The 57,671-nt window shown below is 48.8% G+C and carries 46 protein-coding genes, 2 tRNA genes and 3 pseudogenes (1 of these 51 running past the window's edge); 23 read left to right on the forward strand and 28 right to left on the reverse strand.

The window, feature by feature from the left end:
* Nucleotides 1-387: 387 nt before the first annotated feature.
* Nucleotides 388-544, forward strand: a pseudogene (locus tag Q9J32_RS10185) (ESPR domain-containing protein); the annotation flags it as partial.
* A gap of 119 nt (nt 545-663) precedes the next feature.
* Entirely contained in the window at nt 664-6,000 is a 5,337-nt protein-coding gene (locus tag Q9J32_RS03270) for a Hia/Hsf adhesin N-terminal domain-containing protein (protein WP_304669301.1), read from the forward strand.
* A 269-nt stretch (nt 6,001-6,269) separates the two neighbouring features.
* Here the strand turns inward: Q9J32_RS03270 and recA are convergent, their stop codons facing one another.
* Both recA and Q9J32_RS03280 read right to left on the reverse strand, forming a co-directional pair.
* Complete coding sequence (recA, locus tag Q9J32_RS03275; protein WP_002223618.1) at nt 6,270-7,316, reverse strand: recombinase RecA; 1,047 nt, start codon at nt 7,314-7,316, stop codon at nt 6,270-6,272.
* Between the two features lie 165 nt (nt 7,317-7,481).
* Entirely contained in the window at nt 7,482-9,392 is a 1,911-nt protein-coding gene (locus Q9J32_RS03280; RefSeq protein WP_301885281.1) for an alpha-amylase family protein, read from the reverse strand.
* Between the two features lie 261 nt (nt 9,393-9,653).
* Between Q9J32_RS03280 and aroD the strand changes: the two genes are divergently transcribed.
* A complete protein-coding gene (gene aroD / locus Q9J32_RS03285) occupies nt 9,654-10,418 on the forward strand; it encodes a type I 3-dehydroquinate dehydratase (RefSeq protein WP_301885280.1) in 765 nt (254 codons plus the stop codon).
* Nucleotides 10,419-10,437: 19 nt separating this feature from the next.
* Nucleotides 10,438-12,453 carry a DNA helicase Rep gene (rep, locus tag Q9J32_RS03290; protein WP_301885279.1) on the forward strand — a complete coding sequence of 672 codons (2,016 nt, stop codon included), beginning with the start codon at nt 10,438-10,440 and terminating at the stop codon, nt 12,451-12,453.
* A gap of 68 nt (nt 12,454-12,521) precedes the next feature.
* Here the strand turns inward: rep and dinB are convergent, their stop codons facing one another.
* Complete coding sequence (dinB, locus tag Q9J32_RS03295; RefSeq protein WP_301885300.1) at nt 12,522-13,580, reverse strand: DNA polymerase IV; 1,059 nt, start codon at nt 13,578-13,580, stop codon at nt 12,522-12,524.
* A 253-nt stretch (nt 13,581-13,833) separates the two neighbouring features.
* Between dinB and Q9J32_RS03300 the strand changes: the two genes are divergently transcribed.
* The 5 genes and pseudogenes from Q9J32_RS03300 to Q9J32_RS10100 all read left to right on the forward strand — a co-directional run bounded on the left by Q9J32_RS03300 (nt 13,834) and on the right by Q9J32_RS10100 (nt 16,228).
* Nucleotides 13,834-14,010 (forward strand): hypothetical protein, encoded by a 177-nt coding sequence (locus Q9J32_RS03300; RefSeq protein ID WP_167435370.1) that lies wholly within the window; start codon nt 13,834-13,836, stop codon nt 14,008-14,010.
* Between the two features lie 342 nt (nt 14,011-14,352).
* Entirely contained in the window at nt 14,353-14,523 is a 171-nt protein-coding gene (locus Q9J32_RS03305; protein WP_301885278.1) for a hypothetical protein, read from the forward strand.
* Nucleotides 14,524-14,644: 121 nt separating this feature from the next.
* Entirely contained in the window at nt 14,645-15,424 is a 780-nt protein-coding gene (locus Q9J32_RS03310; protein WP_301885277.1) for a ferredoxin--NADP reductase, read from the forward strand.
* Between the two features lie 216 nt (nt 15,425-15,640).
* The gene (locus Q9J32_RS03315) at nt 15,641-15,844 is read left to right on the forward strand and encodes a hypothetical protein (RefSeq protein WP_199901073.1); all 204 of its coding nucleotides are present in this window, start codon (nt 15,641-15,643) and stop codon (nt 15,842-15,844) included.
* Between the two features lie 164 nt (nt 15,845-16,008).
* Nucleotides 16,009-16,228: pseudogene (locus Q9J32_RS10100) on the forward strand (hypothetical protein).
* Between the two features lie 57 nt (nt 16,229-16,285).
* Here the strand turns inward: Q9J32_RS10100 and Q9J32_RS03325 are convergent.
* Both Q9J32_RS03325 and Q9J32_RS03330 read right to left on the reverse strand, forming a co-directional pair.
* Complete coding sequence (locus Q9J32_RS03325) at nt 16,286-16,444, reverse strand: hypothetical protein (protein WP_199901078.1); 159 nt, start codon at nt 16,442-16,444, stop codon at nt 16,286-16,288.
* A gap of 107 nt (nt 16,445-16,551) precedes the next feature.
* Nucleotides 16,552-17,937, reverse strand: a complete 1,386-nt coding sequence (locus tag Q9J32_RS03330; protein ID WP_301885276.1) for a 3'-5' exonuclease — start codon at nt 17,935-17,937, stop codon at nt 16,552-16,554.
* Nucleotides 17,938-18,054: 117 nt separating this feature from the next.
* On the opposite strand from Q9J32_RS03330, the gene Q9J32_RS03335 reads away from it, so the two are divergent.
* Nucleotides 18,055-18,131 (forward strand) — tRNA-Arg (locus Q9J32_RS03335).
* Nucleotides 18,132-18,148: 17 nt separating this feature from the next.
* Nucleotides 18,149-18,223: transfer RNA gene (locus Q9J32_RS03340), tRNA-Glu, on the forward strand.
* A 174-nt stretch (nt 18,224-18,397) separates the two neighbouring features.
* Here the strand turns inward: Q9J32_RS03340 and Q9J32_RS03345 are convergent.
* On the reverse strand, nt 18,398-18,739 hold the full coding sequence (locus tag Q9J32_RS03345) for a hypothetical protein (protein WP_304667542.1): 342 nt from the start codon (nt 18,737-18,739) through the stop codon (nt 18,398-18,400).
* Nucleotides 18,740-19,127: 388 nt separating this feature from the next.
* On the opposite strand from Q9J32_RS03345, the gene Q9J32_RS03350 reads away from it, so the two are divergent.
* Nucleotides 19,128-20,303 (forward strand): NAD(P)H-dependent flavin oxidoreductase, encoded by a 1,176-nt coding sequence (locus Q9J32_RS03350; protein ID WP_301885274.1) that lies wholly within the window; start codon nt 19,128-19,130, stop codon nt 20,301-20,303.
* Nucleotides 20,304-20,646: 343 nt separating this feature from the next.
* On the opposite strand, the gene Q9J32_RS03355 is transcribed toward Q9J32_RS03350, so the two are convergent.
* Entirely contained in the window at nt 20,647-21,195 is a 549-nt protein-coding gene (locus Q9J32_RS03355) for a FixH family protein (RefSeq protein ID WP_301885273.1), read from the reverse strand.
* A 2-nt stretch (nt 21,196-21,197) separates the two neighbouring features.
* Nucleotides 21,198-22,694, reverse strand: a complete 1,497-nt coding sequence (gene ccoG / locus Q9J32_RS03360) for a cytochrome c oxidase accessory protein CcoG (protein ID WP_304675360.1) — start codon at nt 22,692-22,694, stop codon at nt 21,198-21,200.
* 555 nt (nt 22,695-23,249) lie between these two features.
* Between ccoG and tkt the strand changes: the two genes are divergently transcribed.
* Together tkt and fumC are read left to right on the forward strand one after the other, a co-directional pair.
* Nucleotides 23,250-25,229 carry a transketolase gene (gene tkt / locus Q9J32_RS03365; RefSeq protein WP_301885271.1) on the forward strand — a complete coding sequence of 660 codons (1,980 nt, stop codon included), beginning with the start codon at nt 23,250-23,252 and terminating at the stop codon, nt 25,227-25,229.
* Between the two features lie 148 nt (nt 25,230-25,377).
* Nucleotides 25,378-26,766 carry a class II fumarate hydratase gene (fumC, locus tag Q9J32_RS03370; protein ID WP_301885270.1) on the forward strand — a complete coding sequence of 463 codons (1,389 nt, stop codon included), beginning with the start codon at nt 25,378-25,380 and terminating at the stop codon, nt 26,764-26,766.
* A 64-nt stretch (nt 26,767-26,830) separates the two neighbouring features.
* Here the strand turns inward: fumC and Q9J32_RS03375 are convergent, their stop codons facing one another.
* Nucleotides 26,831-27,754, reverse strand: coding sequence for a DMT family transporter (locus tag Q9J32_RS03375; protein ID WP_301885269.1), 924 nt, complete (start codon nt 27,752-27,754; stop codon nt 26,831-26,833).
* Nucleotides 27,755-28,477: 723 nt separating this feature from the next.
* Complete coding sequence (locus Q9J32_RS03380; protein ID WP_301885268.1) at nt 28,478-28,648, reverse strand: hypothetical protein; 171 nt, start codon at nt 28,646-28,648, stop codon at nt 28,478-28,480.
* 51 nt (nt 28,649-28,699) lie between these two features.
* Here Q9J32_RS03380 and Q9J32_RS03385 point away from each other — a divergent pair.
* A pseudogene (locus tag Q9J32_RS03385) lies at nt 28,700-28,882 on the forward strand (ABC transporter C-terminal domain-containing protein); the annotation flags it as partial.
* A 190-nt stretch (nt 28,883-29,072) separates the two neighbouring features.
* The gene (locus tag Q9J32_RS03390) at nt 29,073-30,992 is read left to right on the forward strand and encodes an AAA family ATPase (protein ID WP_301885267.1); all 1,920 of its coding nucleotides are present in this window, start codon (nt 29,073-29,075) and stop codon (nt 30,990-30,992) included.
* 904 nt (nt 30,993-31,896) lie between these two features.
* Here the strand turns inward: Q9J32_RS03390 and Q9J32_RS03395 are convergent.
* From Q9J32_RS03395 to Q9J32_RS03455, 13 genes are all read right to left on the reverse strand, one after another.
* The gene (locus Q9J32_RS03395; protein WP_301885266.1) at nt 31,897-32,556 is read right to left on the reverse strand and encodes a phosphoesterase; all 660 of its coding nucleotides are present in this window, start codon (nt 32,554-32,556) and stop codon (nt 31,897-31,899) included.
* Nucleotides 32,557-32,668: 112 nt separating this feature from the next.
* Nucleotides 32,669-33,451 carry a hypothetical protein gene (locus Q9J32_RS03400; protein ID WP_301885265.1) on the reverse strand — a complete coding sequence of 261 codons (783 nt, stop codon included), beginning with the start codon at nt 33,449-33,451 and terminating at the stop codon, nt 32,669-32,671.
* 563 nt (nt 33,452-34,014) lie between these two features.
* Complete coding sequence (locus Q9J32_RS03405) at nt 34,015-34,425, reverse strand: hypothetical protein (protein WP_301885264.1); 411 nt, start codon at nt 34,423-34,425, stop codon at nt 34,015-34,017.
* 1 nt (nt 34,426) lies between these two features.
* Nucleotides 34,427-34,993, reverse strand: a complete 567-nt coding sequence (locus tag Q9J32_RS03410) for a hypothetical protein (protein WP_301885263.1) — start codon at nt 34,991-34,993, stop codon at nt 34,427-34,429.
* Entirely contained in the window at nt 34,962-35,921 is a 960-nt protein-coding gene (locus tag Q9J32_RS03415) for a hypothetical protein (protein ID WP_301885262.1), read from the reverse strand. The genes Q9J32_RS03410 and Q9J32_RS03415 overlap by 32 nt, the downstream gene beginning before the upstream one ends.
* Entirely contained in the window at nt 35,878-36,468 is a 591-nt protein-coding gene (locus Q9J32_RS03420) for a hypothetical protein (RefSeq protein WP_301885261.1), read from the reverse strand. Before Q9J32_RS03420 ends, Q9J32_RS03415 begins: the two co-directional genes overlap by 44 nt.
* A gap of 2 nt (nt 36,469-36,470) precedes the next feature.
* Nucleotides 36,471-37,334, reverse strand: coding sequence for a tyrosine-type recombinase/integrase (locus tag Q9J32_RS03425; protein ID WP_301885260.1), 864 nt, complete (start codon nt 37,332-37,334; stop codon nt 36,471-36,473).
* Nucleotides 37,306-37,992 (reverse strand): integrase, encoded by a 687-nt coding sequence (locus tag Q9J32_RS03430; RefSeq protein ID WP_301885259.1) that lies wholly within the window; start codon nt 37,990-37,992, stop codon nt 37,306-37,308. Before Q9J32_RS03430 ends, Q9J32_RS03425 begins: the two co-directional genes overlap by 29 nt.
* Nucleotides 37,979-39,259 (reverse strand): site-specific integrase, encoded by a 1,281-nt coding sequence (locus Q9J32_RS03435; RefSeq protein ID WP_301885258.1) that lies wholly within the window; start codon nt 39,257-39,259, stop codon nt 37,979-37,981. Before Q9J32_RS03435 ends, Q9J32_RS03430 begins: the two co-directional genes overlap by 14 nt.
* A 148-nt stretch (nt 39,260-39,407) precedes the next feature.
* A complete protein-coding gene (locus tag Q9J32_RS03440) occupies nt 39,408-39,932 on the reverse strand; it encodes a single-stranded DNA-binding protein (protein ID WP_115437522.1) in 525 nt (174 codons plus the stop codon).
* A gap of 3 nt (nt 39,933-39,935) precedes the next feature.
* Complete coding sequence (locus Q9J32_RS03445) at nt 39,936-41,318, reverse strand: MFS transporter (protein WP_301885298.1); 1,383 nt, start codon at nt 41,316-41,318, stop codon at nt 39,936-39,938.
* A 107-nt stretch (nt 41,319-41,425) separates the two neighbouring features.
* Nucleotides 41,426-42,046: a lytic transglycosylase domain-containing protein gene (locus tag Q9J32_RS03450; protein WP_301885296.1), complete on the reverse strand. Its 621-nt coding sequence runs from the start codon at nt 42,044-42,046 to the stop codon at nt 41,426-41,428.
* Nucleotides 42,047-42,251: 205 nt separating this feature from the next.
* Nucleotides 42,252-42,620 carry a transcriptional regulator gene (locus tag Q9J32_RS03455; RefSeq protein WP_301885257.1) on the reverse strand — a complete coding sequence of 123 codons (369 nt, stop codon included), beginning with the start codon at nt 42,618-42,620 and terminating at the stop codon, nt 42,252-42,254.
* Between the two features lie 190 nt (nt 42,621-42,810).
* Here Q9J32_RS03455 and Q9J32_RS03460 point away from each other — a divergent pair, with 190 nt between their 5' ends.
* From Q9J32_RS03460 to Q9J32_RS03475, 4 genes are all read left to right on the forward strand, one after another.
* Nucleotides 42,811-43,818 (forward strand): factor H binding protein domain-containing protein, encoded by a 1,008-nt coding sequence (locus tag Q9J32_RS03460; protein ID WP_304673078.1) that lies wholly within the window; start codon nt 42,811-42,813, stop codon nt 43,816-43,818.
* 113 nt (nt 43,819-43,931) lie between these two features.
* Nucleotides 43,932-45,599, forward strand: a complete 1,668-nt coding sequence (locus Q9J32_RS03465; RefSeq protein ID WP_301885255.1) for a surface lipoprotein assembly modifier — start codon at nt 43,932-43,934, stop codon at nt 45,597-45,599.
* 158 nt (nt 45,600-45,757) lie between these two features.
* Nucleotides 45,758-47,266 (forward strand): exopolyphosphatase, encoded by a 1,509-nt coding sequence (gene ppx / locus Q9J32_RS03470; protein ID WP_301885295.1) that lies wholly within the window; start codon nt 45,758-45,760, stop codon nt 47,264-47,266.
* Nucleotides 47,267-47,439: 173 nt separating this feature from the next.
* A complete protein-coding gene (locus Q9J32_RS03475) occupies nt 47,440-47,904 on the forward strand; it encodes a hypothetical protein (protein ID WP_003774468.1) in 465 nt (154 codons plus the stop codon).
* Between the two features lie 421 nt (nt 47,905-48,325).
* On the opposite strand, the gene Q9J32_RS03480 is transcribed toward Q9J32_RS03475, so the two are convergent.
* Together Q9J32_RS03480 and trpS are read right to left on the reverse strand one after the other, a co-directional pair.
* Nucleotides 48,326-48,871 (reverse strand): hypothetical protein, encoded by a 546-nt coding sequence (locus Q9J32_RS03480; RefSeq protein WP_301885254.1) that lies wholly within the window; start codon nt 48,869-48,871, stop codon nt 48,326-48,328.
* Nucleotides 48,872-48,938: 67 nt separating this feature from the next.
* Complete coding sequence (gene trpS, locus Q9J32_RS03485) at nt 48,939-49,949, reverse strand: tryptophan--tRNA ligase (protein WP_301885253.1); 1,011 nt, start codon at nt 49,947-49,949, stop codon at nt 48,939-48,941.
* Between the two features lie 259 nt (nt 49,950-50,208).
* Here trpS and clpB point away from each other — a divergent pair, with 259 nt between their 5' ends.
* Nucleotides 50,209-52,782 carry an ATP-dependent chaperone ClpB gene (gene clpB, locus Q9J32_RS03490; RefSeq protein WP_301885252.1) on the forward strand — a complete coding sequence of 858 codons (2,574 nt, stop codon included), beginning with the start codon at nt 50,209-50,211 and terminating at the stop codon, nt 52,780-52,782.
* 71 nt (nt 52,783-52,853) lie between these two features.
* Here the strand turns inward: clpB and Q9J32_RS03495 are convergent, their stop codons facing one another.
* Together Q9J32_RS03495 and Q9J32_RS03500 are read right to left on the reverse strand one after the other, a co-directional pair.
* Nucleotides 52,854-54,068 carry a pyridoxal phosphate-dependent aminotransferase gene (locus tag Q9J32_RS03495; RefSeq protein WP_301885250.1) on the reverse strand — a complete coding sequence of 405 codons (1,215 nt, stop codon included), beginning with the start codon at nt 54,066-54,068 and terminating at the stop codon, nt 52,854-52,856.
* A gap of 89 nt (nt 54,069-54,157) precedes the next feature.
* The gene (locus Q9J32_RS03500; RefSeq protein ID WP_002223595.1) at nt 54,158-54,367 is read right to left on the reverse strand and encodes a tautomerase family protein; all 210 of its coding nucleotides are present in this window, start codon (nt 54,365-54,367) and stop codon (nt 54,158-54,160) included.
* A 191-nt stretch (nt 54,368-54,558) separates the two neighbouring features.
* Here Q9J32_RS03500 and Q9J32_RS03505 point away from each other — a divergent pair, with 191 nt between their 5' ends.
* Complete coding sequence (locus Q9J32_RS03505) at nt 54,559-55,365, forward strand: DUF4198 domain-containing protein (RefSeq protein WP_301885248.1); 807 nt, start codon at nt 54,559-54,561, stop codon at nt 55,363-55,365.
* 57 nt (nt 55,366-55,422) lie between these two features.
* Here the strand turns inward: Q9J32_RS03505 and Q9J32_RS03510 are convergent, their stop codons facing one another.
* Nucleotides 55,423-56,688 (reverse strand): Glu/Leu/Phe/Val family dehydrogenase, encoded by a 1,266-nt coding sequence (locus Q9J32_RS03510; protein ID WP_301885247.1) that lies wholly within the window; start codon nt 56,686-56,688, stop codon nt 55,423-55,425.
* A gap of 406 nt (nt 56,689-57,094) precedes the next feature.
* Here Q9J32_RS03510 and Q9J32_RS03515 point away from each other — a divergent pair, with 406 nt between their 5' ends.
* Nucleotides 57,095-57,671: the 5' portion of a phosphoglycolate phosphatase gene (locus tag Q9J32_RS03515; RefSeq protein ID WP_301885246.1), read on the forward strand. Its footprint extends 134 nt past the window's final position; only the first 577 of its 711 coding nucleotides appear in the window; the start codon lies at nt 57,095-57,097; its stop codon lies beyond the right edge, outside the window.

A 57,671-nucleotide genomic window follows, 5' to 3' on the forward strand; every position in this document is an offset into this window, starting at 1 on the left:
AAAACCCCCCCCCCCGCGAAAAAAATGATATATTCCAAGCAGAAGCCTCTCAAAACCCCCGTCATACGCGCCGCACCACCAAACCCCCACAGCCGTCATTCCCTCAAAAGCGGGAATCCAGAAACACAACGCAACAGGAATCCATCGGAAAAAAACAGAAACCCCACACACCGTCATTCCCGCAAAAGCGGGAATCCAGAAACACAACGCAACAGGAATTTATCGGAAAAACCCCAACCCGAACGGACTAGATTCCCGCGCAGGCGGGAATGACGGGATTTTAAGTTGGGGGAATTTATCAGAAAACCCCCAAAAACCGGGCGGATGCCGCACCATCCGCCCCCAAACCCCTTTTAACCATTCAAACAAACAGAAAGAAAAAACAAAATGAACAAAATATACCGCATCATTTGGAATTCGGCCCTCAATGCCTGGGTAGTCGTATCCGAACTCACCCGCAACCACACCAAACGCGCCTCCGCGACGGCGGCGGTTGCCGTATTGGCGACCCTCTTGTCCGCAACGGCACAGGCGAGCACCAACGGTTCGGGGGGGGGTACCGTACCGGATACCGAATTTAACCCTGATAACCCAAGTTTTACAGATGATTATCAAACAGAGGATGAAAGTGGTAACTCTAATTACAAGTTTGGTCTTGTTGTTGTGGATAAGAATGGAACGACAAAAACTGACTTTGGTAACACTGATGACGAACAGGGACAACGCACCATCTCAGTAGAAGCATCTGAATCCTCAACGGCTCGCCCCAAGCTGAAAAGCAGCTACCTCTACCTCCGCGAAAACGGCGGGATTGAAATCGACCAAGAAGGACGTTCCGCCAAATTCAAAGTAAAAGCAGGCAACGGCTTGAAGATTGACACCACCACCGACAAACTCGTTGCCGATACCGTTACCCTTACCGTTACCAACGGCAAAGTAACCGCCCCTACAACAGAAGAAGACAAGAAAAAACTCGTCAACGCCGACGGTTTAACGACCGCGTTAAACGAATTAGGCTGGCAGCTTAAAACCACCAATGGTACTGCCGCAGCCGGCACTAACGCGACCTCGACCGTCAAAAGCGGCGACGAAGTAGAATTTAAAGGCGAAGACGGCGTTACCGTAACTTCAACAACTGATACATCTACCGGCAAACACACCGTTACCATCAAAGCCGCCCAAACCCAAGGCGCAAACACAGGCGGCTCTTGGAAAATCACCGCCGGTAAAGAAGGCACGGGCGAAACCGATCCGGCAAACAACACAACCGAAGAGACTGTAAACACAAACGAAAAAGTAACCTTCAAAGCCGGCGACAACCTGAAAATCAAACAAAACGGCAAAGACTTTACCTACTCGCTGAAAAAAGAGCTGAAAGACCTGACCAGCGTAGAGTTTAAAGACGCAAACGGCGGAACAGGCAGCGCAAGCACCAAAATTAACAAAAACGGCTTAACCATCACGCCGGCAGGCACAGGTGCGCCTAACGCAAACACAATCAGCGTAACCACATCAGGTATTAGTGCAGGTAACAAAGAAATTACCAATGTTAAGAGTGGTTTGACTAAATACAATGGCAATAATAATGACGCTAAGAAAGACTTGGTTGATTTAAGCAGCCTGACAAACACCGCAACCGTCGGTGCAACAAATAATGGTTTAGCCAACAAAGCCGCAACCGTAGGCGATTTAGCGGGCTTGGGCTGGGTGCTTTCATCTGATAAAACCACAGATGATAATGCTAACAAACAATTCCACGCTGCCGTTAAAAACGCAACGGAAGTTGAATTTGTCGGCAAAAACGGCGCAACTGTGTCCGCAAAAACCACAAACGGCAAACACACCATTACCATTGATGTGGCAGAAACCAAAGTTGGCGACGGTCTTGAAAAAGGTACGGACGGCACGATTAAGCTGAAAACAAAAGCAGGCAATGACAATTTATTGACTGTAGATGCTGACGGCGCGTCTGTTACCAAAGGCAGCTTTGAAGTTGTTAAGACTGATGCTTCTGAGGCTAATCGCGGTAAAGTAACCGTGAGTGGTGTAACAGACCTTGCAAACGCGAGTGATGCTGACAAGAAAAAAGTTGCCACAGTGGTTGATGTTGCTAAAGCAATCAACGATGCCGCAACTTTCGTGAAAGTGGAAAGTGATGACACTGAAATTGATGATACTCAAGCGGCTGACAATAAAGAGCAAGATCTCAAAGCAGGCGACACTTTAACCTTAAAAGCGGGTAAAAACTTAAAAGTTAAACGTAATGGTAAAAATGTAACCTTCGCTTTAGCAAAAGACCTTGATGTGAAAACTGCGACAGTGAGTGATAAGCTGTCTATTGGTTCTACTAATAAGGTCGATATTACCAGTGATGCAAATGGCTTGAACTTCGCGAAACCGGGTACGAATGGTCAAAACGGCAATGTCCACTTAAACGGTATTGCTTCGACTTTGGATGACCCTCGTGTAGGTGGAAAAACTGCACACTTGGACAAAGCAATCAATGATGCAGAACGCAATCGTGCCGCAAGCGTGGGCGATGTATTAAATGCAGGTTGGAATATTCGCGGCGCAAAAACGATTGGTGGTGATGTTGATAATGTTGATTTTGTTTCACCTTATGACACCGTTGAATTTGTCGGGGGTGCGAATGCCAATGTGATCCTTGCTACCGATACGGCTCACAAAAAGACAACCGTCCGTGTGGATGTAACGGGCTTGCCGGTCCAATATGTTACGGAAGACGACAAAACCGTTGTGAAAGTAGGCAACAAGTATTACGAAGCCAAAGATGACAGTTCGGCGGATATGGCTAAACAAGTCGAAAATGGCAAGCTGGCGAAAACCAAAGTGAAATTGGTATCGGCAAGCGGTAAAGATCCGGTGAAAATCAGCAATGTTGCGGACGGCACGGAAGATACCGATGCGGTCAGCTTTAAGCAGTTGAAAGCCTTGCAAGACCAAAAGGTTACTTTAACTGCGAGCAATGCTTATGCCAATGGCGGTGCAGATACCAACGACGGCAAGGCAACTCAAACTTTAAGTAATGGTTTGAATTTTAAATTTAAATCCGCAGACCGCGAGTTGTTGAAAATTAGTGCGGACGGCGACACGGTTACCTTTACGCCGAAAGAGGGTTCTGTTCAGGTTGGCGCAGACGGTAAGGCTACGATTCTGAATGGTACAAATTCTACTAACGGTTTGGTTGAGGCTGGAAAACTGGTTGAGAGCCTGAACAAACTGGGTTGGAAAGTCGGCACCGGCACTGACGGCACGGGAGCGACCGATGGCACATCCAACGATACTTTAGTGAAGTCGGGCGATAAAGTAACTTTGAAAGCCGGCGACAATCTGAAGGTCAAACAAGACGGTACAAACTTCACTTACGCGCTTAAAGATGAATTGACGGGCGTGAAGAGCGTGGAGTTTAAAGACGCAAACGGCGGTACGAACAGTGCAAGCACGAAGATTACCAAAGACGGCTTGACCTTTACGCCGGCAACCGGCGCGAATGGCGGTAATGCGACTGATGCCGATAAAGTTAAAATCGGTTCAGACGGCATCAGCGCGGGTAATAAAGCGGTTAAAAACGTTGTGAGCGGACTGAAGAAATTTGATCCTGCGAATCCGATTTTCGGTAAAGATTTAGATAACATCACTAAAAATGCCGATGATGCCTATACAGGCTTGACCAATTTGGATGAAAAAGGCGCGAATAATAATCCGACTGTTGCCGACAATACCGCCGCGACCGTGGGCGATTTGCGCGGCTTGGGCTGGGTCATTTCTGCGGACAAAACCACAGGCGGCTCAAAGGAATACAGCGCGCAAGTGCGTAACGCCAATGAAGTGAAATTCAAGAGCGGCAACGGTATCAATGTGTCCGGTAAAACATTGAATAACGGTACGCGTGAAATTACCTTTGAATTGGCTAAAGGCGAAGTGGTTAAATCGAATGAATTTACCGCACCCGATGGCACAAACTTGGTTAAAGTTGGCGAGAAGTATTACAGCAAAGAGGATATTGACCCGGCAACCGGTAAGCCTATGACAGATAAAACTGAAAAATATAAAGTTGAAAACGGCAAAGTCGTTTCTGCTGACGGCAGCGATACCGCTGTTACCCTAACCAACAAAGGTTCCGGCTATGTAACAGGTAACCAAGTGGCAGATGCGATTGCGAAATCTGGCTTTGAGCTTGGTTTGGCTGACGCGGCGGAAGCTGAAAAAGCCTTTGCGGAAAGCGCAAAAGACAAGCAATTGTCTAAAGATAAGGCGGAAACTGTAAATGCCAACGATAAAGTCCGTTTTGCCGACGGTAAAAATACCAAAGTGAGCGCGGCAACGGTGGAAAGCACCGATGCAAACGGCGAAAAAGTAACCACAACCTTTGTGAAAACCGATGTGGAATTGCCTTTAACGCAAATCTACAACACCGATGCAAGCGGTAAGAAAATCACTAAAGTTGTCACAAATGGTCAAACTAAATGGTATGAACTGAAAGATGACGGTACGGCTGATACGAGCAAAGAAGTTACCCTCGGTAACGTGGATTCAGACGGCAAGAAAGTTGTGAAAGACAACGATAAATGGTATCACGCCAAAGCTGACGGTACTGCGGATACATCAACACAAGCGGTTGATGATTCAAAAGTTTCTACCGATGAAAAACACGTTGTCCGCCTTGATCCGAACAATCAGTCGAACGGCAAAGGCGTGGTCATTGACAATGTGGCTAATGGCGATATTTCGCCAACCAGCAAACAGGCGGTAAACGGCAGCCAGATTTTCGCATTGACCGGCAACAAAACACCGAATATCACGAGTATCACGGTAGATAAGGATGGTAAAACGGTAAACGTCGGCACAGCCGGAAACGCGAACGATACCAACAAAACGTATCACAACGTCGTGGTGGGCGAAGACGGTAAAACCCCGTTATTGACCACTTATAATGTGGAAGGCAGAAAAGAAGTGATCACCAATTCGGTAGTCGAAGCCATCTACAATATGAATGAGCAAGGGATTAAGTTCTTCCACTCCAACGACGGCAAAGCGACTAGCAGAATCGAACGAAGCAATGAAATCGATTCCAGCGCAAGCGGCAAATACGCGACGGCAATCGGCGCGAAAGCCGATGCGGCAGGCGAAAATGCCATTGCTTTCGGCTACGGCTCAAAAGCATTGCGCGATAACACAGTGGCGATTGGTACGGGCAACGTTGTGAATGCGGAAAAATCCGGCGCATTCGGCGATCCGAACTACATCGAAGATGGTGCAAGCGGCAGCTACGCTTTCGGTAACGATAACCGTATTACTTCTAAAAACACTTTTGTGTTGGGTAATAGTGTTAATGCGAAACGTGGTGCAGATGGCAATGTGCTGACTGAAGAAAAAGAAATTATTGGAAAGGACGGCAATAAGACAACGGAAAAAGTACCGCAAGCCTTAGGTAAAACCGTAGAAAATTCCGTTTATCTCGGTAATGCTTCGACCGCGACAGAAAATCCGGGCAGCAACCTGAAATCCGACGGCACGGCGGGTAATACCACAACCGCCGGTGCAACGGGTACGGTAAACGGCTTTGCCGGCGCGACGGCGCACGGTGCGGTTTCTGTCGGCGCGAGCGGCGAAGAAAGACGTATCCAAAACGTTGCGGCAGGCGAAATTTCCGCCACTTCCACCGATGCGATTAACGGCAGCCAGCTGTATGCGGCAACCAAAGGCATCGCCGATCAGGCCGTCGGTATGGTCAGGGCGTTGAAACGCGAATTGGAAGGCGTTGCCGCCGGTGCGAATGCCGCAGCCGCCTTGCCGCAATCGTACCTGCCCGGAAAATCGATGATTTCCGCCGCAACGGGCGCATACGGTTCGACAGGCGCACTCGCCGTCGGCTACTCCAGCATCAGCGACAACGGCAAATGGGTGGTCAAAGGCCAGCTCAACATCAATACCCGAAGCAAAGCCGGCGGCGGTGTCGGCGTGGGCTATATCTGGTAACAACCACGAAGCGTTGAAAAATGCCGTCTGAAAGGCTTTCAGACGGCATTTTTATTGCCCCGTCCGATGGTTCGCAACGGGAAAACCGTATCGCATAACGGGCGGATGTGTATTTTAGAGGGTGCGGGACAAGTGTGCAGGGTAAGGCGTAGCAACTGTATTTTTTACCCCGTCGGGCAAAAATACCAAAACTCAAGTCAAGCCGTTCGGAGGCGGCTCAAAAAAACGGTACTTCGCAGCAGAAGTACCGTTTATCGGGATTTCAGGTTTTATTCTTCGGGACGTTCGCCGTCGGTTTCGTCCTGCGTCCCTTCGGTGATGTGCATTTCTACGCCGTTGAGGGCGCGGATTTTTGCGTCGATTTCGTCGGCAATTTCGGGGTTTTCTTTCAGCCAGACGCGGACGTTGTCTTTGCCCTGACCGATTTTCGCGCCGTTGTAGCTGTACCACGCGCCGGATTTGTTGATGATGTCGTTTTTCACGCCGATGTCGATCAATTCGCCTTCCCAACTGATGCCTTCTCCGTAGAGGATGTCAAACTCTGCCTGACGGAACGGGGGGGCGACTTTGTTTTTGATGACTTTGACGCGGGTTTCGTTGCCCAATACTTCTTCGCCTTTTTTGATGGATCCGGTGCGGCGGATGTCGAGGCGGACGGAAGAATAGAATTTCAGCGCGTTGCCGCCGGTGGTGGTTTCGGGGCTGCCGAACATCACGCCGATCTTCATGCGGATTTGGTTGATGAATACGACCAGGGTATTGGTTTTTTTGATGTGTCCGGTCAGTTTGCGCAAAGCCTGGCTCATCAGCCGCGCCTGCAGTCCGACGTGGCTGTCCCCCATATCGCCTTCGATTTCGGCTTTGGGGACGAGTGCGGCTACGGAATCGACGACTACCATATCTATGCCGCCCGAACGGACGAGTGTGTCGCAGATTTCCAATGCCTGTTCGCCGGTATCGGGCTGGGACAGGTAAAGCTCTTCGACTTTTACGCCGAGTTTGCGGGCGTAAACGGGATCGAAGGCGTGTTCGGCATCGACAAAGGCGCACACGCCGCCGTTTTTCTGGCATTGGGCGACGGCTTCGAGGCAGAGTGTGGTTTTGCCGGAGGATTCGGGGCCGAAGATTTCGACGATGCGCCCGCGCGGCAGGCCGCCGACTCCGAGGGCGAGGTCTAATCCGAGCGATCCGGTGGAAATGACTTCGAGGTTTTCTTCCTGCTGGCTGCCGTCCATTTTCATGATGGCGCCTTTGCCGAAACTTTTTTCGATTTGCGCCAAGGCGGCGGCAAGGGCTTTGCTTTTGTCGTCTGACATTGGGGTTACTCCGGAACAAATGCGGTATGTAATGTGCGGCACAGTCGGGCTGCGGCGCGGAATGTGATGGGCGGCTATTATCGCATGTTTCCCTTTTGGGGACTACCGTCCGCTTCGGCACAAATGCCGTCTGAAACGGTTCAGACGGCATTCGGGAAGCGTGCGTCAGGCGATTTCGAGCCACATGACCTGATAGGGCTGAAGCGTCAAATCCTGATTCAGGCTGACAGTTTTGCCGCCGATGAGGTCGTGCGCCTTGAAGGGCATGGCTTGCAGGGTATGCGCGGTAACGGTTTGCGGATATTCGCTGAAGTTGCCGAATGCCAAAAGCGCGTTGTTGCGGATGTAGCCGATGATGTGCTTGTTGTTGGTGTTGAAGGTAACCAGCCTGCCGCCGTCAAAACGGGGATTGTTTTGGCGGATGTCTATCATATGGCGCAAGCCCTGATAGATTTGCCCGGCTGTGGTCGACAGATCGTTGCGTTGCGCGTACAGGGCTTCGTTATAACGCGGACGGTGCGCCCAACGGCTGTCGTCGCTTTTGTTGCTGTCTTGCGCCCAGCCGTCGTCGTTGGGCGTGCCGACTTCGTCGCCGAGGTAAATCAGGGGCAGCCCGCCGGTACTCAATGCGATGCTGTACAGAAGTTTGATGCGGCTGACGGCGTGGGGGTCATTTTGAGCCAAGCCTGCCAATGCGGCGGACGTACCGCTGACGCGGCAGTCGCCCGTGTTGGGGTTGTATTGGAAGGGTACGCCGCGCGCGAAGCTGCCGTCGAAACGGTTGACGAAGAAGCGGTTGAGGAATTGGCGGTGGTCGTAGCCGCTTATGCCCAGATATGCCGCATCTTCGTCGGCAAACGTCCAGCCGATGTCGTCGTGGCTGCGGACGTAGTTGACCCAGGCGGTATGCTCGGGCAGGTTGTGGCGGTAGGTCAGTGCCTGATGGAGCAGGTTGACTTCGCGCGTGGCAAGGGTGTTCCACAACAATGCCATTTGCAGGGGGTTGTAACCGATTTGGCATTCGTCCTGCCCGATGTATTGGACGACTTGGTCGGGGTGGACGATGGCTTCGGATTTAAAGAACACGGCGGGCGCGGCGATACGCATAACGGCATTGAACGCGCGGATGAGGGCGTGCGCCTGCGGCAGGTTTTCGCAGCTTGTCCCCATCTGTTTCCAAATAAAGGCAACGGCATCCATACGCAGGATGTCAACGCCCAAGTTGGCAAGGAACAGCATTTCGCCCGCCATTGCGCGGAATACCCACGGATTGCTGTAATTCAAGTCCCATTGGAAGGAATTGAACGTCGTCCACACCCAGCGTCCGTCTTCCAGTTGCGAGAAGCCGCCCGGGTGCTGGTCGGGGAAGATTTCACGCAAGGTGCGGTCGTATTGGTCGGGCATCCGGCGGTCGGGGAAAATATAGTAGAAATTGTCGAACAGCGGGTCGCCGTCGGCGCAGCGTTGCGCCCATTCGTGTTCGTTGGAGGTGTGGTTGAAGATGAAATCGACGACGGCGGAAATGCCGGCTTCGTGCAGCGCGGCAATGACTTCGCGCAAGTCGCCTATCGTGCCCAGTGCCGGATTGACATCGCGGTAGCTGCTGACGGCATAGCCGCCGTCGCTTTTGCCTTCGGGACATTTAAACAGCGGCATCAGGTGCAGATAAGTCAAACCAAGCTCTTGAAAATAAGGGATTTTGGCTTTCAAGCCCTTCAAATCGCCTGCGAACAGATCGACATAGCACACGCCGCCGACCTGTTTGTTGGACAAAATCCAATCGGGGTTGTTTTCGCGTTCGATGTCAATGTTTTTCAGGGACACGCTGCGTTGGGAATAGCTCTGCCACGCCTGCGCCAGCAGCATTTCCAGCATAGGCAGCAGGGCTTCGTTGTTGCCGTACACGCTGTCGAGTTCGTTCATCAGTTTGGGGAAATGGGTATCCATACGGCGCGAAAACTGCCGCCAGTCTTCCGATTTTTCGATACCGGCACGCTGTTCGGGCGTGTAGATGTCCAAGATGCGCGTTTTGAGGTGCTGTAAAATCAAACCGACTTGCTGCGTGGGGGTCAACATAATGCCTGCTCCGATTCTGAAATTTCCGACCGGCGGTCCGCCGCCGTATCCTGCACGCGCCGTGTAGGGCGTGTCGTGCAATCATACTGCAAGAACTGCGAACTGACTAGAAAAGACAGGGTTTGTGCCAAGTCTGCATTCCGATATGCGGATGCTGCTTGATTCATATCAAGCCGGCCGCACAGAAATGCCGTCTGAAACATTGCCTGCGCCTTTGCTATAATTGCGTCTTTACCGTTCCCTTCAGCCGCAACAACCGCCATGCACACCAGCCTTACCGTCAAAAATACCGTTATCGGAAGCGGACGCACCAAAATCGCCGTGCCGCTTGTCGCCCGCGATGCCGCCGAACTTTCCGCCGTACTTGACCAAATCACAAAGCTGCCCTTCGATATTGCGGAGTTCCGCGCCGATTTTTTGGAATGCGCGGGCAGCATCGGCGAAGTATTGCGCCACACGCAGACCGTCCGCGACGCGCTGCCCGGCAAACCGCTGCTGTTTACGTTCAGACGGCATGGCGAAGGCGGCGCGTTCCCGTGTTCGGACGGTTATTATTTTGAACTGCTCGACGCGCTGATCGAAAGCCGCCTGCCCGACATTATCGATATCGAGCTGTTTGCCGGCGAAACCGCCGTCCGGCGCGCCGTGGCAAATGCTCAAAAAAACGGCATCGCCGCCCTGCTCTGCAATCATGAGTTCCACCGCACGCCGCCGCAAGAAGAAATCGTATGCCGTCTGAAACAGATGGAGGACTGCGGCGCGGACATCTGCAAAATTGCGGTAATGCCGCAAAGCGCGGAAGATGTTCTGACTTTGCTTTCCGCCACGCTCAAAGCGAAACAGCTTGTCGCCAAACCGATTGTTACGATGTCGATGGGGCAGACGGGTGCGGTCAGCCGGCTTGCCGGACAGGTGTTCGGCTCAAGCATCGCGTTCGGTTCGGGAACGCAAAACTCCGCGCCGGGGCAAATCGGCGTATCCGCCCTCCGTGCGGCACTCGACTGCCTCGAAAGCGGCGCAGACTGATTTCAGACGGCATCAAAACATGATGAAACTCAATCCCCAACAGCTCGAAGCCGTCCGCTACCTCGGCGGCCCCCTGCTCGTCCTTGCCGGCGCAGGCAGCGGAAAAACAGGTGTGATTACGCAAAAAATCAAGCATTTGATTGTATCATCACGTTACCAACCCCATGAAATTGCAGCTATTACTTTTACTAATAAAGCCGCAAAAGAAATGAGGGAACGTATCAGTTTAATGCTATCAAAAGGTCAAGCTAAACGAATAATAATCTGCACTTTCCATGCTTTGGGCATAAAGATTTTGCGCGAAGAGGCGAACCATATCGGTTACAAAAAAAACTTCTCCATTCTCGATGCCGGAGACTGCGCGGAAATCATCGATGAACTTTTGGGCGGCACGGGAAAAGAAGCCTTATTCAAAGCGCAGCACCAGATTTCCCTGTGGAAAAACGATTTAAAAACGCCTGAAGATGTCGTTCAGACGGCCTCTAATGTGTGGGAACAACAGATCGCGCGCGTGTATGCAAGTTATCAGGAAACGCTCAAAAGCTATCAGGCTGTGGACTTCGACGACTTAATCCGTCTGCCCTCCGTACTGTTGCAGCAAAACAGCGAAGTGCGCAACAAATGGCAGCGGCGGCTGCGTTATCTGTTAGTTGACGAATGCCAAGATACGAATACCTGCCAATTTGCGCTGATGAAACTCTTGACCGGTGCGGAAGGGATGTTTACCGCCGTCGGCGACGACGACCAGTCCATCTACGCATGGCGCGGCGCAAACATGGAAAACCTGCGCAAAATGCAGGAAAACTATCCGCAGATGAAGGTCATCAAATTGGAGCAAAACTACCGCTCCACCGAGCGGATTCTTAAAATCGCCAACAAAGTCATCGAAAACAACCCCAAACTATTTACCAAAAAACTTTGGTCGCAATTGGGCGAAGGTGAGCCCGTCAAAGTCGTTGCCTGCCAAAACGAGCAACACGAAGCCGACTGGGTCGTCAGCCAAATCGTCAAACAAAAACTCATCGGCGGCGACAAAACCCAATATGCCGATTTCGCCGTGTTATACCGCGGAAAGCATCAGGCGAGGATTTTCGAAGAAGCATTGCGCAGCGCGCGCATCCCCTACCGGCTCTCCGGTGGACAAAGCTTTTTCGACAAAGCCGAAATCAAAGACGTGTTGTCTTATGTGCGGCTGCTTGCCAACCCCAACGACGATCCCGCCTTTCTGCGTGCCATTACCACGCCCAAACGCGGCATCGGCGACGTAACGCTGGGCAAACTCAACGCCTACGCGTACGAACACGAATGCAGCCTGTATGAAGCCGCACAAAACGAAGAGGCCCTTGCCACACTGAACAATACCAACCGCCAACACCTGCAAGCCTTTATGGATATGTTCGGCAACTACCGCGCCAAAGCCGAAACCGCCGAGGCAGGCGAACTCATCAACAGCCTGCTCGAAGAAATCGGCTACGAAAACCATTTGATGCAAAACGAGGAAGGCAAAGCCGGCGAAATCAAATGGCGCAACGTCGGCGAGTTGGTATCGTGGTTTGCACGAAAAGAAGAAGGGGACGGCAAAAACATCATCGAACTCGCCCAAACCGTCACCTTGATGAGACTTTTGGAGAGAAAAGACGAGGAGGAAGCCGATGCCGTCTCGCTATCCACGCTACACGCCGCCAAAGGTTTGGAGTATCCGTATGTTTTCCTTGTCGGTTGTGAAGAAGGTGTTTTGCCGCACAACGACAGCATCGAAGAAGGCAACGTCGAAGAAGAACGCCGCCTGATGTACGTCGGCATCACCCGCGCCAAACGCCAACTCACACTGACTCACTGCCTCAAACGCAAAAAACAAGGCACATGGCAGTTCCCCGAACCCAGCCGATTCATAGACGAAATGCCGCAGGAAGATTTGAAAATCCTGGGGCGCAAAGGCGGCGAGCCGATTGTCAGCAAGGAAGAAGGCAGACGCAACCTCGCCGATATAATCGGAAGGCTCGACAGCATGAAAAAAGGCGGCCCGGCGGATTAAACCGATGCCGCGATGCCGTCTGAAAACCGTTCAGACGGCATATTTTTGAACGGCGCGCGGCAAGCGGTTTACGCCCACAAGCCCTGCTGCTGGTTTTTCGGCACAAGATGTCCCACGCCGATACCGATGAGGCGGAACGCGTCTTCCGTCTGCGGCGGGACGCGCTTCGTCAACATTTGCGCCGCCTGAAGCAGGGAGGCGCAGTCGGGCAATACGGAGGAATAAGTCAGCGTGCGCGTGATGATGCGGAAATCGTAGGTCTTCAGCTTGAGCGTTACGCTTTGGGCTTCGACGTTTTTGCGCGTGATTTGCCGCCACAAGTCTTCGGCAAGATGGGGTAGGTGTCCGGCAGCCTGCTCCAGCGGCAGGTCTTCGGGCAGGGTGATTTCTGTGGAGATTTGGAGGCGTTCGCGTTCGGCTTTGACGGGGCGTTCGTCCGTACCGCGCGCCAAATCATAGAGGCGGTAGCCGTAGCGTCCGAAATGGTTTAAGAGCTCGCCGCGCTCGAAACGGCGCAAGTCGCCCGCCGTCTGCATACCCAGCGACTGCATTTTTTTCAACGTGACTTTGCCCACTCCGGGGATTTTGCCCAAAGGCAGGGTTTCCAAAAATGCCATGACTTTGTGCGGCGGCAACACAAACTGCCCGTTCGGCTTGCGCCAGTCCGACGCGATTTTCGCCAGAAATTTGTTCGGCGCGATGCCTGCGGATGCGGTCAAACCCGTTTCCGCAAAAATGGCGGCACGGATTTCTTTGGCAACTTCGCTGGCGTAAGGGATGTTTTTGAAATTACGGGTAACGTCAAGATAGGCTTCGTCTAGCGACAGAGGTTCGATTAAATCGGTATAACGCCTGAATACGGCGTGAATCTGCGCGGAAACCTGACGGTACAAGTCGAAATGCGGCGGCACATACACCGCTTGCGGACACAGCCTTTTCGCCGTTGCCACCGACATCGCGGAATGCAGCCCGAACTGCCGCGCCTCATACGATGCGGCGCAAATCACCGAACGCGCACCCTCCCACGCCACGACCACGGGCAGCCCTTTCAAATGCGGCTGCTCGCGCAGTTCCACCGATGCGTAGAACGCGTCCATGTCGATATGGATGATTTTGCGTGAAGGCATATGTCTATACATAATATAATGCATCCATTCGATAAAGCAAAGCCCCGAAGTGGCAGCTTCGGGGGCTTATCGGATAGAAAGGAGGCTTGAAGAAATGGCGAAAGTTATTTTATTCCTGTTTCTTTTGTTAGTTTGCGCACCAGCCTACTAATGAAAAACTGAAATAACAAGGGGTGGCAGAACACCGCGCCCCTTTCGCCAACCTTTCTACAAGCCATTTTACTACAATAGTTTTAAAAATCAAGGATTACCTATGGTTGATGAAAAACTGGCCGAATACCGCAAACGGGCGGCAGCCAAGCGGACGATAAAAAATGTCTCTTTTAACAACGAAGCCGAGAAAGATTTACTTGAGTTTGCAAATAAAGTTGATTTTTCCCAATGGGTTAAAGAACAAATCCGAAAAGAGTTTAAAAATCGGCTCAAGTAACATAAATGCCGTCTGAACAGGGATTCAGACGGCATTTTTCTTTGATTTTATCGGAGGTAAGGCTTGACTTTTTCGTAACAACGAAATATAATACAACCATTCAGAAAGCACTTAGCCCCGAGAGGCGGCAACCAATCGGGGCAAGTTAAGTCTGAATGGAAAGGAGCAGCAAAATGAATTGGAAACTGTTTATATTGCTGATAATTTTTCTGATTGCAAACTGTTCGGGGATGTAATTAGAAAATAGCTTTTAAACAAAGGGGTGGCAGAACACCGCGCCCCTTCCGATTCAAACCTGCTGCCATTTTAACGCATTCCGATAAAAAATCAAGGAGCATACCTATGGAAGAAGACAAAATAGCCGAATCAAAAAAGAGATACGAAAAGGAAAAGCGGGCGCATCGCGGCGTTTCATTTAACCGCAATACCGAACAAGAGTTATTGGATTTTGTAGATAAAGTTAACTTCTCCCAATGGGTTAAAGAGAAAATCCGCGAAGAGATGCAAAAATAGGGTGTTGGAAACAGGCAAACGGATAACGGCATATTGCCTGATTGCCATTCAAATACAGGAAATGCGGAAAAAAACACCCGAATTGGCTATAATCCCCACAAACACACTCAAGGACAACAACATGGCAGCCTCGCCCGAAGCAAAATTCACTGAAGAAAAGATTTTGTGGGTCAAACACCACACACCGAAACTCATCACTTTCGCCATCAGCCGTCCCGAATCCTACCGCTTTAAAGCGGGACAGTTCTCCCGACTCGGTTTCTACGAAGGTGAAGGCTTTATTTGGCGCGCCTATTCCGTCGTTTCCGCAGAATATACCGACACGCTCGAATATTTTGCCGTACTCATCCAAGACGGTCCCATGTCGGCCCGTTTCGCCAAAATGCGGCAGGGCGACACCATCCTGCTCGATAAAAATGCCACCGGCTTCCTCCTGCCCGAACGCTTCCCTGACGGCAAGGATTTGGTGATGCTTTGCACCGGCTCGGGCATCGCCCCCTTCCTTTCCATTCTCGAACAACCCGAAATTTGGCAACGTTTCGATACTGTCAGCCTGATACACTCCGTTTCCTTCTCGGAAGAACTGATTTTCAACAGCCGCCTCGCTGCCCTTTCCGAACACCCTCTGGTCGGCGAATACCTGCACAAATTCCGTTTCGTCCCCGTAACCACCCGCGCCACCAATCCCAACGGATTGGGCGGAAAACGCATTCCCGAACTCTTAAAAAACGGCAGCCTCGAACAGGCGCTGCATACCAAGTTCACGCCCGAATCCACACGGTTTATGATTTGCGGCAACCCGGAAATGGTCAAAGACACCTTCCAAACGCTGCTCGATATGGGTTACGCCATGCACCGCAACCGCGTCCCCGGTCAAATCATGATGGAAAACGGTTTTTGAAAAATTACCCTACCCCCCCGCACAAAACAAGTCCTCACCCAAATATGGGACTACGCCGTCCGGCGCGGCATCATTACCGACGAACGCCGCAACCACGCCGCCCCTTGCCGAACAAAAGCCAAACCCCGCAAAAACAAAAAACCGCCTAAAAAAATTTCAGACGGCATTCTGCCATCCGACAAGCGGCGGCAACCGCCAAAAACGAAAGGAAATACAATGAACACAATCGAACAAGAAATGAAACGCGCCGGGTTAAGAGAAATAGATGCCGAAATCGCCAAAATCATTGCCGACGCGCACAAAATCAACGCCGAATCGGTAAAAATAGCCCAAGAATCCCGATGGTATCCCATGATGGCGGCAACCGGGCTGGTTACCGCCATCGCCTCCGTGTTGGCACTGATATTCAAATTTGCCTGACCACAAGCCCCGCGAGGGGCTTTATCCCTCAACAAAATGAACAGAGCCGCACTATTCAACCGCTGCCCCGAATGGATTATCGGGCAAGACGGGGCAAGCCGTTTCATTACCCATTGCCGCCATCCCCGTCTGATTGCCACAATCCACAGGCAGGCAGACGGCGAATGCCCGGGCGGGCATTACCGCCATTCCGAAAACGGCATCACCCTTTACGATTTTATTTTTTTCGACGGCAAACCGGCAGACAAAGCCCGATTTGCCGCCGTCCTTACCGAAACCTGCCACTATGAAGCCGAACCCGATACCGAAACGCGGCGGGCCGATATGCCTCTGGAAAAATGGCGGCAGTTCCTCGATTGGATAGAAAAAACAAATGCCGTCTGAAGCCTTCAGAGTGCGAAGCCTGCCCGTAGGGTGCAGCATTTTTTACCGACCCCAAACCTAAAAACCGCAACCAAGACCCACGCCGCCTGCCCCGACCCAGCCGCCACACCAAAACGAACCCGCCCTGCCCGTCCGATGCCTCGGGACGGACGGGCAAACCGACACGGCACGAAAATCGCGTCGGCAAAGATGCCGTCTGAAGCCTTCAGACGGCATTTTCGGGTACATTATCTGCAAACGGCAGCACACCTGCACAAACCGATTAGGCAATCAATACGAACGGCTATTTACATACTTACCGGCTTTCACCAACCGGTATCGATTTAACCGATTTCCTTAATATTTTTCCTGTCCGTTTTAAACTTCGCCTTAAACGCATCCGGTAAATCTTTATCGAAATACCAAAGCCCGTCATCCATTTCCAATGCGCCGCCCATTCCATGCAGAACAACTTTTTCCCCCGTTAAAGGATCGGTTTCGGTAATTTTCACCTCATGCATTTTTCCCCAATCCAAAACAGGCAACTTGTGTGCAAACGCCAAAACCTGTTCGTCGGAACGGCCGCACGCCTTATCGCATCGGCCTGAAACATATACGGGACAAGGCTCATCCTCTGCATAACCGTCCGGCAGGATACCGGCTGCGGCAGGACACAATCCGTATGTTTCCGCCCACGACGACAAAGCCCGTCTCGCCGCCTTTTTATTGGCAAATAATCCGGTAGGTGGATTATCCGTCACACCGTTTTTCAAAGCCGCTGTTTTCGCATTCAACATGCCGTCTGAACCTTTTTCAAACCTGACCGTCGTAAATGTTTTCAGCAGATTTTTGGCAGATACGTAACAATCCGCCCCATAATGCCCGACCAATTCCGCTTTAACCTTATGTGCATGCAGCCTGCCCAATGCGGGAAAAAACCGAACCTCCTCCGTATTGCACCAATCAAACGGGGCTTTCCCGGAATCCAATAAAGCCGAAACCTCGCTATATACCCGTTCAAACGTACCGATGTAATTTACTTTCCCTCCGCCGTCTAAACAAGCCAGCACCCCCATACCGTCAGGCAAACCGTACAACTGTTCCCTCAACCGTTCGGGCAGCGCGGCAGGCAGCGGTTTCGGATTCATCAAACGGAAACACTGCCTGATCCATGCCTCAACCCCATGTTCCGACAGGCTGTATTCCAAATAATCACACAATGCCGACACATCCGCCATCGCACGATGCCTGTCTTCCACAACAATCCCCAACCTTTCGATGATAGTGTCCAGGCTGTGCTTGTAAAATTGAGGATACAGACACCGGGACAGCTGCACACTGCACAAAGCAGGCGATGAGAATCCGATACCCGCACGATGAAACTCATGCTTTAGAAACGTATAGTCGAAACGGCTGTTATGTGCAATCAACACGCACCCCTTCAATACCGAAAACACCTCATCGGCAATTTCAGCAAACACGGGAGCGTCGGTAACCATGCCGTCTGAAATACCCGTCAGCTCCGCCACAAACTGCGGAATAGGTTTTTGAGGATTAACCAGCCACTCATGCCTCACCACCCTTCCCTGCTCAAACTTGACCAAAGCCACTTCAGTTACCCTGTCTTCATACAGATTGCCGCCCGTCGATTCCAAATCAACCACGGCAACAGGCATTCCAAACCGTAAAAATACCTTTTCCAGCAAGGGCCAGCGAGAAGCAACAATCATTTTATTCTCTTTAAATTCAAACAACAAACCGATATTTTACACTTTTAAGGCATTTCATCCAACAAAACAATTGACAGAATCCGATGATTACCCTAAAATTCAAATCTTTCTTGCAGCGCACCCGTAGCTCAGTTGGATAGAGTATCTGGCTACGAACCAGAGGGTCGGGCGTTCGAATCGCTCCGGGTGCGCCAGTAAGAAAATACAATATGCGCCCATCGTCTAGCGGTTAGGACATCGCCCTTTCACGGCGGTAACCGGGGTTCGATTCCCCGTGGGCGTGCCAAATTCCAAATCCCCGAGATTATCTCTCGGGGATTTTTTATTGCCTCGGCAACTCGTTACCATAGTTAAAATTTAACAAGCACTATTTTCACTTTTTATCCTTTCCTACAACTTCGAATTTACGTATTCACATAAATTTATATTTTCTACAATTTCAATACTATCCAATTATTGCTTATTCATTTTTCTTATAGTAACTGGGATATAGAGGGTATTCAAATAAACCATCATCAATCATTTTCTCAATCTTCGCCGGCAAATCAACTTTATATACTTTGTTATAAATAGCTGTGCTTAAACATTCAAATCCGCCTCCCGAAGAAGCATCACCTAAAAAATTTTGAATTGCTTCTATATCGGGATAATGATCAGGATTATGTAGATAACGCATATATTCCTCTAAAACTCGTCTAATGTATAGAAAGTCTTTCAGGTTCATTGTTATTTTTTCCTTATCAGAAATAGCATCTAATCCATATTCAACGATATCTTTTATACTTGTATATTCTATCATCATCTTTACCTACCCCCTTCATCAGAATCTCAGACGTAATCGAATCATATTCAAACCTTTGCCGTGCAAACCGATATCCCATAACCGGATGCGGTGTCCGTCCAACATTTTACCCGATTGAAACACCTGATATATTGCACCCCATCAACGTGGCATTACTTTTCTTAACAATCCCCTTTGACAGCAACTGACTGGCTTTTTTATGCCATCATCAAATTTAATATTTTCTCTCCCGATTGAAACAGGCGTAACAGAATATGCCCGAAGCTCCGGCTGCTTTCTTGTTTACCGCCGCGATATTTAGAGTATAATACCAAATTTGAGCAATGGTTCTAAAACAGTTAGGGCCATTTTTCATGAGCCTGACTGATTCGTATATACGGAGAAACTGATGCAGAATATTTTTGACCCTTTGATTATTCGTGGAAAATCCCTTATTCCCATCGTACAGGGCGGTATGGGGGTCGGTGTTTCCGCATCAGGTTTATCCAGCGCGGTGGCGCGTGAAAACGGTATCGGAACGATTGCCAGTGTAGATTTACGCCACCTTCACGAAGACCTGCTCGCCGAATCCCAAATCAATCCGAGCGAAGAGAAATATACGTCTTTGAACTGTACCGCATTAGACAGGGAAATCCAAAAAGCCAAAAGTGCTTCAGAGGGGAAAGGTCTGATTGCGGTCAACGTGATGAAGGCGGTCAAAGACCATGCCGCGTATGTCCGCCAGGCTTGCGAATCAGGGGCGGATGCAGTCGTGATGGGTGCCGGCCTGCCTTTAGACCTGCCGGAAATGACCGAGGGCTATCATAAAGATGTTGCCCTGCTTCCGATTCTATCCGAATCGCGCGGTATTAATATCGTCTTGAAACGTTGGATGAAAAAAGGCATATTGCCCGATGCGATTGTAGTCGAACATCCTGCCCATGCGGCCGGACATTTGGGTGCATCAACCGTTGAAGGCGTAAACGACGCTAAATTCGACTTTAAACGCGTGATTGAGGAAACGTTTGAAGTTTTCAAAAGTTTAGGGCTGGAAAGCGAAAAAATCCCGCTTATTCTTGCGGGAGGCATGGCAAATTTTGAAAAAGTCAAAACTGCCCTAAAGAACTGGGGAGCCTCCGCCGTTCAAATCGGTACCGCTTTTGCCGTTACCGAAGAAGGAGATGCACACCTTAACTTCAAGAAAACGCTTGCCGGTGCGGAAACTGAAAAAGTCGTCGAATTTATGTCTGTTGCCGGTTTGCCGGCACGCGGTGTCCGCACCAAATTCCTAGACAGCTATATCAGGCGCGAAGGCAAACTTCAGGCAAACGCCAAAGCCGACCTGCGCCGCTGTACCCAAGGTTTAAACTGCCTGACCAGCTGCGGTCTGCGCGACGGGCTTGCCAAAGCAGGGCAATTCTGTATTGATATCCAGCTTGCTGCCGCATTCCGTGGAGAAGTAGATAAAGGCCTGTTCTTCAGAGGTAAAGACCCGCTGCCCTTCGGTAATGCCATACGCACCGTCCGTGAGACGATACAATATCTGCTGACGGGGAGCGAACCTGTTGCAACGCTCGGACGCTGACATCAGGTAGGATCTGATTTGCAAACAAAATGCCGTCTGAAAGCCTTTCAGACGGCATTTTTCAGGTTGTGTTTCGGAATGGTGTCGAAAAAACGGAGAGAAATAAAAACGTTTTTATGTGAACAAAACGCCTTCCGCATTGTGTCAGGCATACAACACAAATGCCGTCTGAAGCCCTTCAGACGGCATTTTTCAGGCTGCGTTTCGGAATGGTGTTAAAAAATAAACGAGATGAGATACATTTATTTTCGTCCGACAAATCAGACCATCACGCCGAATAATCAAACAATGCCTGCCCGACATTGCATATAACAAACCAATGCAATCTTAAAACACGGCTTTTTTATTTTCTTCCGGCATTATTGAAAAGTTTGTCCATCGGGGTCAGATCGACCGCATTGCCCTGGCTGGTAATCCATTTGTTCTCGACGCGCCACACGCCTGCCGCGTCCTCCACGCGCACATACCAGTGGTTGGTCGGCGGAAGGGTTTTGAACACCGCCTCATATTCCGCCCTGCCGTTCTGCACTCTGCCGACGGGCTTGAGGCTTACGGTTTGATCGTCCGCCTTGCGGGTCGGGTGCATCAGCAGCAGGTTCAAAGGCTGTTTGCCGTCAAATTCGCCGCTGACGAACACCTTTGCCGCATTCATATCGGGGGAAATGAGGACCTGTACCCCGATATGCCGTCTAACGGCTTCTTCATCCCGATGAAGCTGGATGTCGATATGCTTGCCGTCCTTATAATAATCGTCCGTAACCAAATCTGTCGCGTGCTGCTGTGCGACAAAAAACATGGCGACGCTGGCGATGACGACAAAAATCGGCCCCGCCATCAAGACCCACGGCCAGACGTGTTTGTACCAAGGCTTGATTGGAGTGTTTTGAGACACGGTTATTCTCCGATAAAGGTTGCGTCTTCTTCCAAAACAACCGGCTTGCCGTCTGATGCACCGCTTTCCCGGCATTGGAAGATAAACTCGATAGGATGACTGCCTTTGTCCGCGTATTCCGGAATGGTGGATACTTGGACGGGAAGGGTTACCGTTTCGCGCGGGGCAACCTTGATACCGCCTTCGGGCAGCCCGGTCAGGGCGATTTCGTCAAAGCCTTTGATACTTGCGCTAACCAACTGTTCTTTTTCGCTGTTGTTGATGATACGCAGGCTGTATGCGTTTTCCAGCCAGCCTTTGGCGTTTTCGCGCACCATTACGCCACGGTCTTTCAAAATATCGACTTCGACCATTTTGCGCGTGGACAAACCGACCAAAAAGGCGGCGATAACCACTGCCAACACCGCGCCGTAACCTGCCACGCGCGGTCTGAGCAGCCGTTTTTTAATGTCTTTTTCAGAATATTCGTGTTCCAGCGCGCTTTCGGTCGTATAACGGATTAATCCGCGCGGATAGCCCATTTTGTCCATAATCTCATCACACGCGTCGATACAGGCGGCGCAGCCGATACATTGGTATTGCAGACCGTTGCGGATGTCGATGCCGACAGGGCAGACTTGGACGCACATCGCACAGTTGATGCAGTCGCCCAAACCCGCCTCTTCCTTGTTGACCGTTTTCTTGCGGGCTCCGCGCGGTTCGCCGCGTTCCGCGTCATAAGAAACAATCAGCGTGTCCTTGTCGAACATCGCGCTTTGGAAACGTGCATACGGACACATATGCAGGCATACTTTTTCGCGCATAATATGGGCGAAGAAGAAGGTCATAAAGCCGTAAAACGCTGCGGCAAACACCGCGCCGCTACCTGCTGCTCCGGTGAATAAATCGGGAACGAACTGGCGGATAGGGACAAACCAGCCTGCAAACGTGATGCCCGTCCACGCGCAGACAAGGAAAATCAACAGGTATTTGGTGGCTTTGATGCGGATTTTGGTGAAATTCCACGGCGATTTTTCCAGTTTCAGCCGTTTGTTTCTATCGCCTTCGACCAGGTTGTCAATCCACAGCATAATTTCGGTATAAACCGTTTGCGGGCAGGAATAGCCGCACCACAGTCGCCCTGCAATCGTCGTCCACCAAAACAGCCCGAAGGCGCAAATCATCAGCAGCAGGGCAAGGTAAATCAAATCGCCCATCCCCAACGACAATCCGAAAATGAAGAAATGCCGTTCGGGGATATTGAAAACGACGGCCTGCCTGCCGCTCCAGTTGAACCACGGAATCACATAAAACACAAACTGCGTTGCCAACACTGCGGCGATACGCAATTTGGCGAACCGCCCTTCCGCCTTTTTGGGATGGATGCGTTCGCCTTCGGGATGGATTTGAATCACGCTGGCACGCGGATCGAATGTTTTTTTCGCTTTCGGTGCGGCTTTTGTTTTTTCGGACGGGCTGTGCTCGGGTTCCGGATTACCGGCTTGATTTTCCGTGGTCATGCTACGTTCCTTGATTTTTGATTAATGGTTTGTCCGTCGTGGCTACTGTTTTCTTTTCAGACGGCATTTTGCTTTTTTTGATGTCTTTACGTTTTGATATTTTCAGAAAATATATTTTTCTCAAAATACACTCTTGCTATTGTACAACTTTATGCACTTATTGATACGCAAAAAGATAAATATCCGAACAATACCGCCCCAAATGCACCTCCCCTTCACGGACAAAGCCATATATGCTGAAAACTTCCTTATTTGAATATAATTAAAAAACAACGGGTAAGAAATAAATAGGCAAATGACTGCAAAAAACGTCGATACCCCATCATAAACAAACACTATTTATTTAATAAATAATTTGTAACACTTTGTTTTCAAAAGTATAGAAACACCTTTCACATCCAAGCTGAAACCAATATCCCGATACCCGGAGCATATATCCTTCCGGCACAGCCGTACCGCCTGCCCCTCCTTTTCTTGAAAGCATATACGAATCGGGCGATAATCAACGCCGTCTGACCATCCACTTATCCGAAACACCAGCAAGGAAAATACAAAATGTCTCAACTGGCAAACGCAATCCGCTTCCTCTCGGCCGATGCCGTTCAAAAAGCCAATTCCGGCCACCCAGGCGCGCCTATGGGTATGGCGGAAATGGCGGAAACATTGTGGACGAAATTCCTCAATCACAACCCCGCTAACCCCAAATTCTACAACCGCGACCGCTTCGTCCTCTCCAACGGCCACGCGTCTATGCTGTTGTACAGCCTGCTGCACCTGACCGGTTACAACGTATCCATCGAAGACTTGAAAAACTTCCGCCAACTGCACAGCAAAACCCCCGGACACCCCGAATACGGCTACACCGACGGCGTGGAAACCACGACCGGCCCGTTGGGACAAGGGATTGCCAACGCGGTGGGTATGGCATTGGCGGAAAAAATCCTTGCCGCCGAATTCAATAAAGACAGTTTAAACATCGTCGATCACTACACCTACGTCTTCATGGGTGACGGCTGCCTGATGGAAGGCGTATCGCACGAAGCCTGTTCGCTCGCCGGCACTTTGGGCTTGGGAAAACTGATTGTTTTATATGATGACAACAATATTTCCATCGACGGCAAAGTGGACGGCTGGTTTACCGAAAACATCCCGCAACGCTTTGAAAGCTACGGCTGGCACGTCGTTCCCAACGTAAACGGTCATGACACCGCCGCCATTCAAGCCGCTATCGAAGCCGCCCGCGCCGAAACCGGTAAACCGTCCATCATCTGCTGCAAAACCTTAATCGGGAAAGGCAGCGCCAACAAAGAAGGCAGCCACAAAACCCACGGCGCACCTTTGGGTGCGGACGAAATCGAAGCCACGCGCAAACATTTGGGTTGGGCATATCCTGCGTTTGAAATCCCGCAAGAAATTTACGATGCGTGGAATGCCAAAGGAAAAGGCGCGAAACTGGAAGCGGAATGGGACAAACTGTTCGCGCAATATCAAGCCAAATATCCCGCCGAAGCCGCAGAATTTGTGCGCCGTATGGATAAAAAACTGCCGGAAAACTTTGACGAGTACGTTCAGACGGCATTGAAAGAAGTGTGCGCCAAAGCGGAAACCGTCGCCACCCGCAAAGCCAGCCAAAACAGCATCGAAATCTTGGCAAAAGAGCTGCCCGAACTGGTGGGCGGTTCTGCCGACCTGACCCCGTCCAACCTGACCGACTGGTCAAACAGCGTTTCCGTTACCCGCGACAAAGGCGGCAACTACATCCACTACGGCGTGCGCGAGTTCAGTATGGGCGCGATTATGAACGGCTTGGTATTGCACGGCGGCGTAAAACCATTCGGCGCGACTTTCCTGATGTTCAGCGAATACGAACGCAACGCCCTGCGCATGGCAGCACTGATGAAAATCAACCCCGTCTTCGTCTTCACCCACGATTCCATCGGTCTCGGCGAAGACGGCCCGACCCACCAACCCGTCGAGCAAACCGCCACCCTGCGCCTGATTCCGAACATGGACGTATGGCGTCCGTGCGACACCGCCGAATCGCTGGTGGCATGGGCGGAAGCGGTAAAAGCCGCCGATCACCCGTCCTGCCTGATTTTCAGCCGTCAAAACCTGAAATTCCAAACGCGTGATGAGCAACAACTGAACGATATCAAACGCGGCGGCTACGTTATCAGCGAAGCCCAAGGCAACGCCCAAGCCGTCATCATTGCCACCGGTTCTGAAGTTGAGTTGGCTCTGGAAGCGCAAAAAGCCCTCGCCGCGCAAAACATCGCTGTACGCGTCGTTTCCATGCCGTCCACCAACGTCTTCGACCGCCAAGACGCCGCCTATAAAGCCGCCGTCCTGCCCGAAGGTCTGCCGCGCATTGCCGTAGAAGCCGGACACGCCGACGGTTGGTACAAATACGTCGGTCTGAACGGCGCAGTCGTCGGCATCAACCGCTTCGGCGAATCCGCCCCTGCCGATCTGCTGTTCAAAGAATTCGGCTTTACCGTGGACAATGTGGTTGATACTGTGAAATCAGTGCTGTAACCCCACACCTGAACAAATGCCGTCTGAAACCAATTAGGGCTTCAGACGGCATTTTTATATTCTCGCTGCCATGATGCTTTCTCATCCCACCAATCTCCATTATAATATTTGCGAATCACTCTTATTTACATTTCAAAAGGAGAAACGCATGAGCACCCGTACCGAGCACGACACCATGGGCAATGTCGAAGTCCCGTCCGAAGCCTATTGGGGCGCGCAGACCCAGCGCAGCCGCAACAATTTCAAAATCGGCGGCGAAACCCTGCCGCAGCCGTTGATTCATGCTTTGGCGTTGGTAAAAAAAGCCGCTGCCGCGACCAATGTTTCCCTCGGCAGGATTAAGCCCGAACAGGCGGATTTGATTACGCAGGCGGCAGATGATGTGTTGAATGGCAAGCTCGACGGGCAGTTTCCTTTAGTGGTTTGGCAGACCGGTTCCGGTACGCAGTCCAATATGAATATGAACGAAGTGCTGGCGAACCGCGCCAACGAAATCGCCGGTACGGGTTTGGCGGCGTATCAGCCCGTCCATCCCAATGACCATGTGAACCACGCGCAATCGACCAATGATGCGTTCCCGACCGCCATCCACGTCGCCGCCGCGATTGAAATCAACCGCCACCTTATTCCGGCGGTAAAAGCCTTGCGCGACACCTTGGACAAAAAAGCCCAAGCCTTCGCCCCCATCGTCAAAATCGGCCGCACCCACTTGCAGGACGCGACGCCGCTGACTTTGGGACAAGAGTTTTCCGGCTACGTTTCCCAGCTCGACCACGGCTTAGGCCGTCTAAACGACGCGCTTAAAGGTTTGTACGAACTCGCCTTGGGCGGCACAGCAGTCGGCACAGGTTTGAACAGCCATCCCGAATACGCCGAAAAAGCCGCCGCCAAACTCGCCAAACTGTCCGGCCTGCCGTTTGTCAGCGCGCCGAACAAATTTGAAGCCTTGAGCGGACGCGATGCCGCCGTTGCCGCTTCGGGCGCATTGAAAACGCTGGCGGCAAGCCTGAACAAAATCGCCAACGACATCCGCTGGTTGGCAAGCGGTCCGCGCTGCGGTTTGGGCGAAATCAAAATCCCCGAAAACGAGCCGGGTTCGTCCATCATGCCGGGCAAAGTCAACCCGACCCAATGCGAGGCGATGACCATGGTGTGCTGCCAAGTGTTCGGCAACGACGTTACCATCGGCATGGCGGGCGCGTCGGGCAATTTCGAGCTGAACGTCTATATGCCCGTTATTGCCTACAACCTCTTGCAATCCATCCGCCTGTTGGGCGATGCGTGCAATAGCTTCAACGAAAACTGCGCCGTCGGCATCGAACCCGTACCGGAAAAAATCGACTATTTCCTGCACCATTCCCTGATGCTGGTTACTGCGTTAAACCGCAAAATCGGTTACGAAAACGCCGCCAAAGTCGCCAAAACCGCCTATAAAAACGATAAATCGTTGCGCGAAACCGCCGTTGAGTTGGGCTTGCTGACAGGCGAAGAGTTTGACGAGCTGGTCGTCCCCGCCGATATGGTTCATCCGCGCTAATCTTTCCCTCAAATAAAATGCCGTCTGAAACCTTGTTCAGACGGCATTTTCCGTTGCCTGCAAACTAGCGGCGTTTGAACAGCCTGTCCCCCACCGCCGCCGTAACCGCGCCCCCGACCACGACCAGTGCGCCTGCATAACCCAAACCGTTCATATCCGGCGCGGCAAAAGTATCAGGCATCACATAATGCCCGAGCAAAGAAAATATTACGGTAAACACGGGGAGCAAGGTTGTTACCACGCTGACTTTGGAAGCCTCCCAATATTTCAACGCCTCGCCGAACGAGCCGTAACCGATTAACGTATTCAAGCAGCAATACACAAAACAAACCCATGCCAACGTACCGTCCAAACTTCCGATGTGTGCCGGTTCGGCAAACGGCAGGAACACGGCGGCACTTGCCGCATAAATCAACAGCAGAATCTGTTGCGGCCCGAATTGCGCCGACAGCAGCTTTTGCGCCACGGCATAACACACCCAGGCCATACTGCCTGCCGCGCACAGCAACACGCCCTTCGCATACGCGCCCAAACCCGACAATTCGCCGAATTTGTCGTTAAAAAACATAAGCAAACCGACAAGCAGCAAAACCAAACCGATTTTCTGCGCGGCAGTCATCTGGTCTTTAAACAGCAATACGCCGACAACAATCATCGTAAACGGCGAAATCTGCCACAAAACCTGCGTCGTAGTCGGCGAAATATAATGCAGCCCTTGGGCAATCAGCACAAAGTTTGCCGAAATACCCGCCACGCCGAGCAGCAGCAGCCTGAATGACCGCCAAGAAAAATCCCGCCGCTTCGGCAGCCGCCCGCCCAATGCCAGCAAAACAAACAATACCGCCGCCGCCACGGTAAAACGCACCCACACCAGCGTCGGCGCATCGACAAACTTCAATACCTGCCGCACGGCAATCGGCAGCGTCCCCCACGTCATCGCCGCCAAAAGTGCCAACGCGAAGCCTAGGAGCGGCCTTTGGTTTTCCATCCTGATTTCCCCATTTTTAAACAACCGTATTGCCGGACGATGCCGGTTTGCCGCATCGGGCAATGATGGTTCAAGCGTTTGGCGTTGAATTCCAACCTTTTGATTTCAAACAAACCGGCTGAAGCCCGGCTATTGCTTCGCGCTATTTGGAAACACCGCCTGAATTTTAAAATATAGTGGATTAACAAAAACCAGTACGGCGTTGCCTCGCCTTAGCTCAAAGAGAGCGATTCTCTAAGGTGCTGAAGCACCAAGTGAATCGGTTCCGTACTATTTGTACTGTCTGCGGCTTCGTCGCCTTGTCCTGATTTTTGTTAATCCACTATACCGTCTGAAAACAGCGGGGGCCTGCGGCAGGCATCACTGCCTCAAAACGCCCGAACGGCGCAATCGCAACGTTCCGCCCAACGCAGGGGGCGGCAACAAGCCGGCACAAATGCAAAAAAGAGAAACCCTGCCCCGTAAGGTTTAAGGTTTCTCCGTCCTTTATGATTTCCCTCCGCGAGGATGTGCTGCCGTAAAATTCAGAACGGTTGTTTCTATATAATAGAAACTGTAAAAATAAAATTAAAATAGTTCCAATGTATTATAAATTAAAAGCAACATAATTATTTGAAATACGTAAAAATAGTACCCGCAATTGAATAATAATAGCCCTATATTTTACAAAATTAGTGCAGGATTTGTATGAATTGCTTTCAAGAGCCAGCCCTTTATTTGCTCTTATTTCAATCCTTTTTCTGCCAACCAGTTTTCCAACACATCAGCGATTTCCACGTTATTCGCTTCGGCAAAGGCGAAATAGCTGTTGCCGCATATGCCGATTTCAGGCAAGCACACAACGCTGGCTTCGCCGCCGTGGCGGTTGACACAGTCGGTGAAAGCTTGCGCCATATGGATGCGCTTACTCCGACGCTGTGATGCCCAATGTGGGTTGTCTGCCGAGATGTAATCGCCGCGCTGGAAGCCGAACAGACCGAGCTGAACACGCAACTTTCCGACCCCGAAATCTTTAAAGACTACGAAAAAGCCGGCAGCCTGCAAGCGCGCGCGGAAGAAATCGAAACGCTGCTGCTGGAGAAATTGGAGCGGTGGGAAATGCTGGAAGGGAAGCAGAACGGGGGGTGATTTGGGTTTCAGGTAGCCTGATGGGGGGTGGAAGGCTGCCTGAAAGCGTATTTCAATGGCGGATTATCGGGGGCAAGGGGTGGATGATGAATATGCTGTTGTAAGGGGTAAAATTTTTCCGATATCAACTTGAAATATATTTTTAAAATGACCACATTGATACAATTAACAACTTTTATAGGAGCATAAAATGAAACTTACTAATGTTACTATTTACAAATATAAATCTTACGATCAACAACAATCATTCCCCATTGATGATGACATTACAATTATTGTCGGAAAAAATGAATCTGGAAAAACAGCAATCTTAGAAGCAATCGCAAAAACAAATTACTTTTCTGATGATAGTGATTTTGAATTTAATCCAACGCATGATTATCCAAGAAAAGAAAAAAAGAAATACGACAAATCCGGTGAAATTGGAAAAGCTATTTCTTGCACTTACCTACTGGAACAAGAAGAAATCAGTGAGATTGAAAAATATTTAGGGTGTGGTGTTGTTAGCAAATGGGAGTTTACTGTTACTACTAAGTATGACAATCGCATAACGGTTACACATCCAGAAGTTGATACAAATAAATTTCTAGAGTTTATTGGTAATAAATATAATTTAAACTCTAAAAATTTAGATATTCTTAAAACATTAACAAGTAAAGAAGAAATTCTTGATGCTATTGATGGACATAGATCAGAAGAAGATGCCTCTGAGAAAGAAAAATTTTCTAAAACATTAATTCATATTAAAGATAATTATTTTACAGATTTAAATTGGGATGATTGGTTGGCTGCGTACCTTTGGCAAAGACACCTTAACCCAATTATGCCTAAGTTTATGTATTTTGATGAATATTACGAATTACCATCCGAAATAAATTTGGAGACTATTAGCAAGTCCACTACTCAGGATGCTAAAACAGCTAAAGCATTATTAGAATTGGCTGATGTTGATTTAGATGATTTAAAGAGTCCAGATTCTTATGAAGACTTTAAAGCAGAACTTGAAGCTACATCAAGTGAAATTACTCAACATATTTTTAAATACTGGAAAAATAATACCGGACTAAGATTTCAATTTGATATTGAAAACAAAATAAACCGTAACTCTCCAAATACTAGTGAAAAATATCTTAATATTCGGATTTGGAGTGATAAGCATCATATTAGCCTGCCATTGTCTAATCGCAGTAAAGGATTTAATTGGTTCTTTTCATTCATCGTTTGGTTTAGCAGAATTCAAGAGGATAAATCAAATCAATATATCTTATTATTAGATGAGCCAGGTCTGAATCTTCATGCTGCAGCACAATCCGATCTATTGAATTTTTTAGATGATTTATCTAAAGAATATCAAATTATATACACAACACACTCACCATTTATGGTTCCACATAATAGTTTAGAAAGAGTTAGGACTGTATATAAATCAAAAGATGGGACAACAATAAAAGATGCCATTGAAGAAAAAGATTCAGATACTTTATTCCCATTACAGGCTGCTCTTGGATATGATATAGCTCAAAATCTTTTTATTAATAAAAATAATCTATTGGTTGAAGGAGTGTCAGATTTAATCTATTTAACAATGATGTCTTCTATATTAGAAGAATCTGGTCTACAAGGTATAAGGGACGATATAACAATTGTTCCTGTTGGTGGATTAGATAAAGTTACATCTTTTATTTCTTTGTTAAAAGGTCAAAATTTAAATATCGTTTGTGCATTAGATACATTTACTGATCAGAAAGGGAAGGCAAGGCTCAATAGTCTTATTGAGCAGAAGATTATTAAAGACAAAAGCATACTTTTCTTCAATGAATTTTCTAGAAATGTTGGTAATATAGCTGATTTAGAGGATCTATTTAGTATTGAAGAGTATTTGAAGTTCTTTAATTCAGCTTTTGATGAATATGACGATATAGCTGCATCAGTTATAGATGCTAGTAAACCAGTAATTCAACAAATAAATAAAATCATTGGAAAATCTCGATATAATCATTACAGACCGTCAATGACTGCAAGCAAACTAGGTTTATCGAAGGGTGATTTTAGTCAAGAAACGATTGAACGTTTTGAAAACCTATTTAAGAAAATAAATTCATTATTTTAGAATACTGTACGGATAGTACGCTAAAGCTCCCTATAAAGAGGTCATCTGAAACCTAATCTTTCAGACGATATAGAACGATTTTGGTAGGCTGGAATGCCCACCCTATGCACTGTCGGGCATTCCAGCCCGACATTTTTTATCCTGATGATTAGCCTTTCCCTAAAACCCTTTTACCATTTACAGCCTACTCAACAAAATCCCAGCCGCTATAATACGTTCATCCATCAACAGTAACGCAAGGAAAGATTATGTACATCATCGACAATGCCGCCAAACTGGTACTGACCACAGAACAAATGGCCGAAATCGAAAGCCTAGCGGAAGAAACTGGCGTGGATACGCGTGGCAGCTAGGAAGGCGAAGCATAAATCCGTTTTAACTCCGTTAAAGCACACGCTTTAGCTTCGCAGAAACTCGCTTCGCTCCGTTTTCAGGTAGCTCGAACCAGCCGAAAGGTCGTCTGAAAGCATCAAAAAGCAGCCTGCAACCTGCCCTCTGTTTACCACACAAAATCCAAATGCAGGCTGTCATCGGCCTGAATCCTATGATTTGGGCGTGCTGCTTTCCCCTTTTTATGGGTATTCGGAAGAGGCATACCGGCAGAACTTGGCGAACAGAGGCATTACCCGGTCGGTAAAAATTAAAGAATTGGAATTTGACGGACAGGGAAAATTGTCGGAAGGCTGTATGTTGATTTTGGAAGTGGAGCAGAAGAAAGGGGACAAGCTGTTTACGCTTTCGCCTGTACCGTTAAACGAGATCATTCATTTTATGCAGGACACTTGGCGGTATTGCTGATGCGGAAAGGACGGATTGAAAACCCGTCCTTTTGTTTTGCCGGTTGTTTTTCAGGTAGCCTACACCATTCAAAGCTACCTGAAAATTCATTTCTAAAAATAAAAGCTCATTCATTCAATGCCGCCAATCTCGCCCGAATTTTTGCAGCTGCATCTTCCGTACTGTTACCAACGATAACGTTTTGCTTGTCGTCGAAATACTGCACGGCAGGGAGGTCGCGCAGGAAGCTGTCAATATCCTGTGCGGTCAGGAAACGGCCGTGCATATCCCAGCCGACATTGAGGGCGCGTCCTTTGACGGCAGCCATGCGGTCGTGCAGATGGCCGTAGAGGTGGTATAGGCCGTGGTGGATGCCGTCCCATTCGTATAAGGGATAGTGGCACAAAATCGCGGTATTGCCGATTTCGGGCAGTTTGAGCCGCAGGTAATGGCTGGCGGACGAGAGCAACGGATAACCGTCGGCTTTGCGTGTGTTGAGGAAATGTGCTTCGTTTTGCCGAATTAGGTAGTCGTGGTTACCGTAGATCAAATGGTGTTGACCGTTAAGCCGTTGCAGCACGGCTTCGATGTGTGCGGGATTTTTGGCAAAGCAGACATCGCCGAGGTTGTAAACAGTGTCTTGCGGGGTAACGACGCGGTTCCAGCAGTCGATCAGGTATTCGTTCAGCTCGTTGGTGTTATCGCTTTGTAGGCGGAATTGCGGGCAGTATCGGGCGATGTTGGGATGGGAGAAGTGCCAGTCGGCGGTGAAATAGGTTTGGGACATGGGATACTCGGTTTCGGGTGATCTTACAATGAAAAATAAGGTGCAGGCTGCTTTAGAGGCCGTCTGAAACAGGGTTGGGGCGATAAAAAGCAGCCTGCACTTTTTTGCCCACCTATCTGCCGGTCAATACCAACCGTCGGCAGAAGGCTTCCCAGTCGGTAAGGTGCACAACGTGCGTGCCGTCTGCCAACGGGTATACATCGGAAGCGCAAGTGGTGAGCCAATAGGTGTAAAACGGAAGTTTGGCGATGTCGGCTTCCGATACGGCAGGGGCATTATCCTGTTCTGGCGTATACACAATCGGCAAGCCGAAATAGCTGTATTGACCGTCTGCGACTTTGTCACCTATGAGGCCGGTTTGGCCGCGGTGTCTGCCGGTACGGACAAATCGGCGGCAGAACGCGTTCCAATCATGCAGAAAAACGGTGGCTTGCCCGTCTATCAGGCTTTGGGCGGAACCGATGCTGCTGTCCCGCCAAAACGGGTAGAACGGTAATGCAGCGATGTGATGTTCCATGATGACCGGAAAATCTCTCTGCCCTACCGGCCGCATCACCGGAACGCCGAAACAGGCGGTTTCAGGCAAGGCATGTGCAGGCTGCATGAAGGCGTTTCGCAGCATAACGGTCGCTTCGGCAGGGTCAATACCCAAAATGTCTATGGCAGGTTGCATAGTTGCGGGCAGGTCGCAAAAGCAGCCTGCACCTTCAGGCAGGCAATACACCGAGTTGTGTGTATGGGCCAGCGGTGCCGCCCATTGAGTAACGGGCGAAGTGCGGATTCGGCTGCCCGCGGCAAAGCGTCCCGAACCATCTTGGGCGACCGTGCCGTACACCACGGCATACTCGGATTTGCCGGGCGTGTGGTAGCGGGTGAAGGTCCAATCAGCCAGCATGCAAGTGGATATTGTACAGTCGTAGACATGCGTTGATTGGATGGTATGAGTGTGGGTGTTTGGCATGGGCTCATTCCTGAAATGGCGAGGTTTAGACAGCCACAGTCATTGCGAGGTATGCAGATTGCCTGAAATTTCGCGTTACACTTCAATTACGTTCCTGTTCCGATAACTAGTTTGCACAATTATTTTTTGGAATACCTTTGGGATTAATAACCATGCAGCAGTCTTAAATTTTTGCATACATGACCGTGTGCTTGTCTCCGGCAAGACGTGAGCGAGGCTGAGCAAATCCATATTGTTAACAAAATAAAGATTTAGTGGAGACTACTGCAAGTTGGGGTGCGGGCTTGAGCAGAAAGTAGTTCAGTACAATAGTGTTTGACTCGCCATTAAACTGCTGTATCTCTCCGGCCAGAAGAAGTAGATGTTGACGAAAATTGTTTTCTACTCTACCCATCAAGAAGTTTAATAGGTGTGAAGAGATTGTCTGAAAATTGATTCTCAGACGATCTTTTGTAGAGACTACTATAGTAAAAATAATTTACCTTACATCCTATAAATTACCTACGTTGACGGTTAACAGCAATAAGAGGCTTATTTAAAGTAACTTGGGTCATACCATGCATATATGCATTATATTGCCATACAATAAATTGCTGTTTATATCGCTCATTAATTTCTTCCAAACGTTGTACTTGAGCTTTTAAATTCTTAACTTGCTTTTGCAGATAATCCATTGTTACATTCGGTTCTGGATTAGCTTTTGCTTTTTCTTTAAGATTCTGTTTTTGTTTACTAAATGCCTCTTGTATATCTGGATAATTAGCTAGTGATTGTCTTTCAATACTCTTAATATTCAATAACTCTGAAACTTTAGAGCAAAGTAAATTCCACGTTAACTTCCCCTCCCAAGTTTTAATCAACATAATGATATCTTCCAAATTTTCTTCTGTAATAAGAATTTTAGGCATACTACATCTCCATTAACCTATATAAATCATCATCAAGTTTAGCCGTTTCTGGTTTTTTAACATCTATATCCATTCCTTTTTCCAATAAGGCTAACTTGACTGGTGAAGGATCATATTCGTCAGGTATTCGTAATAGTGCACCATTTGGAATTTCACTATTTTCCAAGAATGCAATTTTGGTTCTTATATGTGCCAATCTCCACCCTAGGTTACTTACCCAACGATCTGCACCAAAAGCTCCTAATTTATGGTGTTCTTTTGCTTTATTAATTTGCTCTGTAAGCTGAATTTCTCTATGCCTTAATATTTCTAAAGATGATTCTAATCCTTTAATACAAATAAGTTCCTTACATGTTTCACAATCTCCATGGCGAGAACATGGCGACATTGCATAATCATGCTCACAAATGCCTATTTCTGTTATAGTTGCAATTCCAATTCTATTTTTTCCTAAGTCTTCATAGGTAATAGGAAGATTTAAATGAATTTTGTCTAATATTGAAATATCCTCAGGAATGAGTAAATCTCGAACAGCCTCACTTTTTTTCTTCTTCTGTTCTGTGATCATAAGCTTTATTATCTGCCACTCTAGCTCTGCCTGCCCAGTTAGCTAAAGTCAATTCATCCATTCCACCTCGCTCAGCTTTTGTACTCAACCAATGCCTTGCATTATGCGATGGCAATCTAATAAATTCTCCTTTAGATGTACCTATACAATGTTTTTCCCATAATGATGTTTTAGGACGAGTTTCTGAATAGCAAAATCTATCATTAATTTGATTCACTGTTGGTAACACAAAAGAAAAACGTTTAGGGGAAAAATCATCATGAAATTCATTTTCTCTGAATAATAACAAAGCCTCAGAAACCTTCACGCTTTTATGTTTATCAACATAAGGCCAATTATTAAATTTTGATGTGTATTTCTTATACAAAAATTTCCCTAGTATCTCATAAGTTATAATTCCATCGTTTTCACTTATTAAATTTTTAAACCATTTAGTATTACAGCTATTTTTGGAATCAATATCTAACACTTCAGCAATTTCACTTTTAGTTAAATGCTTTTGGTATAAAGAATGGGATGGTGCAAGTTCTTTATTTGATAACATCAATATATTAGGATTTTCTTCTGCAAATTTAGCAACCTCTCTAGCCAAAGAGCTTATATTTGTTAAACGTTCAACCGCTTCAACAATAATATCTTGCATACAGCTAGGAACCCACTTTAATCCCTCTTTACCATTTTTTGCTGGTATCCATCGAATACCTAATTGCTTATTTCCCAAACTATCATACTCCCATTCTAAGCAATTGACAGATAAAGACATCAACTCAGAACAACGAGATGGAGCGACCATAAGTAGAGCCATAACAGCTGTATAATATTCAGTTTCTTTGTCTAAATTGGGAGCATCATGAAAGAGTTTAGCAACCAGCATCATTTCTTCATCAGTTGGCATTTTTACTTGAACGATATTCTTTTCCTTTTTCATCTAGCAATATAGTCAAATCTCTAGGACGTTTATATGGATTTTCCCATAAAGGTAGTTGAGGAGTAATTTGATTTTCTCTACAAAAATCAAATAATTTTTGAATTTGATACCCTAATTTATTGACTGATTCCGTACCTTTTTTATATTTTTTTGATACGATATTTTCTACTTCATGGATAACTAAATAATCAAGTTGTAATATATCAGTATTCTTTTTAACAGCATACAAAGCCATTTCAACTATACGTAATGCTTCCATATGTCTAGCTAATTGACGGATTGGATGCAAGGAGTAAGTATAGCGAATATATGCTTTAGCAAACTCAATGAATTGAGCAGCTAATGGCTCATATTTATAAGCTGTAGATTTAATTCTTTCTGTGGAAAAACGAACCTGAACTGGATAAATGCTGAATGTTGTTTTCCATTGGTTGTTTTCCCAGCAATCCTTTCCAAAGGTAATAAGCTGATTTTTACTGAAATTAATAAATTGCTCTAAATTAGATTTAGGATTATTATCTTTTGGAGTGAAAATTAGATTGTTCATAATCAGTGGCTTACCATAGTTCTCTTCATATCATTGCAAGCTTGAACAACATACTCAACAGCTAAAATAATACGATCTTTGGATGATGCATAATCTATGCTTTTAGTTTGTTTTAAACGTTCTTCCTTTTCTTCATACAGCTTATTTAGGATCTGTTGATGAGGACCATCAATTAAAGGTCTAAATTTAGGGCATAAATAACAAGTTTCATAGCCAGTTATACAAAAATCATTTGTACCACAAGCACCTATTGTATCTATTCCGTTATTGGTTATTAAAGATGTTGGATCGTGCCCCCTTTCGCTTTCATTTAAGTTAGAAATAATTCTACCTGTAAATGCTTGGGCTAGTTTTCCCATTTCAGCACCCATAACACGATCAATGTATTGCACTGTATCAGCTGTATTTTCTGTGTAAACTTTTACATTTTGTGTATCTGTGTGATCTAAAAGCTCAGCAATGATTGCTGCTCCAACTCCTTTTCTTCCTAGATTTGTTCCTCTTGTATGGCGAAAACGTCTTGCTGTTACATGAATAATTTCACCTGTTCTTTCTGAAGTTGCTTTTTGGTGAATACAGAATTTTCGTAATGAGTGTAGCTCCAACGAAGAAGCTGAATAATGAAAAATATCTTTGTTTAATAATGAAAGATCAAAATTCCTATTTTTGATATTCATTTTTAAACATTTCCAATCAATAAACATTGGTAATTTCATTTTATAACCAGAAATAAAGGTTTCATCAACCAGACTAAGCAATTTCTTATATTGATATTCTATAAAGTTTAGGAGAATTAAATATAAGTCCTCTGTGATAGCAAGTTTTTTAATCGTTTCTCTAAATAATCCTCCTCTTTTTTTTTGCACTAGGGATATGTAGAAAATAACTCCATGTTCCTTGAGAGATTTCCTTTCTTAGGTCTTCAAATTTTAAATGGCGTATTTGAATGGGTCTTCTAGCTGTAGATTGAAGTAAGTGAATATATACATATGTTTCAAATGAAATAAGATCTTCTCTCCAAAGTCTAGCTAGTTCAGCCATTAAAGCCAAAATTTCATTTTCAGTAAACGCTCCTGTATAAGGGCACCTCATTAATACCGATTTACCTTTCTCATTTCCACTCAACGTAAAGCTTTCTAGCAACGACACAACAGATTTATCAACTCCATAATAGCCATACTCATGCCATGATAGTAAAAAACCCTTTAATGCTCCTAAATGCCATTCACGTTCTTTACCTAAAGTAGCTTTCCAATTTATTATCACTGATGTATCAATAATATTTGAGTTAGTACTTATTACAAATTCTTGGAATCGACGATGCATATTAAAAGTATGGTAGCTAGAATATTTTTCAGCATAAGTAGCAAGTGTTTTTTTAAATCCTTCTAGTGTTTTATGATCTATATCTAATACAGCTTGAGAGAAATTAATTGTAATATCTTTACTTATATGCCAAGAGTTTCCATTTTCATCAAATGCATACCCATCTCTTGACTGTCTAAAACGTTTATTCTGATTCATAATTATCAACCTTTTTTTGAAACTCAATCTGAAGATCTAATAATATTTTGTTAGCTTTTTCTCTTATATAACGTTGATTATAAATATTTCCTGATTTCTCGGATGTATGTCCCATAAGATGTTGTCTCATCTTTGCTTCTTTTTCTGGAGAAATAAAATCTTTATGAGAAGAATCATGATTTATATTTTGATTATTTTCATCCACCTTTCGTGAAAAATATAAGTTCCATTCATGACGAAAAATATGCGAATGAATAATAGAAAATTTAGGATTTATCTTTTTCATCGTTGGTACAATAACGTTATCAAAAGAACTAGTACTAATTGGGTTTCCTTGCGTTTTTCCTTTTCGATGGGTCACAAATAAATATGGATGTTTATTAGCGTTAGGAATCTTAGAGCGATAGTTCATAATATAGTCATTGATAAGTTGAGCTATATTTTGTGAAATAGGAAGTCGTCTTTCTTTCGTTTTACTTACAGCTTGCTGATTCCTTGTGTCAAATTTATCATCATGCGTTCGTCTAATTGTAATTGAGGATTTGGCTGTTCCTATATCAATAAATGGGATTTGAATTGATAATAACTCTCCTCTTCTAATCCCTAATTCCTTTAATAAGATAAACATCAAATGGTTTCTTTTTCTAATTCCAATATCTTGAAATGGATTATTAGGATTAGAAAAGTTCGCAATAGACATAAACTCATCTAACAATCCATCAGGTAGCTCACTTTCTGGTTTGATAGATAATGTTTTATGATTTTTAGGTCTTGACTCTTTAATTAACTCAATTAGATTCGTCCATTTTGCGATATATTTGTTAGATACATTAATTACTTTAGATAGAAATAATATGTATTCTGAAAGCGTTGTTAGTCTATTATATTGATGACTAAGAGATACGGAAGAATAAATATCAATAAATTGAGTCCTACCTTTCATTGACACACTTTTTTTTGTATTGATTACATTCTTTTGCTTTTTTATATTTATTCTCATATGTCGAATAAGGGATTCTAATTGGCTTTCTGTTAAGAGTGTTTTGTTATGAATTAGATCGCTAATAACAAGATTATTCTGTTTTTCCCAATTCATTATCCACTGTATAGTTCCCAGCTTATTCCTAATTGTGTTTACTGCGGATTGATTACGTAGTTCTACAGTTACCCATAAGGTGGAATAAAAATCAGGGATATCTGTTTTCTCATTAACCAATAGAGGGAAACGCTCTCCATTTGAAAAAAGGATTGTTATTAGTTTATACATAACACTTAATTTACAAGTTAAATATATATAAATACTACAAAAAATAAGCTTTCCATGTCAAATAAATGTAAAAAAGAGAACCCCTTTAAAATAAGGGGTTCTCTATATTTATAGAGATTTTATTTTACAGTTTTAAATTATATGTAACTCAGAACGGGATGTCGTCGTCAATATCCTCGACCGGGGCGGCGGCCGGCACGGGTTGGCGGCGCGGCGCGGCTGGTGCTTCTTGAGGATGGGACGGCGCGTCGGGGGCGGGCTGCCGGCTTTGCTGAGCGGGGCGTTGGTAAGCCTCCTGACTCTGACCGTAACCTTCCTCGTAAGGCGCGCCGCCGCTGTTTTCATTGCGCCCGCCCAACATTTTCATTTCGTTGGCGACAATATCGTAAGCGGTACGTTCGATGCCGTCTTTGCCTTGGTATTTGCGGCTTTGGATTTTGCCTTCCAAATAAACCAGCCCGCCTTTTTTGAGGTATTGGCCGGCAATTTCCGCCAGTTTGCGGTACATCGTGATGTTGTGCCACTCAGTGCGCTCCACGCGCTGGCCGTTGCGGTCGTTCCATGTTTCGCTGGTGGCGACGCTGAAATTACAAACCGCTTCACCGTTGGGCATATAGCGCACTTCGGGATCGCGTCCGAGGCGGCCGATAAGGATGACTTTGTTCAATGACATTTTTTAAACTCCTGTGATGATTTTTTCAGCGGCAGCCTGATCGAAACCCTTCTGCAACACTTTGAGATAGACGGTCTGCCTGTCGAAACTGAAACCGATGTCTTCCACGCCTTCCAACTGCAACAGGGCGCATTGCAAGCCGTCCTGATTGCCCTGCCACACGCCGCCGACAGGGTAACTGAGGTTTTTGACGGGCTTGGGCGCGGGCGATAAAACGGCAATTACCAGCCACAGCAGCATCAATATGCTGCAAAAGGCAAACACGCCGACAAAGCCGTATTTTTGGAACAACAATCCGCCTGCCGCACCGCCGGCAAACAGTCCGACCGACTGCATCGTGTTGTACACGCCCATCGCCGTACCCTTCAGGTCAGACGGCGCGATTTTGGAAACCATAGACGGCAGGCTGGCTTCCAAAACATTGAAACCAATAAAGTAAACAACCAGATAAGCGGTAATCAAGCCTACCGAGCGCATACCGGACAGCAAACCGAGCTGCGCCGCCGCAATACAGACGATACCCAAAACAAAAACCTGTTTGAGCTTGTTGCGCGTCTCGCCGACGATAATCAGCGGAACCATCACCACCAAGCCCGTAATGGTCGAGGGCAGATAGACTTTCCAATGCTGGATTTTTTCCAAACCGAGCTGGGTCATGGCGAAAGGCAGCGCGGTAAACAATGCCATTTGCGCGGCATGCAGGGCAAAAATACCGAAATCGAGGTTAAGCAGTTGGCGGTTTTTCAAAACTTCGCCTATGCGCGAAGGCTGCGCCTGCGTGTCCTCATGCAGCTTGGAAACTTCGGGATCGGGAGTCATCCACGCCACCACGCCGATACTGGCAACGGTCAAAATACCGGTCAGCAGGAACAAGCCGCGTACGCCCACCGCGTCGGCAATCACAGGGGCAACGACGAGGCTGACCGAAAACGTCAGACCGATACTCAAACCTATCATTGCCATTGCGCGGGTACGTACGCCGTCGCGCGTCAAATCCGCCAGCAGCGCGGTAACCGCCGCACTGACCGCTCCCGCCCCCTGTATGGCGCGTGCGGCAACCAGCATGGGCAATGTATCGGCGGCGGCGGCAAGGAAGCTGCCCGCTGCAAAGACGACCAGCCCCGCATAAATGGTTTTCTTGCGCCCGAACTTGTCGGAAGCGATGCCCAAAGGCAATTGCAGCAGAGCCTGCGTCAGCCCGTAAATGCCCATTGCCAGTCCGACCAGCGTTTTGTTGCCTTCCGCGCCGGGCAGCGAGGCGGCGTACACCGCCAATACGGGCAGCACGAGGAACATACCCAGCATACGCAGCGCGTACACGCCGGAAAGCGTCGTACTGGCGCGCCATTCGTGCGGAAACATTTGGATGCGGTTATCTCTTGCCATCATATTTTTTCAGACGGCATCAACAGTTGCAATGCCGTCTGAACTTCCAGTGAACAGATTTTCGGATTATACAGGATTCGCCGTATTTCGGTTGCGGCACAATGCGCCTACCACTGCCAGCGGTTGCGCCATGCACCCAAAACGGCGTTCGGATATTTATTGCTGCCCAAGCTGCCGTTAAAGCGGGCAAGCGCGCGGACGATGTCGCCCTTTTCAAGGTTGCGGTAATGGCGCAGGATGGTGCAGCCGTAACGCAGGTTGGTGCGGATGTCGAACAGGTTGTGCGCCGGTTTGCCGATGTAGTTTTTCCAAAACGGCATAACCTGCATCAGGCCGCGCGCGCCGACGCCGCTGATTGCATACTGGCGGAACGCGCTTTCCACCTCAATCAGCCCCAACACAATCTGCGTATCCAAACCGGCCCGGCTGCTTTCATACTGGATATTGACCAGCAGCCTGCGCCGCTCCTCCTCATCGGGGACAAACCTTGCCAAACGTGCCGACATGGCTGACAACCAACGCTCGCCCTCTTTCGGATCGTCAAACACCAGCCTCGGCGGATTTATGCTGCCGACAGAGCTTCTCATCACGGAAGCCACATCGTCGGCAAGCGTTTCTTCACGTTGCGCGCCGGCTTGTGCCAGCGGACTGAGCAACAGCGCGCCGGCGGCACACAACAGGCGGCGGCGTTGCAGATTGACGGGTAGAGTATCGGTCGTTTTGTTCATAGGGAATGGGGCGCGTCCGGACGTTTCAGACGGCATTAAATATTCAAACAGACATGATTGCTTTCAACGCGAAAAACCGCGCACAAAATCCAAGCACGGCATATCGCCCTGCCCTTTTCAGGCAAATCTCGATTTTACCGCTCTCAAGAACGCTTGTCCAAACAGGCACAGGCAACACCGCCCGGGCATTTCCCGTTTTTACCTGCTATCTGTTGTCCGGATTGTGCAGCAGCACCATCAGCGCATCACGCTTTTCGGGCGGCAGCAGGCGGAAATATTTCAACAGCAGGGCTTCTTGCGGCGAAACCGCACCTTCCGTGCCAGAGAGCCTGCCGTGGCGCAGCCATTCCGCGCTGGTATCCAGCCATTTTGCCAGCGTCTCGATTTTATCCGGAGTCGGAATCGACCTGCCGACCAGCCAATGGTGGAACGCCTGCGTACTGACAGGCTGATTGGGATGGCGCAGGTTGAAGCGGTTGGCGAGGCTGGCATTGGACAGCTCGTCCAAACCCGCGAGGCGTATTGCTGTTTTCAAACGTTCGCTGAAATCGGTTTTATCTTGTTCGGTATGCATAATGGCGGATTATGAATAGCCGACTATTACCTTTTTTAAACAAAATAATTGATAGCATTAACAATTTAGTTGTCAGTAAAAGTAAATATGGGTATGATGGGAAGCGGTTTACACAACCATAAACTTATTTACTTATTTTCTGAAATTTTGGGGACTTATGATGACTTTGAACAAAGTTTTCGCATTGAGCATGATTACCTTGAGCCTGGCAGCTTGCGGCAGCAAACCTCCCAGCAGCACCCTGCCCAACACTAACCCGACTGTTACCAATCCGTCCAACAGCAACCAAACAAATAACGGCAATGCTGCTGCCAACAATGGCAACTCTGCCAATAGCGGTAACTCTGCCAATAGCGGTAACTCTGCCAATAGCGGCAACTCTGCCAATAGCGGCAACTCTGCCAATAGCGGTAACACCGCCGATAGCGGTAACACTGCCGCCAACAATCCTCCTCCGTTTACACTGACAAACGGCACACCTAATTTTTCAGTCAGCGTCAGTGGATTGAAACGTGAGGCTGAAGGAGATGTGCATGAGTTGGCTGAAGAATACGATTTGGATGATGCAACTGTTTTGACTTACCAAGTCAGCACTCTGGGTCAAAATGCCAATGGCGGCTCTCTTGATTTGTCTAAAGCACCTTTGAAAACGCTGACCCGCGCTGCACATACAGAATCTGCACAGGTACGTGCAGAGGGTAAAACTTATACACTGACCCGCAGAGGCGAGTCCCATATCTACCGCCAGAATTATTCTCTGATTGCCGGCGTTAAACCGACTTCCTACTCGATTCAAGGAGATGGAGTGAATAAGCGTGAGCCTATCAATGATGAAGATTATCTGACTATCAAAGGTACGCCGACTGAAGTTTTGCCCACAGCCGGTAAAGCGACTTATTCCGGTGCTGCATTTGACGGACAAAATCAAGGCGTATTGAGCTACTCCGTCGATTTCAAGGAAAGAACGGGTGAGGGCAACATTACCGGTTTGGGTGAAAAAGTCGTCTTGAACAAGGGCAACATAACCAATATCAATCATAATAACAAAATTGATGGAAGCCACCTTCAAGGCTACGGTATTCAAGGCTCTTCTAATAAAGGTAATTACGAACTCGGCTTCTTCGGTGCCAATGCCGAAGAAATCGTCGGTGCAGTTACTGAGGGTACAAATAGCATCGGCTTTGCCGGCTCCCGTTAATCCCGCCTGATACAAATGCCGTCTGAAACCGGAAACGGTCTTTCAGACGGCATTTCGACCATTTGACTGCGCGGTTTGCCCGTCCGGTCCCTTGCCCTGAAACTGTTTGACTTATGAAAAAATTTGCTTTGCTTCTTTTGTCCGTGCCGGCGGCGGCTGTTGCCGAAACGCCCGTTTTGCCCATACCCGTGTCGAAGCAGGTGTTCGTGGACGGCAAGTTCGACGATAGGATAGTGCCTGCCGAAAGGCTTGAAAGGGCTGACGAAACGGAAATGCCGGTTCTGCCGCTTGCTTCCTATGCCCCATCTTTTGACGAACAGATCGACAATGCCTTCCGCCTGTTGCAGCGTGCCGCGCCGAATCGGGCTGCCGCGCCTGTTGTTGCATCTGTCGGCAAGGCAGAAGAGACCGAAATCAAGCCTGTGGCGACGCATAAGAAGTTTTCCAACGAGGCGGCTTTCGGTACGGGTACGTCCATGCCGTCTGAAACCCTTGCAGCCGGGGAAGCCGCCGAAGCCGTTTCAGACGGCAATGCCTCTCTTGCGGGTTTGGAAGAGCAGATCAACCGCGCCGTCGTCGCCCGCGATTGGGATACGCTGAAAACGCTGCTGGAAAACTATCGCGCCCTGCCGGATTTCAATCCGGTTCTGCACGATTACGCGCTGGGCGGTTTGCGCCGCAGCCAGTTGCGCCATGACGAGGCGGTGGCTTTGTATCGCGGCATTTTGGCGCAACAGCCCGATTTGGCGTATCCGCGTTTCGATTTGGGCGTGATGCTGTTTGAAAACAGGCAGTACCGCGAGGCGAAGGCGGAATTGGAGCGGGCGAAACCCGATTTGCAGCCGCCGATGCAGCAGCTTGCCGACCACTATCTTGCCGCCATAGACAAGGCTCAAGGCTGGAAGCCCGATGTGTCGCTGCAATACGAGCAGACAGACAATGTGAACAACGCTTCGTCCGAAAAAACGATTGAATTTGCAGGCAGAAGTTGGACGAAAACCGCCGACAGCCTGCCGCAAAAAGCACACGGTTTGCGCTACGGCTTGGGCGTGTCGCGCGAAATCAATGCGGGCGGGCATCATTTCCTCTACGGCGGCATCAGCGGCGGCGGCGTGCATTATTGGGATAACAAAGATTTCAGCGAACAGAGCCTGCGCCTGTCGTTCGGCTATAAAAACCATTCGGTAACGCGCTCGTTCGGCATCGTGCCGTTTGTCGAGCAAAACCTCTTAGGCGGCAGCCGATACAATTTCGTCGGCGGCTTCAATGCCGATTTCTCCCAACGCTTGAACGAACGCTGGCGGTTGACGCTGAACGCAGGCAATATGTGGAAGCATTATCAGGAAGACCGCACCGCCGCCCGATACGACAGCCATATGCCGCTGGCGGGCGCGACGCTGATGTATTCCGCGCCGAAAGACTGGCTGCTTTACGGCGGGGCGGACTGGTCGCACGACATGACGAAAGAGGCGGAACAGGCTTCCGTCCGCAAGGGTTTGCGTGTCGGCGCGGTCAAAACGTTCGACGGCGGCTTGGGTCTGCGGGCAAACCTGCGCTATACCCGCAGGACTTTTGATGCACCCGGGATCATTGTGTACCGCTTCCCGCGTAAAGACCACGAATATCAGGCAAACCTGTCGTTGTGGCACGACAAAATCTCTTGGAAGGGATTTACGCCGCAACTCAATTTCCGCTATCTGAAAATCGACAGCAATATGAAAAGTTTTTACACACGCAAAAACACGCAGATTTTCATGAGCGTGGAAAAGGATTTCAAATAAGCGCAAAAATGCCGTCTGAACGTTTTTCAGACGGCATTTTTTGCTGTCGGAAACATACCGTCGGCAACATCTGTGAGCAGAATCAAAAACAGCGCATCATTTATTGTCAACGCCTGCGCCGTCAGAGTAACATTGCGTTTTTCCCACCGGTATCCGCCATGACCACCAATCCCGCAAACGTCCTTGCCTCCGTCGATTTGGGTTCCAACAGTTTCCGCCTCCAGATTTGCGAAAACAACAACGGACAGTTGAAAGTCATCGATTCCTTCAAACAGATGGTGCGCTTCGCCGCCGGACTGGACGAACAGAAAAACCTGAGTGCCGCCTCCCAAGAACAGGCTTTGGACTGTCTGGCAAAATTCGGCGAACGCCTGCGCGGCTTCCGTCCCGAGCAGGTACGCGCCGTGGCAACCAACACATTCCGCGTTGCCAAAAACATCGCAGATTTCCTTCCCAAAGCCGAAGCAGCACTGGGTTTCCCCATCGAAATCATCGCTGGGCGCGAAGAGGCGCGGCTGATTTATACCGGCGTGATCCACACCCTCCCCCCCGGCGGCGGCAAAATGCTGGTTATCGACATCGGCGGCGGTTCGACAGAATTTGTCATCGGCTCGACGCTGAATCCCAACATTACCGAAAGCCTACCCTTGGGCTGCGTTACCTACAGCCTGCGCTTCTTCCAAAACAAAATCACCGCCAAAGACTTCCAAGCCGCCATTTCCGCCGCCCGTAACGAAATCCAGCGCATCAGCAAAAATATGAGGCGCGAAGGTTGGGATTTCGCCGTCGGCACATCGGGTTCGGCAAAATCCATCCGTGATGTGCTTGCCGCCGAAATGCCCCAAGAGGCGGACATTACCTACAAAGGAATGCGCGCCCTCGCCGAACGCATCATCGAAGCCGGTTCGGTCAAAAAAGCCAAATTTGAAAACCTGAAACCGGAACGCATCGAAGTTTTTGCCGGCGGGCTTGCCGTGATGATGGCGGCGTTTGAGGAAATGAAACTCGACAGGATGACCGTAACCGAAGCCGCCCTGCGCGACGGCGTGTTTTACGATTTGATTGGGCGCGGTTTAAACGAAGATATGCGCGGACAGACGGTTGCCGAGTTCCAACACCGCTACCACGTCAGCCTCAATCAGGCGAAACGCACCGCCGAGACCGCGCAAACCTTTATGGACAGCCTCTGCCACGCTAAAAATGTTACGGTTCAAGAACTTGCCTTGTGGCAACAGTATCTCGGACGCGCCGCCGCGCTGCACGAAATCGGTTTGGATATCGCCCACACCGGCTATCACAAACATTCCGCCTACATCCTCGAAAACGCCGATATGCCGGGTTTCTCACGTAAAGAACAGACCATACTTGCCCAACTGGTCATCGGTCATCGCGGCGATATGAAAAAAATGGGCGGCATTATCGGCACCAACGAAATGTTGTGGTATGCCGTTTTGTCCCTGCGCCTTGCCGCACTGTTCTGCCGTTCGCGCCAAGACCTGTCTTTCCCGAAAAATATGCAGTTGCGCACGGATACGGAAAGCCACGGCTTCATCCTGCGTATTGACAGTGAATGGCTGGAACACCACCCCCTGATTGCCGACGCATTGGAATATGAAAGCGTCCAATGGCAAAAAGTCAATATGCCGTTTAAAGTTGAAGCCGTCTGACCTTTACAAACCAAATGCCGTCTGAATGATGTTCAGACGGCATTTCCCTATCCGCAACACCCAAAAAAACCGGCTGCCTTGTATCTGCGACGGCAGACGAGTCGATTTGCCACTCCAAGCAAAAACCTGCTTAATAAAGCAAAAGAACTATATGACCAAACAAGAAAGGATAGATGATGGGTTACCATATTAGGATAATAAATACCAGCAAAAAAATTTCAGACGAAAATAAAATATTAAAAAACAAGGAGAACTTGTCAATATTTTTAAGAGAAAAATTTAATTATCATGAAGGTTGCAACGAGATGGGTGAAGTATATTTTTATGACCCAAACGATGAGGAAAGCATTCTTTTTTATGATGGGGAAGAATTGCTTGCAATTACCACAAGCAATGATCTACTATCATCAATGATAAAAATTGCAAGGTCGTTTAAGGATGGTTCCAGAGTTGTTGGTGATGAAAATGAGACTTACAAGGATATAAATAATGCATATCTACATGAGGATGATTATGAGCAGACGCAACAAAAAGAAGATAACTACATTAAAAAAATTAAGGACGCCATTATTCCAATAATAGTTCCTATTTTACTTGGGATAATTGCATTAATATTAAAAATATTAAAAATTAATTAATCTTAAAGCAAAGCCGACGACCGCACCCGCGTCCTGCAGGGTCTAGCCGCCGGCGCCCAAGCCTACCAACTGGCCGATGGCGTCGGCAAAGTGGCCGATTATGCGCGGCAAATTCAGCCGACCCGAATAAGACCAAGCAAGTCTTTTCATAACCCGCGTACATGGTGCAGACTCCCGTCAAAGCAGAGCAGGACTTAAGGCATAGATAAAGCTGCAACCGGACGGCTGCCGCTTTTTTGTAAAGATGAGCGGTACCGATTCACTCATTCTTACATCAGAATCACAATACATATAGAGCACCTAAATCCCCTATTTCTGCCAACAATTCTCCGACCGTCTCTATCAGGACAGAAAACTTGTTGCAGCCACTTTCCTGAAAGGGCTTGGAAAACTCAAATGCATTATGGGATTTTTGAATACCTCAATAATGACGGCGACGGAAATAAAACATCCCCTCACTGTCGATTTCCAGCACATAGCGTCCGTTCTGCACGGCGGCATAGCCGCTTTTGCCTGCCTGATAGGGTTGCAGTGCGGCATGCGAGACCAGGTAATCCGTCAGTTTGCCGCCGTCTTCGGTGATATTGCCCACCAGTTTGGCAAACAAGGTATGGCACACGCCGTTTGCCGACCAACCTGCCGGACCACCCTTATCGTCGGTTTCCATGCATTTGCCACTGATGACTTCCAAGTCGTTGGGATGCTTGCCGATCAGTTGCAACACATTCTGTTCCGACAAACCCTCAATCGGATAAGTCAGCTGTTTTTTGCCTTCAGCCGTTTTTCCTTCTTGCACCCCGCCCAGAGCCAAACCGGCAATCGCCGTATTGTCGATGTATTTGACTTTGAAAACCGGTTTCGGCGCACCCTGCACTGCATTTTGCGGCTGTTCCGCCGTATTTTCAGATTTACCGCAGGCTGCAAGCAGCAGGCAGCCGCTTAACATGACAAAAGATGTTTTAAGCATTCCACACTCCTGATGGTTTCAAAATGCCGTCTGAAACGCGGCAGGCGGAGGTTCAGACGGCATGAGTTCATTTCAACGGGCGGATGCCGACCGCATCGCGTACTTTGTCCAATAATTCGCGCGCTTCTTTGCGTGCTTTTTGCGCGCCTGCCTGCAAAATCTCTTCGATTTGCGAAGGGTTGGCGGTCAATTCGTTGTAGCGTTCGCGCGGTTCGGCGAGTTCGGCGTTGATTTTCGCCGCCAAAAGTTTTTTCGCCTCGCCCCAAGCCAGGCCGTCGGCAAGCATTTTCGTAAATTCCGCCGTTTCAGACGGCGTGGAGAAGGCTTTGTAGATTTCAAACAGAGGACTTTCATCAGGCTGTTTCGGCTCGCCGGGCTCTTTCATATTGGTGATGATTTTGTTGACCGATTTTTGGGTTTTCTTGTCGTTTTCCCAAAGCGGAATGGTGTTGCCGTAGGACTTGGACATTTTGCGTCCGTCCAGGCCGACCAAGAGTTCGACATTTTCATCGATTTTTACTTCAGGCAGGGTGAAGAGTTCTTGGAAGCGGTGGTTGAAGCGTCCGGCAATATCGCGCGCCATTTCGACATGTTGGATTTGGTCGCGACCGACTGGAACTTCATGGGCATTGAACATAAGGATGTCGGCAGTCATGAGGATGGGGTAGCTGTATAGGCCCATTTCCACGCCATGATCCGGATCTTCCTGACCGTTTTCGGTATTTGCCTGTACTGCGGCTTTGTAAGCGTGGGCGCGGTTCATCAGGCCTTTTGCAGTAATACAAGTCAGAATCCAGTTCAACTCCATGACTTCGGGAATATCGCTTTGACGGTAGAAAGTGGTCTGTTCCGGATTGAGTCCGCAGGCGAGCCATGTGGCGGCAACAGCTTGAGTAGATTGATGAATCATTTCTGGCTCATGACATTTGATGATGCCGTGATAGTCGGCCAAAAAGAGGAATGATTCAGTATTGGCATCCTGCGCCGCACGGATAGCCGGGCGGATGGCGCCGACGTAGTTGCCCAAGTGTGGAATACCTGTTGTGGTAACGCCTGTTAAAACTCGTTTTTTGCTCATGAAAGTATCCTTCGGCACAAAGGCCGTCTGAAAATTAATATGTTGCCGATTATACCTGATTCTTCTTGATTTTTCAGACGGCCTTTTACGTATGGGACAACTGGAAAAGAAAAGTTATACACATAAAATCATAAAAATAAATCAATATAAAACAATAAGATAAATAAAATTTACTATTTAATGAAAAAATATCTCTTGAGTTATCCACATTTGCTCTTATATAGGCTTCAACGGAAATATATTTGTAGAGGAACGTTAAATGAGATTTGATAAATTGACTGCTAAATTTCAGCAAGCTCTGCAAGAAGGTCAAAGCCTGGCTTTGGCTGCGGACAGCAGCTATCTCGAGGCCGGCTTTATCTTAAAAGCGTTGCTTGACGATCAAAATAGTGGTGCTGCTGCGTTACTGGCTCATGCAGGTGTGAATGTGCCTCAAGTGAAACAACGTTTGCAGCAACATTTGGGCAGCCTGCCGAAAGTATCCGGCCAGGGTGGCGATATTATGCCCAGCCGTGAGCTGCAAGCTGTATTAAATCTGATGGATAAGGCTGCAACCAAACGTGGCGATGCCTATATCGCCAGCGAACTTTTCCTGTTGGCTTTGGTGCAGCAGAATGACGCTACCGGCAAAATTTTGAAAGATGCCGGTGCAACCGAACAAAACATCAATGCCGCAATCGATGCGGTACGAGGAGGACAAAACGTGAACGATGCCAATGCTGAAGACCAACGCGATGCTTTGAAAAAATACACACTCGACCTGACTCAACGCGCCCGTGACGGTAAGCTCGACCCTGTTATCGGCCGTGATGATGAAATCCGCCGTGCGATTCAGGTATTGCAACGCCGTACCAAAAACAACCCTGTGCTGATTGGTGAGCCGGGTGTGGGTAAAACCGCCATCGTTGAAGGCTTGGCGCAACGTATCGTCAACGGCGAAGTCCCCGAATCCCTGCGCAACAAACGCCTTTTGGTTTTGGACTTGGCGGCTTTGATTGCCGGCGCGAAATACCGTGGCGAATTTGAAGAACGCTTGAAAGGCGTGTTGAACGACTTGGCGAAAGACGACGGCAACACCCTGATTTTCATCGATGAAATCCATACTTTGGTCGGCGCGGGCAAAACCGACGGCGCGATGGATGCGGGCAATATGTTGAAACCGGCTTTGGCACGCGGCGAATTGCACTGCATCGGCGCGACCACCTTGGACGAATACCGCCAATACATCGAAAAAGACGCGGCACTCGAACGCCGCTTCCAAAAAGTATTGGTCGGCGAACCCAGCGTGGAAGACACCATCGCCATTTTGCGCGGTTTGCAGGAACGTTATGAAATCCACCACGGTATCGATATTACCGACCCTGCTATTGTTGCCGCCGCAGAATTGAGCGACCGCTACATCACCGACCGCTTCCTGCCTGACAAAGCAATTGACTTGATTGATGAAGCTGCCAGCCGCATCAAAATGGAGCTGGACAGCAAACCTGAGCAGATGGACAAACTTGACCGTCGCATTATCCAGCTCAAAATGGAAAAAATGCACGTTGCCAAAGAAACCGATGATGCCAGCAAAAAACGTTTGGAACTGATAGACGAGGAAATCGACGGCCTTCAAAAAGAATACGCCGATTTGGACGAAATCTGGAAAGCCGAAAAAGCCGCGTCTTCCAGCACTGCCGACATCAAGAAACAGATGGACGACATCAAAGTCAAAATCGAACAGGCCAAACGCCAAGGTGACTTTGCCCGCGCGTCCGAACTCGAATACGGCGAGTTGCCGAAATTGGGTGCGCAGTTGCAGGCAGCGGAAAGCAATCCCGACGGCAAAAAACAAAACAAACTCTTCCGCACCGAAGTCGGCGCGGACGAAGTGGCGGAAATTGTTTCCCGTATGACCGGCATACCCGTATCCAAAATGATGGAAGGCGAACGCGATAAATTGTTGAAAATGGAAGAAGTATTGCACCGCCGAGTGGTCGGTCAAGACGAAGCCGTGCGCGCCGTGTCTGACGCTATCCGCCGCAGCCGCTCCGGCCTTGCCGACCCGAACAAACCTTATGGCAGCTTCCTGTTCTTGGGTCCGACCGGCGTGGGTAAAACCGAGTTGTGCAAAGCTTTGGCAGGCTTCCTGTTCGACAGCGAAGACCACCTCATCCGCATCGATATGTCCGAATACATGGAAAAACATGCTGTTGCCCGCCTGATCGGCGCGCCTCCGGGCTATGTCGGCTACGAAGAGGGCGGCTATCTGACCGAACAAGTGCGCCGCAAACCGTACAGCGTGATTCTTTTGGACGAAGTGGAAAAAGCCCATCCCGACGTATTCAACATCCTGCTGCAAGTATTGGATGACGGCCGTTTGACCGACGGGCAAGGTCGCACCGTGGACTTCAAAAACACTGTTATCGTCATGACTTCCAATATCGGCAGCCAGCACATCCAACAAATGGGCACGCAGGACTACGAAGCAGTGAAAGAAGTTGTGATGGAGGATGTGAAAGAACATTTCCGTCCTGAAATGATCAACCGCATCGACGAAGTGGTCGTGTTCCATGGCTTGGATCAGGCAAACATCCGCAGCATTGCCAAAATCCAGCTTAAAGGCTTGGAAAAACGTTTGGAAAAACAAAACCTGCGCCTGACTGTTTCCGATGCCGCTCTGGACATCATCGCCAAAGCCGGTTTCGACCCGATTTACGGCGCACGTCCACTCAAACGCGCCATCCAGTCGGAAATCGAAAACCCGCTGGCCAAAGCCCTGCTTGCCGGAAACTATGCGCCCGAAAGCGAAATCAGGGTGGAAGCCGACGGCGACAGACTGAAATTTGCCTGATTCGTTCCTGCTGTTGAAAATGCCGTCTGAAACGGGAATCTCCGTTTCAGACGGCATTTTTTATCAGAATCCTACTGATGGTAGGTTTGCAGGAATCTTGCCAACCTGCCCATCGCCTCTTCAATCTGATGGACGTAAGGCAGCGTAACAATGCGGAAATGGTCGGGTTTGATCCAATTAAACCCCGTTCCCTGTACCAGCAGGACTTTTTCGCGCACCAGCAAATCGTAAACGAATTTCATGTCATCGCGGATACGGTACATTTCGGTATCGATTTTCGGGAACATATACATCGCACCCATCGGTTTAACGCAGGACACTCCGGGGATTTGGCTGACCAGTTCCCACGCCCTGTTACGCTGTTCCAAAAGCCGTCCGCCCGGCAAAATGAATTCGTTGATGCTCTGATAACCGCCCAATGCCGTCTGAATCGCATGCTGCATCGGCGTATTGGCACACAGGCGCATGGACGAGAGCATATCCAAACCCTCGATGTAACCTTTTGCATGATGTTTCGGCCCGTTGAGCACCATCCAGCCTTGGCGGAATCCGGCGACGCGGTAGGCTTTGGACAAACCGTTGAACGTTACCGTCAAAAGGTCGGGGGCAAGCGCGGCGATGTGGTGGTGAACCGCGCCGTCATAAAGGATTTTGTCGTAAATCTCGTCGGCAAAGATAATCAGACCGTGTTTGCGCGCCAACTCGGCGATTTCCAACAAGATTTCCCTGCTGTACACCGCGCCTGTCGGGTTGTTGGGGTTGATGACGACGAGGGCTTTGGTTTTGGGCGTGATTTTGGCTTCCATATCGGCAAGGTTGGGAAACCAGCCGTTTTCTTCGTCGCACAGATAATGGCGCACCATACCGCCCGCAAGCGTTGCCGCCGCCGTCCACAAGGGGTAGTCGGGCGCGGGAATCAGGATTTCGTCGCCGTCATTCAACAACGCCTGCATAGACATCGTAATCAGCTCGGACACGCCGTTGCCGATATAGACATCGTTTACCGTAATATCGCGCAAACCTTTGGTCTGATAGTAGTGAACGATGGCTTTGCGGGCGGAATACAGCCCTTTGGAATCGCAATAGCCTTGCGAAGTCGGCAGGTTGCGGATGACATCGACCAAGATTTCATCAGGGGCTTCAAAGCCGAACGGCGCAGGGTTGCCGATATTGAGTTTAAGGATTTTATTGCCCTCCTCTTCCAACTGAAGGGCTTTTTTGTGAACCGGCCCGCGTATGTCGTAGCAGACGTGGTCGAGCTTTGCAGACTTGGGAAACTTATCCATAATGTGTTCCGTAAATTTTGGGCAATGGGTGGGAATGTACTCTTTCTCACGCGGAATTTAAAGCATCAGGGCAGGGTTTTTCAGGCTTTTCACCTGCCCTCTTTGCGCCGTTCGCTGACACTTTTGCCGCCTATGCCCCAGTTATCGGTATCCACTTCGTCAATCACGACGACCGTTGTTTCGGGATTTTTGCCCAGCACGCGTGCCAGCAATTCGGTTACGCCGCCGATCAGTTCCGCTTTTTGCGCAGCAGTCGGTGCTTCGCTGCCGCCGGTTACTTTAATATTGACATAAGGCATGATCTTTCTCCGTTTTGAAATATTGCCATCTTATCAAACAAGTTGCTCCCGCCCAAACATCCGCTTCATTTTCTGAAAAATTCAAATCGATGTAAAAAGGCAGTTTTCAGACGGCAAATCCGTCTTCACACGATATTTATTTTGTTATAGCATAACAAAATCTTTAACCCGCACGATACAAAGGCTGCACCATGAAGAAAACATTGACACTGCTCGCCGTTTCCGCCCTGTTTGCCGCATCCGCACACGCCCACCGCGTCTGGGTCGAAACCGCCCACACGCACGGCGGCGAATACCTTAAAGCCGACTTGGGCTACGGCGAATTTCCCGAACTCGAACCCATCGCCAAAGACCGCCTGCACATCTTCAGCAAACCGATGCAGCTGGTTACCGAAAAAGGCAAGGAAAACATGATTCAACGCGGTACATACAACTACCAATACCGAAGCAGCCGCCCCGTCAAAGACGGCAGCTACCTCGTTACCGCCGAATATCAGCCTACTTTCTGGTCAAAAAACAGCGCAGGCTGGAAACAGGCAAGCATCAAAGAAATGCCTGATGCAAGCTATTGCGAACAAACCCGTATGTTCGGCAAAAACATCGTCAACGTCGGACACGAAAGCGCGGACACCGCCATCATTACCAAACCGGTCGGACAAAACTTGGAAATCGTCCCGCTGGACAATCCCGCCAATATCCACGTAGGCGAACGCTTCAAAGTCCGCGTTCTGTTCCGTGGCGAACCGCTGCCCAATGCCACCGTTACCGCCACATTTGACGGCTTCGACACCAGCGACCGCAGCAAAACGCACAAAACCGAAGCACAGGCTTTCTCCGACAGCACAGACGGCAAAGGCGAAGTGGACATCATCCCCTTGCGCCAAGGCTTTTGGAAAGCCAGTGTCGAACACAAAGCCGACTTCCCCGATCAAAGCGTGTGCCAAAAACAGGCGAACTACTCGACTTTAACCTTCCAAATCGGCCATTCTCACCATTAATCCCGCCCGCACAAAAATGCCGTCTGAAGGCTTCAGACGGCATTTTTTGTTCAAACATCAATACCAACCGCGCAGCTTCATCGCTTTTTCAACACGGCGGATACTCATCATATAGGACGCGGTACGCAAGTCGACATCATACTCTTGCGCCAAGTTCCAAATATCGCGGAACGCGCGGCGCAGGACGACGGTTTCTTTTTCCTGAACTTCGTCAAACTCCCAATAATAGCCTTGCAGGTTTTGCACCCACTCGAAATAGGAAACGACCACGCCGCCGCAGTTCGCCAGAATATCGGGCACGACCAATACGCCGTTTTGACGCAAAATAACGTCGGCTTCGGGCGTAGTCGGACCGTTCGCGCCTTCGACCACGATTTTCGCACGGACTTTACCGGCGTTTTCGGAAGTCAGTTGGTTTTCCAACGCGCAAGGGGCGAGTACGTCCACATCCAAAGCCAAAAGTTCGGCGTTGGTAATTTCCTTGCCATAACCGGCTTCGTTGGTAATGAAGCCTTTTTCTTGGAACTCTTTGAACAGGGCTTCCATATCCAAACCGTTTTCGTTGTAAATGGCAACGTCAACAGTAGAAACCGCAACGACTTTCGCGCCGGCTTGATGCGCGTAATAACCTGTGTGGTAGCCGACATTACCGAAGCCTTGGATGGCGTAAGTGGCACCCTTCACGTCTTTGCCCAGTTTTTCCAAGGCTTGGACGGCGGCGAAGTTCACGCCGTAACCCGTGGCTTCGGTACGCGCCAAAGAGCCGCCGAACTCGACCGGTTTGCCGGTAAACACGCCCGGTGCAGAATGTTTCACCACGTTTTCATAGGCATCCACCATCCACGACATAATTTTGCCGTTGGTGTTCACATCGGGGGCGGGAATATCGATTTTCTCGCCGATCAGCGGGGCAATCGCTTCGGCATAAGCGCGGGCGATGCGTTCCAGTTCCGCCTCGGAATAATCGCGAGGATCCAAGGTAACACCGCCTTTGCCGCCGCCGTAAGGAATGCCGGCCACGCAGCATTTGATGGTCATCCAAATCGACAGGGCTTTGACTTCGTCCAGATTCACACCGGGATGAAAGCGCACGCCGCCTTTATAGGGGCCGACGGCGTTGTTGTGTTGCGAACGGTAGCCCGTGAAGGTTTTGACCGTGCCGTCGTCGAGTTTGACGGGGAAATTGACTTCCAACACGCGGGTCGGACTCTTCAGGATTTCATAAACGGCCGGATCGGTTTTCAGCCGGTCGCAGGCGGTTTTGACCTGTTTGCGCGCGATTTCAAACGGATTGAGGGTTTCTTTTGCAACGGCATCAGACATTTTGCTTCCTTTTCACAAAAAGATTTTCAGGGGCGTGCATTTCGCTCATTACTATAACCAATTTCCCGACAAAATGTAATAGCGTGTAGTCGGAATCAGCCCGATTTGATTAATCTATATATGATTTTATTTTTCAAGCCGCACGGAATCAGCCCGGACTCCGCCTGAAAAAGCAGTCTCCGCGTCCGAAAAATAAATGTCCAATTAAATAAAGATATAGTCATCCTCTTATTTTTTAAAAATTTAATTGGAACATCGCCGGGATTTCAAACCCTTGCCCGACTCCGCCCCGAAATCCGAAAACACCGCCTGCAAAACCTGTTACGATTGTTAACAATCCATATATTAGAAGCCCTGTGCAAACGATGTTAAAATAAACCCTTTCAACCCGACAGGAAACCGGATTATGAATGCAGCCATCGAACACGTCCAAGCCGTTGCCTTCGATTTGGACGGCACACTGTGCGATTCCGTCCCCGACCTTGCCGCCGCCGCAGAAGCGATGTTGGAACAACTCGGTATGAAACCGCTGCCCGCCAAAGTGGTCGAAAGCTATGTGGGCGACGGCATCGGCAAACTGGTTCACCGCGTCCTCACCAACGACCGCGACCGCGAAGCCGATTCCGAACTGTGGGAAAAAGGTTTCGTGTCCTATATGAAATACTACCGCGACCATTTGAGCGTCTTCACCCACCCCTATCCCGAAACTGAAGCCGGGCTGGCATTGCTCAAATCTTTGGGCATCCCGCTCGCCGTCGTTACCAACAAAAACGAAATCCTTGCCGCCGAGCTTCTAAAACAACTGGGACTCGCCGACTACTTCAGCCTCATCCTCGGCGGCGACAGCCTGCCCGAGAAAAAACCCAGCCCGCTGCCGCTGCGGCACGCTGCCGAAGTTTTGGGTATCGATGCCGCCAATATGCTTATGGTCGGCGACTCGCGCAACGACATCATTGCCGCCAAAGCCGCCGGCTGCCTGAGTG

This window comes from Neisseria uirgultaei (assembly GCF_962719845.1).
Lineage (GTDB): Bacteria > Pseudomonadota > Gammaproteobacteria > Burkholderiales > Neisseriaceae > Neisseria > Neisseria bergeri.

What these genes read in the sequence shown, in the direction of transcription:
- recA (WP_002223618.1), bottom strand. Translation starts at nt 7,316, where the DNA reads ATGTCAGACGACAAAAGCAAAGCCCTTGCCGCCGCCTTGGCGCAAATC.
- Q9J32_RS03280 (WP_301885281.1), bottom strand. Translation starts at nt 9,392, where the DNA reads ATGTTGACCCCCACGCAGCAAGTCGGTTTGATTTTACAGCACCTCAAA.
- aroD (WP_301885280.1), top strand. Translation starts at nt 9,654, where the DNA reads ATGCACACCAGCCTTACCGTCAAAAATACCGTTATCGGAAGCGGACGC.
- rep (WP_301885279.1), top strand. Translation starts at nt 10,438, where the DNA reads ATGATGAAACTCAATCCCCAACAGCTCGAAGCCGTCCGCTACCTCGGC.
- dinB (WP_301885300.1), bottom strand. Translation starts at nt 13,580, where the DNA reads ATGCCTTCACGCAAAATCATCCATATCGACATGGACGCGTTCTACGCA.
- Q9J32_RS03300 (WP_167435370.1), top strand. Translation starts at nt 13,834, where the DNA reads ATGGTTGATGAAAAACTGGCCGAATACCGCAAACGGGCGGCAGCCAAG.
- Q9J32_RS03305 (WP_301885278.1), top strand. Translation starts at nt 14,353, where the DNA reads ATGGAAGAAGACAAAATAGCCGAATCAAAAAAGAGATACGAAAAGGAA.
- Q9J32_RS03310 (WP_301885277.1), top strand. Translation starts at nt 14,645, where the DNA reads ATGGCAGCCTCGCCCGAAGCAAAATTCACTGAAGAAAAGATTTTGTGG.
- Q9J32_RS03315 (WP_199901073.1), top strand. Translation starts at nt 15,641, where the DNA reads ATGAACACAATCGAACAAGAAATGAAACGCGCCGGGTTAAGAGAAATA.
- Q9J32_RS03325 (WP_199901078.1), bottom strand. Translation starts at nt 16,444, where the DNA reads ATGCCGTCTGAAGGCTTCAGACGGCATCTTTGCCGACGCGATTTTCGT.
- Q9J32_RS03330 (WP_301885276.1), bottom strand. Translation starts at nt 17,937, where the DNA reads ATGATTGTTGCTTCTCGCTGGCCCTTGCTGGAAAAGGTATTTTTACGG.
- Q9J32_RS03345 (WP_304667542.1), bottom strand. Translation starts at nt 18,739, where the DNA reads ATGATGATAGAATATACAAGTATAAAAGATATCGTTGAATATGGATTA.
- Q9J32_RS03350 (WP_301885274.1), top strand. Translation starts at nt 19,128, where the DNA reads ATGCAGAATATTTTTGACCCTTTGATTATTCGTGGAAAATCCCTTATT.
- ccoG (WP_304675360.1), bottom strand. Translation starts at nt 22,694, where the DNA reads ATGACCACGGAAAATCAAGCCGGTAATCCGGAACCCGAGCACAGCCCG.
- tkt (WP_301885271.1), top strand. Translation starts at nt 23,250, where the DNA reads ATGTCTCAACTGGCAAACGCAATCCGCTTCCTCTCGGCCGATGCCGTT.
- fumC (WP_301885270.1), top strand. Translation starts at nt 25,378, where the DNA reads ATGAGCACCCGTACCGAGCACGACACCATGGGCAATGTCGAAGTCCCG.
- Q9J32_RS03375 (WP_301885269.1), bottom strand. Translation starts at nt 27,754, where the DNA reads ATGGAAAACCAAAGGCCGCTCCTAGGCTTCGCGTTGGCACTTTTGGCG.
- Q9J32_RS03380 (WP_301885268.1), bottom strand. Translation starts at nt 28,648, where the DNA reads ATGGCGCAAGCTTTCACCGACTGTGTCAACCGCCACGGCGGCGAAGCC.
- Q9J32_RS03390 (WP_301885267.1), top strand. Translation starts at nt 29,073, where the DNA reads ATGAAACTTACTAATGTTACTATTTACAAATATAAATCTTACGATCAA.
- Q9J32_RS03395 (WP_301885266.1), bottom strand. Translation starts at nt 32,556, where the DNA reads ATGTCCCAAACCTATTTCACCGCCGACTGGCACTTCTCCCATCCCAAC.
- Q9J32_RS03400 (WP_301885265.1), bottom strand. Translation starts at nt 33,451, where the DNA reads ATGCTGGCTGATTGGACCTTCACCCGCTACCACACGCCCGGCAAATCC.
- Q9J32_RS03405 (WP_301885264.1), bottom strand. Translation starts at nt 34,425, where the DNA reads ATGCCTAAAATTCTTATTACAGAAGAAAATTTGGAAGATATCATTATG.
- Q9J32_RS03410 (WP_301885263.1), bottom strand. Translation starts at nt 34,993, where the DNA reads ATGATCACAGAACAGAAGAAGAAAAAAAGTGAGGCTGTTCGAGATTTA.
- Q9J32_RS03415 (WP_301885262.1), bottom strand. Translation starts at nt 35,921, where the DNA reads ATGAAAAAGGAAAAGAATATCGTTCAAGTAAAAATGCCAACTGATGAA.
- Q9J32_RS03420 (WP_301885261.1), bottom strand. Translation starts at nt 36,468, where the DNA reads ATGAACAATCTAATTTTCACTCCAAAAGATAATAATCCTAAATCTAAT.
- Q9J32_RS03430 (WP_301885259.1), bottom strand. Translation starts at nt 37,992, where the DNA reads ATGAATCAGAATAAACGTTTTAGACAGTCAAGAGATGGGTATGCATTT.
- Q9J32_RS03435 (WP_301885258.1), bottom strand. Translation starts at nt 39,259, where the DNA reads ATGTATAAACTAATAACAATCCTTTTTTCAAATGGAGAGCGTTTCCCT.
- Q9J32_RS03440 (WP_115437522.1), bottom strand. Translation starts at nt 39,932, where the DNA reads ATGTCATTGAACAAAGTCATCCTTATCGGCCGCCTCGGACGCGATCCC.
- Q9J32_RS03445 (WP_301885298.1), bottom strand. Translation starts at nt 41,318, where the DNA reads ATGGCAAGAGATAACCGCATCCAAATGTTTCCGCACGAATGGCGCGCC.
- Q9J32_RS03450 (WP_301885296.1), bottom strand. Translation starts at nt 42,046, where the DNA reads ATGAACAAAACGACCGATACTCTACCCGTCAATCTGCAACGCCGCCGC.
- Q9J32_RS03455 (WP_301885257.1), bottom strand. Translation starts at nt 42,620, where the DNA reads ATGCATACCGAACAAGATAAAACCGATTTCAGCGAACGTTTGAAAACA.
- Q9J32_RS03460 (WP_304673078.1), top strand. Translation starts at nt 42,811, where the DNA reads ATGATTACCTTGAGCCTGGCAGCTTGCGGCAGCAAACCTCCCAGCAGC.
- Q9J32_RS03465 (WP_301885255.1), top strand. Translation starts at nt 43,932, where the DNA reads ATGAAAAAATTTGCTTTGCTTCTTTTGTCCGTGCCGGCGGCGGCTGTT.
- ppx (WP_301885295.1), top strand. Translation starts at nt 45,758, where the DNA reads ATGACCACCAATCCCGCAAACGTCCTTGCCTCCGTCGATTTGGGTTCC.
- Q9J32_RS03475 (WP_003774468.1), top strand. Translation starts at nt 47,440, where the DNA reads ATGATGGGTTACCATATTAGGATAATAAATACCAGCAAAAAAATTTCA.
- Q9J32_RS03480 (WP_301885254.1), bottom strand. Translation starts at nt 48,871, where the DNA reads ATGCTTAAAACATCTTTTGTCATGTTAAGCGGCTGCCTGCTGCTTGCA.
- trpS (WP_301885253.1), bottom strand. Translation starts at nt 49,949, where the DNA reads ATGAGCAAAAAACGAGTTTTAACAGGCGTTACCACAACAGGTATTCCA.
- clpB (WP_301885252.1), top strand. Translation starts at nt 50,209, where the DNA reads ATGAGATTTGATAAATTGACTGCTAAATTTCAGCAAGCTCTGCAAGAA.
- Q9J32_RS03495 (WP_301885250.1), bottom strand. Translation starts at nt 54,068, where the DNA reads ATGGATAAGTTTCCCAAGTCTGCAAAGCTCGACCACGTCTGCTACGAC.
- Q9J32_RS03500 (WP_002223595.1), bottom strand. Translation starts at nt 54,367, where the DNA reads ATGCCTTATGTCAATATTAAAGTAACCGGCGGCAGCGAAGCACCGACT.
- Q9J32_RS03505 (WP_301885248.1), top strand. Translation starts at nt 54,559, where the DNA reads ATGAAGAAAACATTGACACTGCTCGCCGTTTCCGCCCTGTTTGCCGCA.
- Q9J32_RS03510 (WP_301885247.1), bottom strand. Translation starts at nt 56,688, where the DNA reads ATGTCTGATGCCGTTGCAAAAGAAACCCTCAATCCGTTTGAAATCGCG.